Source organism: Verrucomicrobiia bacterium (genome assembly GCA_035629175.1).
Classification (GTDB): Bacteria; Verrucomicrobiota; Verrucomicrobiia; order Limisphaerales; family DASXHY01; genus DASXHY01.
In genome coordinates, this window is sequence record DASPIL010000066.1 from 57,672 (window position 1) to 112,337 (window position 54,666).

The window sequence follows — 54,666 nt, forward strand, 5'->3', positions numbered from 1 at the left end:
TTCCCGACCAGTTTGTTACCGCCATTGAAAATGCGTTGGGACACCACCTTCAGATCGTGCTGACCGAGCAGCCGGAATCCGCCCAGCAGATTCTGGCGGATCTCACGACCAGCAAAGCAGGACGCGCGAGCGTGGCTGCCCTTTCGGTGCAGGTGCCCGAAGCGCAACTTGCGTTTGCAGGGGACATGGCGCCGGGGAGCGACGCGGATGCGCTCGAAACCCGGCTGACCAAGGGCGAAGTCGTGCACGCGTTGCAGGTCGTGAAGGCGGAGCCTCAGGTGGAAAAGCTGATCAACAGCCTGCTTGAGCGCACGTTTATCGCGCCCGACCTTTCGTCCGCGACGAAGCAGTTGCAGAACGGGCACGCGGGCTGCGATTTCGTCACGCTTTCGGGCGATCTATTGAACCGCCACGGCATCTACACGGGCGGCTACCTGAACGGCGCGGGCAACGGCAAGGCGCCTTCGAGCATCCTTGGACGCAAAAACCAGATCGCAGAACTGCAGATTGCCCTCGCGGAATTGCAGGAGCAGGTTGCAGACGTGAGCCGCAGGAAGGGCGCGCTGCAAGGGGAGCAAACTGAACTGCAGGCGAGCCTTCAACAGGCGCAAACGGAATTGCGCCAGCAGGAGGTCGCCATAGCGACAAGGCAGGGGGAATTCACGGCGCTTGAAAATTCCCGCCGGCTGCTGCACCAGAAAATTGATACGGTTGTTTATGAAGTGCAAAGCCTGGCGGACGGTGAACGCGAGGGCATGGAGAAGCGTTCAGCACTCGCGACGCGGGCCGGCGAGTGTGAAGCGCGCGAGCGTTCCAGCCAGGAACAAGTAAGTTCACTGACAACCCTGCTCGAGGAGTTGCGCCAGGGACGCGATTCCGCCACGGCGGAGTTGAACGAAAGCAAAGTGGGCCTGGCAGGCGAGGAGCAGTTGTTCGCGTCGTTTCGCCAGCAGAAGAACACGCTCGAGAACCGCATTCGCGAACTCGGCCAGATTGTTGAATTGCGGCGCTCCGAATGCGCATCGTTCCTCGGCCGCCGCGAACAGGCGGAACAGGAAATCGAGACTTCGCGCTCGCATATCAACCGCCTTCAGCACGACCGCGAGCAGGTCAACGCGCAGGTTGCGGAATTGCTGACGCAGAAACAGGCGCAGGATGCTGATGTCTCAACCCGTGAGGAGGACCTCCGCGACCAGCGGCGAAGGCTCAGCGACATTCAGCAGCAGCGCGGCACGATCGAAGTCGAGCTTGCGCAGAAAAACATGGGTGTGCAGAACCTGCGGGAACGGATTCAGCAGAAGTATCACGTCAACCTGGACAACGTCCGCAGCGAATGCATCACCATCACCATTGCCGATGAAGGCCAGCCGCGCGTCGAGACGCTATCGCCCGAGGAGATGGCCGCCGCCGGTGCAGCGACAGATTGGACTGCGGTTGCGCAGGAAGTGGAAGGGCTGCAGAAGCGGCTCGACGAGATGGGGCCTGTCAACCTTGTGGCCATTGAGGAATACGAGGAAACAGAGCAGCGTTATGAGTTCCTGACGAAGCAGCATGAAGACCTGGTCCAAGCCAAGGCGCAGTTGCTTGAAGTCATCAACCGCATCAACACCCAGACGCGTGAGATGTTCAAGCAGACGTTCGAACAGATTCGCGACAACTTCCGCGCCATGTTCACGGAGGTCTTTGGCGGCGGCAAAGCTGATTTGATCCTGGTCGATGAGAACGACGTGCTGGAAAGCGGCATTGATATTGTGGCGAAGCCGCCGGGCAAACAGCTGCAAACGATCTCGCTGCTTTCCGGCGGCGAGCAGACGATGACAGCAGTGTCGCTGCTGTTCTCAATCTACCAGGTCAAGCCAAGTCCATTCTGTGTGCTGGATGAGTTGGACGCACCGCTCGACGAGTCCAACATCAACCGCTTCATCCGCGTGTTGCAGCGCTTCATCACGGAGTCGCAGTTCATCATCATCACGCATAACAAGCGGACGATCGGCATGTGCGATGTGTTGTACGGGGTGACGATGGAGGAACATGGCGTGAGCAAGATCGTGAGCGTGAAGTTTCACAAATCGCAGGTGAAGGATCTGACCCCGGAACCCGCAGGCGAAGGAAAGCCGCTGGTGCCTCCGCCGGCGTCCGCGCCCATGGCGCCGCCAGTTGAGCAAACAGTGCCCGCCTGAGCAACCGCCTGCGCAAACGGCCTGCTCTATTCGCGTCGATCCGGCCCATCAGCCAAACGTTTCGCCGTCGCGCGCAGGTGGCGCGTGACATCGCGATGAAGGTCCAGCAAGTCTGTCCGCATCCGAAGCAATTGCGCGGCGCGCTCCGGATTCGGTGCATGATTGGAAGCCACCAACGCGAGGTGTGTTCCGTAGTTCAGGGCTTCAACCTGCGTCAACAGGACTTCAAATTCGAACTCGACTCCGGATGCAGCCAGCAGCGCGTCCTGCTTGGTTTTTGCAATCGCCTTCCGCGTCGCGGTTTCCCCGGGCGGCAGCACCAGCGCGCCGGATTGTTTTCCCATTTGTACCACCATGTTTTCCAGCGTCGGAACGTGCTCTGCCGCTGTTTTCGAAATGCTTTTTACAAGCTCCTCCAAGGCGTCCGATTCTTTCTTGATCAGCAGCAGTTTGCTCAAATGCTGTTCCTCGCTGAGCAATTGGTGGAGCAGGAGAATGCAATCGAGATGCGAGGACTCTCCCCCCGCGCGAATGGATGTTTCATCCGGGGACCGCGTGCAGCCGGCGATCAGGAACAGTGCAGCAAGAAGGCAGAACAGCGAGAGTCGAAGGGTCATGCAGGATGTTCGGTCGCCGGTGCCAGGGGCTCAATGGGCTGTTTAGCGGACCGGGAAAAAGAAATGTTCGATGCACGAACAGCGAGGCCGCGTCGCTTTATCGAGGGAAGCACCGGTTTTTACAGTCCACCCTCAGAAATTTTTGAGTGCCACACCAGATTTCTCCTAGCATTTCAGCTATGGGGTCTTATCCTACGCTACCGTGACTGTAGACATGTTTAAGGAAGAGATGGCGCAAGCCATGAAGGCGTATGAGATGTATGTCATTTGCATCGAGAAGACGCCGGAAGAGTTCCAGGCCTCTTTGGTTTCTCTGCTTGTAAAAGCACTGAAGGCTTTTGAAACCCGGGGACCGCAATTGCGCCACGGGATTGCCTTGGACAAACACATGACGGTCATCCTCAGCCAGAGCGACGGCCCCCGGCCGTTGTGCGGCATTTATTTCAACCTGCATTCACCCTACCAGAAGCCGGCACCGGCTCGCCCGGGCAAGCCTGTCGTGCAGGCGATTGGCGACGGCCGTCAGAGCGCGGAAAGCTGATTTAGCCTGGGATTTGAAAGTCCCAGGACTCCCGTGGTCAGTGGCAGGGCGCGCCGCATTGCGCCACATGACGCAATGCGTGGTCCACGAGCACCAGGGCAGCCATGGCTTCGACCATCGGCACAGCGCGTGGCAGAACGCAGGGATCGTGGCGCCCGCGGCCCTTCAAGGTCGTATTCTGCAGATCGGTATTCACAGTATCCTGCTCGGTCATGACGGTCGCCACGGGCTTGAACGGCACTCGAAGATAAATCACTTCGCCGTTCGAGATTCCACCCTGGATCCCGCCCGAACGATTCGAAGTCGTGAAGACCCTGCCGCCTTCCGCGCGGATCGGATCGTTGTGCTGCGTGCCTGTTAGCAGGATGCTGTCAAAGCCCGACCCGAACTCAAAGCCACGCGACGCAGGAAGGCTCAACATGGCTTTTGCCAGATCAGCTTCCAGACGATCAAAGACGGGTTCGCCCCAGCCAGCCGGAACACCCCGCGCGATGCACTCGACAATGCCCCCCACGGTGTCCCCGGCCGAACGCATCGCTTCAATCAGTGTGATCATGTGATCCGCTGCGGTGGCGTCGGGACAGCGAACGATGTTTGATTCCACCGCGGCAAACGTGACCGTTTCGGGATCGATCTTCGCCTTGATGTGCTGCACCTGCGTGACATAGGCGAGCACCTCGACATTGAAACGCTCGCGCAGAATCTTCTTTGCGACTGCGCCTGCAGCCACGCGTCCAATCGTTTCACGCGCGCTCGTGCGGCCGCCGCCCTGCCAGTTTCGGATTCCGTATTTCGCGGTATAGGTGTAGTCCGCGTGTGAAGGCCGAAACTTTGTTGCCATTTCAGAGTAAGCTTCCGGCCGCGCGTCCTCGTTCTTAACCCACATGGAAATCGGGGTTCCCAAAGTCTTTCCCTCAAAGGTGCCTGACAGGATTTGAACGGTATCCGACTCCTTCCGCGGCGTGACGATCCTAGATTGCCCGGGACGGCGGCGGTCAAGATCGGGCTGAATGTCCGATTCGGTCAACAGGAGCCGCGGGGGACAGCCATCCACCACGACGCCAACACCGCCGCCGTGCGATTCGCCCCAGGTGGTGATGCGGAACAGTTGACCGAAAGAATTAGCCATGGCCGGGAGTATGAGAAAAACCGCGATGAGGTCAAACTTCCGTATGTGGCTTCGACGTCTGCGCCCCGCCCCAGTGGCAGGAAGGCTTTGACCTGTTCTGGACCAATCCCTATGCTCCCGCCTCATTTATGAAAGTTCTCGTCTGTGACCCGATCTCGCCAAGGGGAATCGCTCTTCTGCAACAACGTCCCGAATTCCAGGTAACGGTTCTTCCCAAGCGCCTGTCCGAAGCCGAACTGCTTCCGCTGCTTTCCGATGTCTCTGCAATGCTCGTGCGGTCCGAGACGAAGGTGACGCGCAAAATCATGGAGGCCGCGCCGCAGTTGCGTGTGGTCGGCCGTGCCGGTGTTGGCGTCGACAACATTGACGTCGAAGCCGCGACGCAACGAGGCGTCGTGGTCATGAACACGCCCGGCGGAAATACCATCACGACGGCGGAACTCACGTTCACGATGATTCTGAGCCTCGCCCGCAAGGTGCCGCAGGCGCATGGATCGATGGTGGCGGGCAAGTGGGATCGGAAACTCTTTCAGGGCGTTGAACTGCATGGGAAGACGCTGGGTGTTTTGGGAATGGGGCGCATTGGCGGCGAGACCGCAAAACGGGCTCTCGCATTCGGCATGCGGGTTCTTGCCTACGATCCTTTCCTGACCGAGGCGCGTGCGAAGTCCATCGGCGTCGAATTGGTTGCTGAACTCGATGCTGTTTATCGCGACGCGGATTTCATCACGGTGCACATGCCTGTCACCGAGCAGACGCGCGGCATGTTGAACGCCGCTGCGTTTGCCAAGATGAAACCCAAGGTGAACATCGTGAATTGCGCGCGCGGCGAAATCATCGTCGATGAAGACCTGATCGCCGCGCTCGATTCAGGCAAGGTCGCCGGCGCTGCTCTCGATGTGTTTCATGCCGAGCCGCTTCCTGCGGATCATCCGTTTCGCAAGCACCCCGGCTTGATACTCACGCCGCACCTTGGCGCCAGCACGAACGAGGCGCAGGAGAAATGCGGTATTGAGGTGGCGGAGGTTGTTGCGGGATACCTGCTGACAGGGGAAGTCCGCAACTCGATCAACCTGCCCTATCTCGACGCCAAGACTTACGAGGAGGTGAAGCCTTACCTCACGCTGGGTGAAAAGCTCGGGAAACTGCTGGCGCAACTGGCCCCGCCGCAGGTGGACACGCTGCACATCACGTATGGCGGCAAGGCGCGGGAACTGCCGAACATCGATCCCATCACGCGCTCGATTTTGCAGGGATTTCTTTCTAGGGCGGCAGTGAAGGATTTGAACAACATCAACGTGCGGAGTGTGGCATCTACGCTGGGTGTCTCGGTTGAAGAGAAACGTTCCAGCGAGCCCGTGACGTTCAATGAATGGCTGCATGTGCAGGCGTTCAGCGCCGGAAAGAAAGTGATCTCCGCGGGCGGCACGTTCTTTGGTTCGCCCGAAAACCCGCGCATTGTCCGCGTGTTCAGCCAGCCGACTGAAATTGTGCCTTCGGGCGTCGTGCTGTTATTGAATAACAAGGACCGGCCTGGGATCGTGGGTTACCTGGGATCCCTGCTGGCAAAGTACAACGTAAACATTGCCAGCATGAGCCTCACCCGGGATACTGCGGGCGGATTTGCCCTGACCGCTTTAAATTTGGATAGCGTCCCGCCGAATGACTTCATGGACGAGATTCGAAAAGATCCGGACATCAGCAACGTGATGGTGGTTAAACTGTAGAATTGTGGTAGACTGACAAACTTTTATGAAAACATTAGCAGTATCTCTCGCGGTGCTCTGTGCGGCTGCGCCGTTGGCCTCAGCGGCCCCGGCAGAGGGAACAAACTCCCGTCCCGCATTGCGCGCGAGCGATCTATTCACGAACTCGATCGTCGCGAAGGCTGAGGGCGTGACCATTTCCCGCGCGCAGCTCGATGACGCCCTCACAGGCATTCGCACCGCCGCCGCGTCGCGCGGCCAGACGATCCCCGCCGAGCAAATCACCGCGCTGGAGCGGCAGATCCTGCAGCGCCTCATCCAGGTCCAGCTGCTCAATTCCAAAGCCACGGAAGCGGACAAAACCGCTGGCGCAGAAGCCGCCGAAAAACGCGTTGCTGACCTGAAGAAGCAGGCGGGTTCCGATGAATTGTTCTCCGCGCGCCTCAAGACCATTGGCCTTACCGAACCTGAATTGAAGGCAAAGATGAGCGAGGAGCTCACGGCTGAAGCAGTGGTGAAACGGGAGTTGAAGGTCGAGGTTTCCGATGAAGAGGTTAAGAAATATTTCGACGAGAATCCCGGACGCTTCGAAAAACCCGAGATGGTCCGTGCTGCCCATGTGCTGATCGGCACCACCGATCCCGCGACCCGCGCGCCCCTCTCTGATGAGCAGAAGGCGGCGAAGAAGCGCGTTGCGGAAGATGTCTTGAAGCGCGCCAGGGCGGGCGAGGACTTCGCGAAGCTGGCAAAGGAGTTTTCGGAAGATCCCGGATCGAAGGAAACGGGCGGTGAATACACGTTCCCCAAGGGCCAGATGGTGCCTGAGTTCGAAGGCGCCGCGTTCTCGATGAATACCAACCAAATCAGCGATCTCGTCACGACGCAGTTCGGGTATCACATCATCAAGACGCTTGAAAAGATTCCGGCGAAGAAGATCGAACTCGCTGAAGTTTCCACCGAGGTGAAGGAGTTCCTCACTGGACAGGCGATTCAGAAGCAGCTTCCTGAGTACCTCGAGAAGCTTGAAAAGGCGAGCAAGGTCGAGATCCTCGATGAACGCTTGAAGCCCGTGAGCGAGGGTGCCGCGTCGGCAACCGGCGCCCATGACCACACCGATCACACCGGCCACAATCACTGACCTGCGATTTGAACAAAGGCCCGGCTTGTCCGGGCCTTTTTCGTGTACGGGCCAGGCGGGGGGCAACCTTCGCGCGGCATACTCGTTGGCGCTTCGCGGCAATTCGACTTTGCGCGTGAAGCGTTGATCGGTACTTTCAGGCGTGAGCAAGAAGAGCGCAGCCATAGCAGAACTAATTCGGTCGTGTGAGGGAAGAAGCCGCGACGCGCACTATCTTGGCTATTTCGAATGCTTCAATCGACAGCTGTTCTTTGAGGCTCATGACGTCCTGGAAGAACTTTGGCTGAAGGACCGCACCAGCCCGAATTTTGCGTTTTACAAGGGACTGATCCAGCTGGCGGGAGCATTCGTTCACCTGCAGAAGACACGCCTGCGTCCGTCTGCAGCTCTGTTCCGGCTCGCCGAAGCAAACCTTCGCCAATATCCAGCAATGCACGAAGGATTGGATGTGGGCACGGTGCTGAAGCTGATTGAGCATTGGCTTGTCCTGCTCGAAGCCGGCAAGTTTGAGGTAAACCCGCTGGATCCGCGCAACCCGCCCCAGCTCGCGCCGCCTTTTGAAGCGGCTGGGACCTGAAATTCCATCTTGCGCCTTGACAACATTGCCGTTGCGTCTGTATTTTCTGTCCATACAGAAATGAATAAACTGTCGCCCGTTGAACAGAAATTTGTCCTGCATTGGGGGGAGATGGGAACACGGTGGGGAATCAATCGGACAGTCGCGCAAATTCACGCGCTGCTTTACATCGCTCCCGAGCCTCTAAACGCCGAAGCCATCGCCGAAACGCTCAACGTGGCGCGCTCCAACGTGAGCAACAGCTTAAAGGAACTTCAGGGATGGCGAATCGTGAAAATGGTGCATGTGCTCGGGGACAAACGGGATCACTTTGAATCGATGAAGGATCCGTGGGAAATGTTCCGCGTCGTTCTCGACGAACGCAAGCGCCGCGAGATTGATCCCGCCCTCGAGATGCTCCGCGAATGCATAGCGGAGGCCGAGAAGGACAAGGAAACCAGTGAGTTCACTGAGGAACGGTTAAAGACATTGCGCGATTTTTTCGAGGTTACAACAGCGTGGTACGCCCAGCTGCGCCAGTGGCCGACACAGGCTGTCGTTCGTTTTGTGAAGCTCGGAGACAAGGTGCTGAAGCTGCTGGGCATGAGCTGATTTTTTTTATTTCGGAATTCTGTGAATACAGAAAATACAGACAATACAGGGAGCGACAGGGGCAGCTGGCTTTTCTACGATGGTGACTGCGGGTTGTGTGTTCGTTGGGCTCGTCGGATTGAACCCGCGCTGACCCGCCGCGGTTATGTCGTCCTGCCCTTGCAAAGCGCAGAGGTGCGCCAGCGGTTGAACCTTGCCGAGCCGGAATTGCTGCGGGAAATGCGCGTGATCACGCGCGATGGCCGGATTCACGGCGGAGCGGACGCCATTATTCATCTTGCGCGCGCGTTTCCGTTCGGACGCTGCTTTGCGGCGATCGGCCGCATTCCCCTGATCAATGATCTGCTGCGCGCCGGCTACTGCCGGGTCGCTCAGAATCGACGTTGCAGTGGGGGTCGATGCCGCGTTCCAAATCGGAGATGCGACTGGATCGGATGGTTGCCGCTTTTGATTGCGGTCGCCGTTTTGATGCTATTTGGCTGGAAACTTCCCGCGTGGGTTTTCATGTGGACGTTGTGTGCCGCTCTCTTCGCGGGTTGCAAGTGGCTGGTTTTCTGGCGCGCCTGGTTAGGGAGTGAAAGGCCCGGAATTCTCCAAGGCGCTGGATTCCTGCTGGGGTGGATCGGAATGGATGCGCATGCGTTTTTCGACACCAACGCGATTGTTACTGCGCCGCGATTTCGTGAATGGCTGATCCCGCTGATTCGAACCATGGCTGGAGCGGTTCTCGTTTGGGGTGTGGCCGGTCTGTTGTCTGACACTCTTCCCTTGCTCGCGGGATGGATTGGAATGTTTGGCCTGATCCTGTTGCTGCACTTCGGGCTCTTTGCCCTGCTGGCCCAGCTTTGGCGGCGGGCAGGGGTGGATGCGCTGCCGCTCATGAGGGCTCCGCTCCTTGCAAAAACGCCTGGCGAATTCTCGGGCAGCCGATGGAACTCCGGGTTTCGCCAGCTTGCCCATGATTTTGTTTTCACGCCGCTGCGCGGCCGCGCGCAGCCGGCCTGCTCGTGTTTGCTGTCTCAGGCCTGGTTCACGATCTTGTCATTTCGCTGCCGGCCCGCGGCGGCTTCGGTTTGCCAACCGCGTATTTCCTGCTGCAAGGCGTCGGCGTCCTTATCGAGCACACACGGCGCGGAAGAAAACTGCTGCGCGGCTGGCATGGGCGCGTGTTTACAATTTTGGCCGCAAGCCTGCCGGTGTTCTGGTTGTTCCATCCACCGTTTATATACAACGTCATGCTCCCGTTCCTGAAAGCACTCCACGCGTTTTGAGAAAAATTATGAGACTGACAACATTGCTGCAAATTGCCGCTGTTCTCCACATCGGCCTTGTCTGGGCGGGTGCCACCATGCCGCGGACCGTCGGCCTTGCGGCTCACCTCAAAAACCTGCCGCCGTTCATTCGCAACCTCGTCTGGGTTTACTATGCGTTCGTCGGGTTGACGCTCGTCAGCTTCGCCGTTTTGACATTTCTCTTCGCGCCCCAGATCGCGGCAGGTGAGCCTGTGGCTCGCGCACTCTCCATAGTGATGGCGCTCCTCTGGACTGTTCGTATCGTTGTCGCGTTCCTTGTGTTCGATGCGCGGCCTTACCTCACCCATTGGTTTTACAAAGCAGGGTATCAAATCACGAATCTGACCTTCATCTATCTCGCAATTGTTTACGCGGTGGCTGCGTGGAAAGGGGGTGCGCTGTGATGCTCAACATGCCGCGCGTGCAGGGGATCATTGATCGAAGGATGCTGATCAATTTTCGTGTGACGCCGCAGGTGGCGCAGGCGCTTCTCCCACGGCCATTCCGTCCAAAACTCGTCCGCGGCTGGGCGATCGTCGGCATTTGCCTCATTCGTTTGAAACATCTGCGGCCGCAGGGTCTGCCCCGTGCATTCGGCGTGACTTCGGAAAACGCCGCTCATCGAATAGCGGTGGAATGGGAGGATCGCGGTGAACTGCGTGAAGGCGTGTTTATTCCTCGTCGCGACACCGCACAGCGGCTGAACGTGTTGCTCGGCGGCCGCGTCTTTCCCGGCGTGCATCATCTGGCGACGCTTGACGTCCGCGAGTCCGCGGGAGACTTCCAACTGCGGATGCGCAGTCACGATGGCGACGCATCTCTCAGCGTGGACGCGACCATCGCAGATCGTCTGGCTGAAGGATCGATCTTCACGACCCTCAAGGAAGCCTCTGATTTTTTTGAAGGTGGCGCAGCGGGATATTCACCAGCCCGCAAGACAGGCATTCTGGAAGGGCTCGAACTTAAAAGTCACGCATGGGCGATGACGCCCCTCCACGTGCGAAGCATCGAATCGAGTTTTTTTTCTAACCGAACACGTTTCCCCGCCGGATCGATGGCATTCGACAACGCACTCTTAATGCGGGGCATTGAACACGAATGGCTTCGGCCGCCGATTCTCCGTACCGGAGTTGCAAACGCTTTATGAACACCCCACGCAAGATCGTGCTGGCGGGAGGAACGGGATTTCTCGGCCAAGTGCTCGGCGAATGGTTCGCCGCAAAAGGCTGGCCGGTTGTGGTTTTCACCCGCCATCCGGGAAACCAGGAAAGGGCACGAGAGGTGCGATGGGACGGGTTGACTTTGGGACCGTGGGTCCAGGAACTCGAGAACGCGGAGGCGGTGATCAATCTCAGCGGACGTTCGGTTAATTGCCGGTACGGGCGGCGGAATCGCCAGGAGATCATGAACTCAAGGGTCATTCCGACGCGCCTGCTTGGCCACGCGATCGCGGGCTGTTCGAACCCGCCAAAGGTTTGGCTCAACGCAAGCACCGCAACCATCTACAAGAACACGCGAAACGCAGGGTGGGATGAGCAGGGTGAGATCGATGCTACACCCGAAGCGAAGGATGCGTTTTCGATCGATGTGGCCGTTGCGTGGGAGCAGGCGTTCCACAACGCGGTTACCCCCGGCACAAGGAAGGTGGTACTGCGGACCGCCATGGTGTTGGGGCAGGCGAAGAACAGTGTGTTCCCAACCTTGCGCAAGCTTGCCCGCGCCCGCCTGGGAGGAACCATGGCAAGTGGAACACAGTTCGTCTCGTGGATTCACCACGCGGACTTTTGCCGTGCCGTGGACTGGGTCATTGAGCACGAGGAGTTCTCGGGCCCGGTCAACCTCGTGGCGCCGCGCGCCCTCACGAATCGCGAAATGATGCAGCACGTCAGGGAGGCTGGCGGGATGTCGTGGGGATTGCCTGCTCCGCTGTGGCTGCTGGAGATAGGTGCCTTCTTTATGCGCACCGAGACCGAATTGATCATCAAGAGCCGGCGTGCCGTTCCCAGGCGGCTGCTTGATTCCGGATTTGAATTTCGTTTCGCGGATTTCGCCGGAGCCATCCGTGACCTCGAGCAAGGCCGGCCGCGTTGAACTCTCAGGAATCTTGTGCATGCGACGAATCCCATTGTTGACTCGAATGCTGCCGCGCGAATGCGGATGCAGGTGACGGCGGGGGAACCGTTGTTTCTTGCGGATTGGGACCGCGCGCTGTTTATGCACTACGAAGTGAGCGCGGCCGATTTGCAAAGATTCATCCCGTTGGAACTCGACGTGTGGAACGGGCGCGCGTTTATCTCGCTGGTTGCGTTCACGATGAGTCATTTCAGACTGAAAGTTGGCGGGTGTTTCACGCGCTGGCTGACGTTGCCGGTCTCCACGCATGAATTCCTGAACGTGCGAACTTATGTGCGGCATCGCGGCGAGATGGGCATTTTCTTTCTGGCGGAGTGGGTCCCCAACCGCGTGAGCCGTGCGCTGGGACCCGTGACCTTCGGATTGCCGTATCGCCTGGGCCGGTTGCGATATGATCACGGAAGCGAAGTTGACGGAATGTCGGGCGAAGTCACCGACGCAACCACGCGCTCGCGGTTCGCTTACCACGGGGTGGCGTGCGGATTCGATTTTGACAGTTGCACGGACGGATCATTGGACGCATTTCTCCTCGAGCGATACACAGCATTCACCGCGGCCAGCCGAGCACAGCGATTCTTTCGCATCTGGCATCGGCCGTGGCCGCAGGTTCGCGCCCAAGTGAACGTAACCGAGGCTTCGCTGATCGATGAAGCTTGGGCGGGCCTGAGTCGGGCGACATTACACAGCGCGCATTTTTCTCAAGGCGTGCGCGATGTCTGGATGGGCCGTCCACATCGAATGACACCAAGCAGGCTTGGCGCGCGCCGCCTGTCGGCGTTCTTCGAAATGCCATGATATAAATTCGCTGGCGCTGCCAGCCCTCCCGGAATCACCGATTCAGCACGTATCTTGCAAGCTCTGAAACTGCGGAAAGCGCGTCGTCCCAGGTCTCGTATTTGGCTGCACCCCACGTATCAACGTTCATCCAGGGCAAATCCGCGGGGCGGTGCCGCTCTGTGGATTCCAATCTCTGGCGGCGGCGTTCGAGTTCGCGCAATTCTGTCTCTCTCGCCTTCATCAAGCCACCGGCCTGGATGAATTCAATGATGCGCCGCAGTTCATCGCGGTCAAACCATGTTCCGTGCGGCTTGCACACATCCACGACCACGTGTGAGCAGCGGGCGAAATTAACCCGATGCATGAGGTCGCTGCAGACGGGACAGCGGAGATAGCGCACCACCTCGACGTTTCCGGTGAGCGGCGTTGGAACGGCTGCGGCCGCTCCGAGGATGGCCGCGTGTTGCTCGCGGTCCGCGTAAAGCCGCTCCAGGGCATCGGCATCGGCCCAGATGCCTTCGCACTTCGGGCATTCGAGGAGGTGGTTTGTGCCGATGAGCACGGGCTGGGTCTCCGAAGAGCATCGGGGACAGGGCCGGGGCTGCAAGCCGGACAATTCCGCGCGGCGGGCGGCTGCTCCGCAATGCGAACAAAACTTTGCGCCCAGGAACACCATGCCGAAACAGGCAGGGCAGGCAATAGTCGCCAAACGCGAGTTGCAGTGGCCGCAGCGCGTGGCATCCGGGGACGCGGACGCGCCACACATCGGACATTTAAGGGTATAAGCAGTCATGACACGGTTTTCCTATCGGCTCTACACTGAAGACCTTAACCTTTGCGACGACTTACAACGGGTCCGCAAATTTATACTTCCAACGCAGCGGTTCCGTGGAATGATGTCGCGCATTGAAAGGAAAACTATGGGCCTGATCGATTATCTTAAAACACAGTTTCTGGAAATCATCCAGTGGGAGGACGACTCGCGCGACACCATTTCGTGGCGTTATCCCGACCTCGACAAGGAAATCAAGCGTGGCGCCCAATTGATCGTGCGCGAATCACAGGTGGCCCAGTTTGTTTATCTCGGCCAGTTCGGCGACACGTTTACGCCGGGCAAATGGTCGCTCACAACAGACAATATTCCGATCCTTTCAACACTGAAGGGCTGGAAATACGGCCTGGAATCGCCGTTCAAGGCCGATGTTTATTTCATCAACACGCGCCTGTTCACGGGAAACAAATGGGGCACGGCAAATCCCGTGATGATGCGGGATCCCGACCTCGGGGTGGTGCGGGTGCGCGCGTACGGGACTTACGATTTCAAAGTGGTTGATCCGAAACTGTTCCTGAAGGAAGTGGCCGGGACCGATGACAATTTCCGCATCGACGAGTTTGCTGACACAATGCGTTCACGTGTGGTCAGCCTGTTCAGCGATGCAATTGCCTCCGCGCGGCTGCCCGTGCTGGAAGTCGCAGCGCGTTACCAGGAACTCGGAGATGCGCTACTGCCGATGATCAATCCGATCGTCACAGCGAAATACGGATTGGAAATACCGAGTTTTGTAGTGGAGAACGTTTCGGTTCCGCCTGAGGTGGAGCAGGCGATCGATAAACGTTCGAGCATGTCTGCGGTGGGGAACTTGAACGACTACGTGAAGTTTCAGATGGCAGAAAGCATGACGAAGGGAGAGGGGAGCGGGATGGCTAATTCGGCGGCGCAGCTTGGGGCCGGGCTGGCCATGGGCCAACAGATGATGGCTGCAATGAACGCGTCACCCACGACCCCATCGGGGGGTCCGGCAGGATTGCCGGCGTCGATTCCCACGCCTGGATTTCCTGAATTGCTGGGTGCCGGTGACGTTGCGCTGATTCTGGGAGTGAGTGAGGCGGACGTGCTGGCGGCGCTTGAGAGCGGCGAATTGAAGGGCCGGAAGATTGGATCCACCTGGCGCATCACGCGCAACGCGCTGGACCAGTTTCTCAATTCCTGACTCATCCTGCGCCCGAGGAGCGATCGTCATCACACATGCAGAACGCGGTTGCACATAAAAAGTTCACATGTCCGGCGTGCGGGGCTGAGGCGCAATGGAACCCGGACAAAAAGGCGCTTGTATGTCCGTTCTGCGGCACCACGTCGCCGGCTCACGTTGAGCTGACATCGTCGGGCGAGGAGACGATCGTCGAACACGACCTTGTTGCCACGTTGCGGGGCGTTCCTGATGAACAGCGAGGCTGGCAGGCCGCCAAGACATGCGTTCGATGCCAGAGTTGCCAGGCGATCTCGGTGTTCGATGCAGAACGGGTAGGGCAGCGCTGTGATTTTTGCGGCTCCTCTGCGCTCGTGCCGTACGAGGAAATCAAGGAATCGTTCCGGCCCGAAAGCCTGCTGCCCATGAAGGTCAGTGAAAACCAGGTGCGCGACGCGATACGGAAATGGTATGGAACCCGTTGGTTCGCCCCCAATCGGCTGAAGCGCTCTGCACTCACAGATACCGTGATGGGTGCTTACATTCCGTATTGGACGTTCGATGCTCACGTGGATGCGGACTGGACCGCCGATTCGGGGTATTATTATTACGAGACGGAGCATTACACCGATGCACAGGGCAAACGACAGTCGCGCCGTGTGCGCAAGGTGCGGTGGATTCCGAGCGCCGGCTCAGTGAAGCACGCTTTCGATGATCAGCTTGTTTGCGCCTCGCGCGGTGTGCCGCCGGATCTGTTGCATCGAATCGAACCCTTTCCAACTCGCGATCTTGTTCCCTACAAGCCCGGTTTCCTTTCTGGCTGGGTGGTCGAGCGTTACCAGATTGATCTCGTCGCAGGCGCCAAAGCGGCACGCGACGCGATGGATGCTGCGATGCGCCAGCTCTGTTCTGCGCAGGTGCCCGGGGACACACAACGCAATCTACGCGTGAACAGTGATTATTCGCAACAGACGTTCAAGCACATCCTGGTGCCGATCTGGCTGCTGACCTACAACTACGGCCGGCGGAATTACAAGGTGCTGATTAATGGCGTCACTTGCTCGATTGCAGGCAATTATCCGAAGAGCTGGGTCAAGATCCTGTTGCTGATCCTCGCAATAGCGGTTGCCGCGGGAGTCTTCTTCCTCGTTGCGCAACACTGAACGGCATTCCCCCGGGTTCACCTGCATAGCCGGCCTCGTTCGTGAACGAGCCTGCTTTTCAAGGTCCTTTGCAGAAATCGAAGATGATCAATTGAGAACGATCCGATACGATTCGCAGGTCACTGTCACGACGGCCGTGAATGTTGAGGAAGAAAATGCGAGGGCACACAGGGTGAATGGCACTGCAGTATTCTCAGTGATGGAACCTTTGCGACGAACGTAGATCCCGATCCTGTTGTCATGCGCAAGAAATCTCCACGCGTCCTGCTCATGATGGGCTGGTACGACCATCGCCTGCATCGCGGCATCGAAAAGTACGCGCAGGAACATAGCTGGCATTTGTCAGAGGATTTCTCTCGCGAGAAGGCCATCCCATGGGGCTGGGATGGGGATGGCATCCTTGCCTGGCTCGGACCGGGCGACGATCTTGCGGACTTCGTGATGCAGAGCGGCAAGCCTGCCGTGGATTTCAGCTTTCGCAGGCCACAACTCAACCTGCCGCGCGTTTTGGAGGACACCGCCGAAACAGCGCGGCTCGTGGCCGATCACTTTCTGGCGCGCGGCTTTCGGAATTTTGCGTTCTACAGCGATTACGAAAACTGGATCTACAACGAACGCGGCGAGGCATTCATCCGCTCTCTCCAGCAGGCTGAACACAAGGCTCCATGGCTGCGCTGGCATCAATCGCCGGCATTCCGGAAGGATCGAAAGGCCTGGAAATGGAAGCGGGATTGGCTCGCCAGCGAAATGAAACGGCTGCCCAAGCCAACCGGGGTTTTTGCCGCGAGCGATGGCCTTGCGCTCGAGGTCCTCGAAGTGTGCGAAGCCATTGGCATCGCAGTGCCGGAAGACGTCGCAATTGTCGGAGCGGGAAATCACCTGCTGGCCGTCGATGCCATGCACACCCCGATTTCAAGCGTCGACGTCAACATGGAGCTGATTGGCTATGAAGGGGCGAGGTTACTGGATGCCGCGATGCGCACGCGCTCCTTCGAACCTGAACTGGTGCGAGTGCCGCCCTCGCGGCTTGTGACGCGCAAGAGCAGCGACCTTGTTGCAGTGAACCATCCCGGCGTCGCACGGAGCTTGCGCTTCATGTGGGATCACTGCCATGAACCGATCGGGGTGAAGGATCTGGCCAATGCCGCGGGAATGTCCGTCCGCAGTTTTCATCAGGCATTCGTCGAGAATCTGGGCCGCCCGCCCGGCACGGAGTTGCAGCGGATCAGGATCGAGCATTCCAAGAAACTGCTCCTCGAATCCGGCGAGAAAATCGATACGATTGCTCAAATGTGCGGTTACGAGAGCGGCAACAGTTTCTGGGTCGCATTCAAGCGCGCGACTGGGCTTTCTCCCAAGCAATACCAGAAGCAGTTCAGTTAGGCCACGACGCCCCATTCCATCCAGATCTTCGTCGCACGCCTTCGTGTGCAGAAAATTCAGACTTTTTCGCCTAAGGTCGGTAGGCATCTGTCCTGGCGACCTTGGTAAGGTAACGACACTCAGCTATGCGCATTTCATCTTCCAACGCTGCATTCAATCCCCGAAGAGTTCCCCGCGCGACTGCATCGGCCGCCGCTGTGGCAGCCTTAGTTATTCGGAATCGCGCGCGTCAACGATGCGGCTTCACGCTGATCGAATTGCTCGTGGTGATCGCCATCATTGCAATCCTTGCCGCGATGCTGCTGCCCGCACTGGCGAAGGCAAAGGTCAAGGCGCAGGGGATTCATTGCTTGAACAATCTCAAGCAACAGCAACTCGCCTGGCACATGTATGCAGGCGACGCGGCGGAGAAGCTGCCGCCGAATCCCTCCAGCGACAGCAACAACGGGAATGACATCGGCGAGCCGGCTGGGCGATGGCCCGCATGGGTGGCCGGGCGCCTGTCGATGGGAGCTGCAAATCCCGACAACGTAAACACCGAGAAGCTCGTTGGCGCGGCGTACCAGCCTTACGGATCGCTTGGACCGTACACAAAGAGTCCAGCGCTATATCATTGTGCAGGCGACAAATCGACGGACATTGCGACTGCGAAGCCGCGGGTGCGATCGATCACGATGAACTCGCACGTCGGACCGACTGGCGATCCCGGAAGCATCAGCGGGAAGATCGTTTCGCAAACGACTTACGAGCGGTATGTCAAAATGTCCGACTTCAAAAAACTGCCGCCGTCCGATGCGTTTGTCTTCGCGGACGAAAGGGCGGACAGCATCAATGACGGGTGGTTTTGGATCGACTCCAGCGCGTGGGCAACTTCCGCAGCGGGTTCGAATGGCAGATATCGAGACCTGCCTGCGTTTTACCACAACAACGCCAGTGCCTTCTCGTTCGCGGATGGCCATGCCGAAATTCGCAAATGGCGCGATGGACGGTTTCTCGCGGTAAAGAGCGGAACCGCGGGCGCGATCGCCGCCAGCCAGGATGTGTGGTGGCTGGTAACTCACGCTACAACGAGGAAATAAACAGCCGGCTCCGCCCGCGTTGGACCATGCAATACACACTTTGTTTTCTGCTCAGCGCATTCGCCGTCGCATCGGCGGCGGCGGAGCCCGTCACGCGCGAGCGCATCAACAGCCTGCCCGCGGAACAGCAACCCTCCTGGAGAGAATACCTCGACCGTTCCCAAAAGAACTCGATGGCCGACCAGGCAGCGATTGCGGCAGAAGTAGCGGCCAGCGGGATGAGCAATGCGTTGAAGGCTCCGAGCGGCGGGGATTTCAAGGTGACCGCCAGGCCGGGTGACGCGTGGTTTGGTTCAGATGAAGCCCGGCGAATTGCCGATGCCGTCCTTTCCTATCAAACCCCGGCAGGCGGATGGTCCAAGCATACCGGATACAGCCACGGTCCGCGGCGGCCCGGAATGCAATGGACGTCCCAGAACGAGCCCGGCCGTTCGGCGCATTATGTTGCGACATTCGACAATCATGCGACCACCGCGGAGATGAAGTTTCTCGCATGCGTCTGGCACATGACGCAGCGCGAAGATTGCAAAGCGGGATTTCTCAAGGGACTCGACTTCATACTCGCATCCCAGTTTCCGAACGGCGGCTGGCCGCAGGGTTACCCGCTGGAGGGCAATTATCATGATCACATCACGTTCAATGATGACGCCATGACGCATATTCTGGAACTGCTCCATTCGATTCAACGCCGCGAACCGTGGTTTGCGTTTGTGGATGAATTGAAGCGGCAGGAGGTGGAACGTGCGTTGGCTGCGGCACTTCGCTGCGTGCGGCAGTTGCAGGTTGTGCAGAACGGGAAAGCAACCGCGTGGTGCGCGCAATACGACGCGCTCACCATGCAACCAGCCCAGGCGCGCCTCATGGAACCGGCTTCGTTGAGCGGCTTGGAGAGCGCCCACGTCCTGAAGTTTCTGATGACGATCACCAATCCTTCGCCCGAGATCGTAACTTCCATTGAACAGGGCCTGGCCTGGCTCGACCAGGCAAAGATCACGAGTCTTTCGCGGACGAATCGGTCGGCGAAAACGACTTATGAGAGGAATTCGACATCCACCGAAGTTTATTGGGCGCGGTTCTATTCCTTGACGAACAGCACACCCATATTTCCCGGCCGGGATGGTGTGCTCTACAAGTCGTTCGATGAAATGGCCGCACACAACAGGCTCGGCTATGACTATCTCACCACTTTGCCCGGCAGCATCCTGAACAACGGCCAGAAGAAATGGCGCCGCATGCTGAATGCGGATCGCAAGTAATACCGGATCACACTGTCAGTCGAACAACTAAATCCCTCCTATGCGTGTCCCATCCCATCCCAGCCGGTCCCCAAATCCGCCGCCCGCGCACCCGCATCCCGCATTGCGTCTTCGCTGGCTCGCTGGTTCGTGGCTGCTCGCCGCGTTCTTTCTGCTCATTCCCCACGCTCAATCCGCGGTTTCGCTGCCCTTCTATGACGGCTTTGATTATGCCGAGTCAACCACGCTTGGCGCGTCAGGGAGCGGCAGCGAGGCTGTGTGGGATCGGGGCAACAGCCCAGGGATCACTTCGCCCTTTGTGACTGCACCCGCTGCGCTGGATTATCCCGGCCTGCCGTCTGGAACCGGCCTCGGTGTTCTCCTTGATTCTCCTGAATCCAGCTCGAAGGAGCGCGGCGTTGACACGGAGACATTCGCGATGACAGGAGCCGGCGAAACTGTGTATGCCTCATTGCTGATTAACATCGTTGCGTACCCGGTTGAAAGCAGTGGGCTTGTCTACTTCGATGACAACGCGAGTCCGTCTGGTTCGATGCAAGGCGTCGGGTTGCTCTCGGACGGCCGTTTAACGCTCCATCGAAACGCGGCCATAACGTCGCCGGGTGGAACGACGACAACCGCCCTTGGACTCAACACAACCTATCTCCTTGTATTTCGCTACAAATCCGTCGCGGGCGGTGGCAATGATGAACTCGCGCTGTGGATCAATCCGGCGCTCGGCGAACCTTCTGAAACGACGCCGGATTTGACAATCACGACTGGCGGCAGTGATCGAAGCAATCTGGACGGCTTCTTTTTCAAGCAGGATACAAGTTTCACGGCGGCGGTCTATGCGGATGAATTGCGGCTGGGCACGAGCTGGACGGATGTCACCCCCAGCTCAGGCACATGCGTGACGGCGGGAATTACGAGCGAGCCGGTGAGCGCAGCCGTGGAATCTGGCACGGCGACGAATTTCACCATCATCGCAACGGGGACAAGTCCAACATTCCAGTGGGAGGTCAGCACGGATGGTGGCGGAACGTGGGCGCCCGTTTCCTCGGGCACAGGTGCCGATTCGGCCAATTACTCCACTGACGTTGTCACAACGGCGGAGAACGGCCATCAATACCGCGCCATAGTGAACGTTGCCTGCGATTCATCGTCCATCACGTCCGCTGTGGCAACGCTCACGGTTAGTTGCGATTCCGCAAACATCAGCTCCGGACCGCTTCAGCAGGACGTTGAGGCAGGGCAGACTGCAAACTTTTCGATATCGGCGGCGGGGAGCGGCGCGGTGTACCAATGGGAGGTCAGCACCGATGGCGGCGCGAATTGGAACCCGGTTTCTTCCGGGACAGGCGGGAACAGCACCAGTTACACGACCGCGAGCACCACGACGGCTGAAAACGGTTATCAGTATCGCGCCATCGTGAACGTCGCGTGCGACTCCTCGTCCGTCACTTCTGCAGTGGCGACCCTGACCGTCAGTTGCAGCACGGTCGGAATCCTTCAGCATCCAGCGAACACCTCGGTGTTTGCCGGCAACGCAGCGGCTTTTTCAGTGAGCGCGAGCGGCAGCAGCCCAACCTACCAATGGGAGGTCAGCACCGATGCCGGTCAGACCTGGAATCCAGTTACGACGGGCAGTGGCGCAAACGCATCCACCTACACGACCGCGCCGATCTCGGTTTCAGAGAACGGTTACCAGTATCGCGCCACTGTGAGCGTGGCGTGCGACTTCTCCGTGATCTCTTCATCGTCCGCGCAGGTGACGATTGCGGATCCGGCGTCCGCATCGTTCAGGAGCGTTGTTTCTGGTAACTGGGAAGATGTTTCAACGTGGGAGCTTTCGACGGATGGAGGAACAACCTGGAACCCGGCGTTTGCCGCGCCGACAGCCGCGAACTCCACCAACATCCTGATCAAGGATGGCACAACAGTGACCCTCACCGCGAATCGCACAGTGGATGAATTGGTCGTCGAGGCGGGTGCCACGTTGACTGCGGGCGCAAATCTGACAATCGCCAACGCGGCAGGCGTTGATCTCGACGTTTCAGGCACGGTCATTGCCACGGCAGGGTCTTCGGCGATAACCCTGCAGGTTGATACTGAATTCAATGTCCGTTCCGGCGGCGTGTTTGTGCATGCCGGTTCGAGCAGCAGTTGCGTGAACAACGGCGGTGGCATTCTGACTGTTGAAAGCGGCGGCAAGTTCATCCTCCAACGCGCGGGAGGCACGATTCCAACGGCGGCGTGGAACAGCGGTTCGACCTGCGAAGTGAACTACAGCACGGCGAGCACGTCCCGGCCGAACGGCAACAGCCATGGCCAGCCGTTTCATCATTTCCACTGGAATAACATCAACCAGAACAGCGGGAATGATCTCGCCAACGTACTGACCAATATCGCCGGAAACCTCACCGTCGATGCGGGCTCTCCTGGCAGTTTGCTGGAGTTCAAGTTGAACAACAGTTCGGGCAATGCCAACGGATTTTACGGCGGCGATATCATTGTAAACGCCGGCCGTTTCAATTGGGCAAGCGGCGGCGGACCGTACGTGTGGACGCTGCGCGGCGATCTCGTGATCAAGGAATCCACAGCCATGGACGTCTCAGGATCGGCAGGCGGTTCATACACCCTGTTGCTCGACAGTGGGACGGTGCAGAACTACACCTGCGAAGGCGACAATCTTGCAGTGAAGTTGAATTGGACGGTCACCAGCGGCACCACACTGAACCTGAATGACAGCCTCCCCGCGACAGCTCCCGGCCGCACGGTGACGGCAGACGGGATTGTCAATTTGAATGGAAACACGCTCGCGACAGATCTCCTCGCCGGCAGTGGAACGGTACGCAATCAGGGCGGTGGCAACGGCCTGCTCGTTGTCGGCGCTGGCAACTCCGACGTCAGCCTTGATGGAACCGTCGCTCTGCTCGATGGCGCGAGCGGCAATCTCGGCCTGGGTAAAGCAGGCTCCGGCACCTTGAGCATCGCCGCCGCCCAGACATTCAGCGGCGGCCTGGTCGTTTCGAACGGAACGGTGCTTGTGAATAACGCGGCGGGCAGCGGCACGGGCGCGGGCGCGGTTGTTGTCCATGGCGGCACGCTCGGCGGCGATGGAACCATCGCGGGGTTGGTGACGGTGGAGGCGGAAGGCGCGTTGTCGCCAGGAACTGCGATTGGTGACATGACCATCAACAACACAGTGACCCTCACGGGGAACACCGTGATCGAACTGGACAAGGGAAGCGCCATGCACGACCGCGTCATTGCAAATGCCGCGAATTACGGTGGCACGCTGACAGTCACGGATATTGGGGGCGGATTGAGCGTTGGCGACGCGTTCGTGATTTTCAACGTGACCGGTGCCAAAACCGGAAACTTCGCAAGCATCACACCGGAGCCCGGACCCGGCATGACCTGGCAGTTCAATCCTGCCACTGGAACGCTTTCGGTCGCGGGACCTTCCGTAGAACAACCCACACTGCATGTGTCGCAGGCCAATGGGATCCTCACGTTCTCGTGGTTGGAATCCGGTTTTAAACTGCAGTCTCAAACCAATGCTGTTGGAGCCGGACTCGGCACGAACTGGTTCGACGTTCTCGACGGTGCAAACAGCCCAATCGACATTGGAATCGATGCTGCAGGCGGATCGGTATTCTTCCGCCTGGTTCCGCAATAACCCGGACAAAGCCGGTCAGACTTGGAAGTCAGCGCTACGTAGCGCAGGTGTCCCAACCTGCTGTATCGCCGGCTTCCAAGCCGGCACGGCGCGGGACGCGACTGTGCGGGTTGAAAAGCTGCACGCCCTGGAGTCAATTGATCAGATCGGCAGTCGGTTTTCGCACAAGGAGCTCGACACGTTCAGCTGCATGCTTGAATAATCACGATGCCAACTATGCCCGAGACGGACGCGTTTCATTTCCCCAGCACGTATCCCACGAAGTTGAACCCATGAAAGACATTGCCAAGAAAGTCCGCCGAGTCGCCTCGATTCGTTGCCTCCCGTTCCTGCTCGCCATTCTCGTCAATATGCTGTTGCTGCAAAATGTTCGGGCGGCACTGCTTTTCCACGACAGCTTCGATTACGTGGTTGGCGAGGACCTGGGCGAAGGATCATCCACCGGAAAATGGGCCAACCCCAAGTCCAACATCACGATCGCCGAGGGAAGTCTGAGTTTCAGTGGATTACAAGCCGCCACGGGAAACTGCGTCAGCGTGAATGGCGGGAGTTCCAACCTTGACGGTGCGCGAACCGCCAGTGGTTCATGGAGCAACCAAACAAGCGGAGCCGTTTACTTTTCCTTCCTGCTGAGGTTGAACACAGCGACCGGCCTCGCAACAAGCGGTAATGGAACTCCGATCCTGAACATCAGCCACGCGAGTTCCGCGTCCCAGCAGTTGATCTCGCTGAACCTCTTGAATAGTTCGGGCGTGAAGATCGGCGTTCTCAAGTATCCATCCAGCAGCACTTCGGTTGCGTCAGCATTTTTTTCATCCGGCCCCGGATCCAATTTATCGGCCGACGGATCCACCACTTACCTGGTTGTTGCAAAGTATGAATGGATTGACGGTGCCGCGAACGACACCGTCACGGTTTGGGTCAATCCGACAACGCTCGGCGGCGAGGAGGAACCAGCGAACCGCATCTCAGCCAGCCTCGGCGGCGATGGCGGCGGAAATGCAGGCCGCTTGTACATCAATCGCGGTCCCAATCTCAGCATCGACGAGTTGCGAATCGGCCAGACATGGGCAGACGTGACGCCCACCGGCGCGGCCGTTCCCCAGAAGCAGCCGTTTATCACGGAGGCTTTGGTTGTTCCTGAAGGTCTTTTGCTGCGCGGCACAAACGGCACGCCGCTGGGAGTGTATCAGGTTTTGCGCTCAAGCGATTTGGTGGCGTCTTCGACCCTTTGGGCAAGCATGGCAACGAACGTATTTGACGCGAGCGGCAATTTCGCGAGCACCAACCCGGCGCCAGCGAATGGCGGGCCCCATTTCTTTCGCATTTTGGCAGGGGGAGAATTCCCCGTGGCACCCTCGATCAGCGAGGAGCCTTTCGATCGAACCGTGCTGGCCGGCCAGACTGCTGCATTTGACGTCAAGGCATCGGGTTCCGCCCCGCTGGCTTATCAATGGTACTTCAAAAACGAACTGATTTCAGGCGCTACCAGCGCGTCTCACTCGATCGTCGATGCGCAGGTCGATGACATCGGCGGTTACCATGTTGTGATCACCAACTTTGTTGGATCCGTCACCAGCATCGTTGCAAACCTGAACGTCGTGTCGGTTCCTGAAACGGGAGTTCCCGATGGTTATGCCACGCTAGGAACAGGAACAACAGGCGGCGCGGGAGGACCCACGGTGACGGTCAGCACCTTCGAAGAGTTTCAGTCCTACGTGAACAACAACACCGGTCCGTATACTGTGCTCGTCCAGGGCACCATCAATCTCGGCGGCTCAAACGTGCGGGTGCGGGACAACAAGACGATTATCGGACTAGGCACAGACGCGAAGCTGGTCGGTGATCTGAAGGTGGACGGCAACAATAACGTCATCATTCGAAACATTACCTTCACCAACCCAAGCGGGGCAGGGGACAGCGATGGATTGACCCTCCAGGATTGCCGCAACGTCTGGGTGGATCACTGCACGTTCGTGGATTGTGATGATGGAAGCCTGGATATCAGCCATGGTGCCGACTGGATCACGGTGTCTTGGTGCCATTTCTATTACACGAATCCTTCCGCGGATCATCGCTTTTCAAACCTTGTCGGACACAGCGACAACAACGCGGGGGAGGATGCCGGCAAGCTGCACGTGACGTTTCATCACAATTGGTGGGGACAGTTGGTACATGAGCGCATGCCCCGCGTTCGCTTTGGCCGCGTTCACGTGTTCAACAATTATTACAACAGCCCCGGCAACAACAACTGCATCCGCGCTGCCATTGGTTCGGAGATTCTGGTCGAGAATAACTATTTCAGCGGCGTGAAGAATGTCTGGGAACTGTACCGCACTTCCGGCACTGACGGTAAGGTCTTCGCTTCGGGAAATGTCCAGGTGAACACCTCCTGGGCGGCGGGTGATGATTCAAGTTCGGTCCAGATTCCGGGCACCGACATCCTGTCCGCCGAACCCAATGGGCTCAATCCAGCGCCGTATGCCTACGCCCTGGATGGGGCGGATGGAATTCCCGCGGCAGTGACCGCTGGCGCTGGAGCTGGAAAAGGTCCTTTCGCGCCCTGATGTACGTTGATGGATACGGAATGCGAAAGGGCAAACGCGTCTACACAGCCCTGGAGAGCCGCAACCAAAACGGGAAGAGAGGAACTTTAACCGCGAATCACACGAAAAGAGAGCAGCGGAAATGAAATCCAACCACGGTTGGACACGGATTCGGACGCAGCGTCCTCGGCCCTTTCTCTGGTTGCTCCCGTTGAACGTCCAGGCGAGTCGAGTCGCGTTGCTTCATCGGCGGGAAACTGGGCGGATCAACTCGTCGCGGTCCTTGTGCAGCGCCAATCCCTGCTGGCGTCCAGCGCAGCGAATGATGGCTTCGAAAAGGCCCGGAGGTGGCCGGATCAGCAGGTCTTTAAGGACATAGAAATCTGCGCCGAGTTCGAGAGCTCGCATGCGGTCTTCCGGCTGGTTGGAGCCCGTGACGACAATGACCGGAAGGCGCTGCCACGCGGGCTGAGAACGAACCCATGCAAGGAGTTCCAGTCCTCCGACGCGTGGCATCTGCAGGTCGGTGAGAAGAACGGACGGTACAGGAAATTTCATTCTATCGGCGTAGCGCCCTTTGCCTGTCAGGTATTCTATTGCGAGGGCGCCATCGGAAACGAACTGGAGGAAGAAAGGGAAATGTGCTTTTTCAAAACCCAGCTGGATGAGCATCATGTCGCTCTCGGAATCTTCTGCAAAAAGGATCGTGGGTTGTGCGTTCATTCCACTCTGCGTTCTATTCGCGTGCACCTAGTATCGCGCACATCATGCGCATTTCGCATGGGCAATTGCCCTCAAAGTTGACTTGGTTCCGGATCGGCGGGGGTGAATTCAATCCAGAAACGGCTTCCGCCGCCCGCAGCCGGATCAATGCCGAGCCCGCCGCCAAGCCGCCGCGCCGCGCGCTGCACCAGGGCGAGCCCCACTCCCGAGCCTTCGTACGCCTCCGCTGCATCCGCGCGGGAGAAGAGCTGGAAGATTTTTCGCTGATCCTCCGCACTGACGCCGATGCCGTTGTCTTCAATCCAAAGGCGCACTTTGCCATTCCGCCGTTCAGTCCATAGGCGCACTTTGGGCCGGGTTCCCGGTGACACGAACTTGACCGCATTGCTGATGAGGTTGACCACCATTTGCGTGATCAAACCGCGGCTGCCCATCACGTTCAACAGCGGACGCTCGATCTGCAGCTCGGGTCTGGCTTCCTGCAGATGAGGGTATTGTGTGACAATGTCGTGCAGGATCGCATCCAGCGAGATGCTTTCAAGCCGGACATGCTCGTTGCGAATGCGCATGTAGGAAAGCACGGTGTCCACCAACTGGCTCAAGCCTTCGCAAGATTCCAGGATCCGCCCGAGCAGGTCATTGGCTTCCGCGTTGAGTTGCGTCCCGTGGTCCTCCTTCAGGCTCGCGGCCAGACCGTAAACCGTGCGCAACGGCGCGCGCAGGTCATGCGAGAGGCTCGAGGCAAATGTTTCCAGATCGAGCACGCTTTCGGTCAAGTCTGTCGTCCGGGCCGCTACCAGCTGGTCGAGATGCAGCACATGCTCCTTCAACTGTTGATGAGTTCTGGCCAGCTCGCGTTCCGATTCCTTTTTTCCGGTGATGTCCCGCGCAATCTTCGAAGCACCGACAACGCTTCCTTCCGAATCACGGATCGGCGAAATCGTCAGTGATACGTCAACCTTTCGGCGATCTTTCCCAATGCGGACGGTCTCAAAGTGGTCCACCCGTTCACCCGCGCGAATTCGACGGAGAATTTCAGTTTCCTCTCCAAGCCGCTCCGGAGGAATCAGCATCGTGATGGGCCTGCCCAGCGCCTCCTGTTGCGAATAACCAAAAATGCGTTCCGCGCCCCGGTTCCAGCTGGTGATGCGGCCCGTAAGGTCTTTTCCGATGATCGCGTCATCCGAACTTTCAATGATCGCAGAAAGGCGTTCTCGAAATGAATCAATGGCACGCATGGCCGTGACATCGCGGAAAACCAGGACGACACCCAGCACTTTGCCGGAGTCATCCCGGATCGGCGCGGCGCTGTCGTCGATGGCCACTTCAGCGCCGTCGCGTGAAACGAGCAGCGTGTGATTGGCGAGGCCGACAATGACGCCTTCGCTCATGGCCCGCGCGGCGGGACTTTCCACGCGTTGCCTCGTTGTCTCATTGATGATGCAAAACACCGATTCAAGCGGCTTGCCTTTTGCCTCCTCCGTGCTCCACCCGGTAAGGCGCGCTGCTACGGGATTGACGAAGTCAATGAACCCGCGCGCGTCCGTGACAATGACCGCATCGCCAATGCTCGCCAGTGTGATGCGCAATCTGTCACGCTCCATCCGGAGGTCGTTCAGGCTCATCCGTTGCGAGGTGATGTCGCGCATGATGGCCGTGGCGCCAATGACGCTTCCCGATGCATCACGGATTGGCGCGGCTGTCAGCGAAACCACCAACTCGTGGCCATCTCGAGCAACGCGGGTGGTTTCAACCTGATGCGAACTTTCGCCGCGACGCAGGCGTGCCAGCAACTCGAGCTCATCGTCACAACGCTGTGGAGGAACAATGATGGAGATCGGGCTGCCAACAGCCTCCGCCGCGCTGTAGCCGAACATCTTCTCCGCTGCCGGATTCCAGCTCGTAATGATGCCATCAATCGTCTTGCTGACGATCGCGTGATCAGAAGACTGCAGGATCGCGGCGAGGTGCAGCTCTGCTGGCGGACTATGGCTGGCGGGTTCGGGCACGGTACCTTTTATTGGGACGAGGGCAGAGGAGTCATCCCATAGGGTCCGCCCGGCGCTGCGTTGGGCTCGACCAGGCCGACCCGTTGCAGGATGCCGCGGATCACCTCGCCGTTGGGAGGCTTCGGAAGATATGCTTTGACGCCCATCTGGAGCGCATGGCGCTTGTCGCGTTCGTCCGAAGAGGCTGTCATGACAACGACGGGGATGCGGGCGCTCGGATGATCGTTGAGCCAGGTCAGAACTTCAAACCCGGTGATGAGGGGAAGTGTGAGATCCAAAAACAGAAGCCGTGGCATTGGATACTGGGTGCGATCAGCAAAGGCTCCGCGGCCGCTCAGGTAATCAAGGGCTTCGCGACCTGTGCGTACAACCTGCACGGCGCACGCGGCTCCTGCCACTTTCAGCGCGCGCTGCAGGAGAAAAGCATCGTTGCGGCTATCTTCGACCACCAGGACCGTCGGTACAACTTCACTCATAAGGGATCCAACCGTTCGCTGAGTCGTCTGAAGAATTTCGCGGATGCGGCACCGTCAGATGCATTTTCAACTTGAGCAAACCTCACACCATTTAATCGAAAGAGGGTCGCGCGGCAACCGCAGTGCGGTGGGGTGTACGCCTACCCGCGCACGCAATCTGATCGTGAAACGGTAACCAGCGCTTGAAGCAACCCTATGAAATCCCTGACGGAACATCTTTGGTTTGAAGTGAAGGGACGCCGCGGGTTCGTGAATATCACGGACACGGTGGAAAATCTCGTTCGGGAGAGCGGCGTGATGGAGGGACTCTGTCTCGTCAATGCGATGCATATTACGGCATCGGTCTTCATCAACGATAACGAGTCCGGCTTGCATCATGATTACGACGCGTGGCTGGAGAAGCTTGCGCCGCATGCGCCCACGTCGCAATACCGGCACAACGAAACGGGGGAGGACAATGCCGACGCTCATCTGAAGCGTCAGATCATGGGACGCGAAGTCGTGGTGGCGATCACGAAGGGCCGGCTCGACTGCGGGCCGTGGGAGCAAATTTTCTACGGTGAGTTCGACGGCAACCGCAGGAAGCGGGTGCTCGTGAAAATCATCGGAGAATGATGTGCAAAAAAAAAGCGGCGGAGGAAAATCCTCCGCCGGGAAATTCAAGAAGCCGGATTACTTTGCGCCGAGGATCGCGTCTTTTGCGGCTTTGGCGATGCGGAATTTTACAACGCGCTTCGCTGCGATCTTGATGGTTTCGCCGGTCGCAGGATTGCGGCCCATGCGTGCCTTGCGGTTGACCAGCACGAGCTTGCCGAGACCGGGAATCGTGAAGGTGTTCTTTGCATTCTTGTAGGCCAGCGCAACCAACGCTTCGATGGTTTCGTTCGCCTGCTTTTTGGTGAGACCGACTGTTTCCGCCACGGAGGCGGCGATTTGTGATTTAGTTAGAGCTTTTGCCATGCGCAGAGGAATATCGGCATTTGCTGGGGGTTTCAAGTGAAACCACGAGGAAAATCTTGAAATCTTTTCCCGATTTTCATTGCCCGAATTTTTTGAATGTTGCATTGGAGCACGCGCTCAGCTTGTGTCAGCGAGAAGCGCGCGGGCGCTGCGCAACTGGCCCCCGCGTCTTCCTGCTTTCGGTCCCAACCGCGTGAACGCCGCGCCACGCGATGATGAGACTGCTTCCGATTGCATTGCCATGCAACGCGCTCTACCGTTGAGGCGTGATTGCCTTGCTCGATTATGGTTCGGGAAATTTGCGCAGCGTGCATAATGCGTTGCTCAAAGTCGGGGCCGACGTTCGCGTCGTTCGCGACGCCGCCGAATTGCATGGTGCAGACGCAGCCGTGCTGCCAGGGGTGGGCGCCTTTGACGATTGCATTCACGCGCTCGAGAAGCAGGAGTTGCTGGCAGCGACACGCACGTTCATCGACAGCGGCCGGCCATTTCTAGGAATCTGTGTGGGTTACCAGGCGCTGTTTGACCGCAGTGACGAATTTAACAGCTGCGCGGCCGGATTGGGCATTTTCAAGGGCAACGTGGTGAAGTTCAGCGCTGGCGAAGGTCTCAAGGTTCCGCAGATCGGATGGAACCAGCTGGAATCCATCGCGCCCGGCTGCCCTCTGTTTCGCGACATCAACGAAGGCAGCTACGTCTATTTCGTCCACAGCTTTTTTCCGCGGCCTGAAGATCCGGGAATTGTGGCAACGAAGACTACCTACGGCGAAACGTTTGCGTCATCGGTGTGGCGCGACAACGTCTTTGCCACGCAGTTTCATCCGGAGAAAAGCCAGAAGGTGGGCCTGCAGCTCCTCAAGAACTTCAAGGATCACGCGGAGACAGCGTGACCCCCGGGTCTCACGGCTAAACGCTCATGCCGAATTCTTCGCCGGATTCGGGCTGATCCGCCGCACAGACGGAATCAAACGCGTGGCGCTCGGTTCTTCCTGTCGATTGCATCACTGCGCGGAGTGCCAGGCGCAGATCGTTTGGAAAGAACGGCTTGCTCAGGATGTAATCGACACCAGCAGGCTTTTCGAGTGTTCCGGCGAGGCCGCTGATCATCACGATAGGCTGATCCGGGCGCAGTGCCTTGATCCCCGCCGCAAATTCATCGCCGCGCATGCCGGGCATGGAATAATCGGTGCACACCACGTCGAAGCGGCGGGATCGAAAAAGTTCGATGCCGTCGCGGCCGCTGTTTGCGGTCGCCACGTCATGACCGTCGAGTGCCAGAATTAATTTCAGGCATTCGCAAACGTTCGGCTCGTCGTCAACCACCAGGAGCTGTAACTTCCTTGTCGATCGCGTCAAATCTTCGTGCCCATTCATATTTCCCGGAGAAACCTTGTGGCGCCCAGCTTCGTGGTTCCAACAGTCTCTGTCAATCCAATGCTCCGACAATTGAAACGCACGAAGTGTTCATTGCGATTCGCATAGACCCTGCCGTTGCTCGCTGCACCATCGATTCTAACGGATTTCGAACGCCTCGGCGTCGTGGATCACATGCGGATTCCTTGCCCAACGCGAGATGTCGTGAATTTTGATGTCATCAGGCTTTCGATATTCATTCCCCACGCTCGCTGCGACTGCCAGATCCACGCCAGACATAATTCCATCGAACCGCGCAACCTTTCCGCGGATGGGTGCGTCTTTCCGCCCATCACAGGAATTCACGTCGTCATCGCTGCTGTACATCAGCCTGCGGCTTTTCAGGCCGATCCAAGCCGGATGTCGAGATTCCCGTTGCGCAAGAACAACCAATGTACATAGTAAGCGCATGCCTCGCACGACTTGCGAACTTGGAACAGTTCCGGGACTGAACGACACGGTTCAGTGGCACGCCCCCTTGCTTCCTCAAATATGAAAACTTCAATCAGCCGCCGGGATTTTCTGCGTGCATCGACGGTCGTCGCCGGAGCCGTCCTGGTTTCACCATGGTCTCTACCACAGGCGTTTGCCGCCGCGCCGCGCCGCACTGCGGTCGACCAGGTTGCGCTCGGAAAAACGGGCCTGAAGATCAGCCGCCTCGGGATTGGCACCGGGAGCAATAACGGCCATCTGCAAACAGCCGAAGGCAAGGAAGCGTTCATCAAACTGATCCGTTACGCCTACGATCAGGGGGTTACCTACATCGACACCGCCGAGCGCTATGCGACCTTCCCCTGGATCGCTGAGGCCATCAAGGATTTGCCGCGTGAAAAGCTGTTCATTCAGTCGAAGGTTCCGGACCGGCCGGAGGACGTTCTCGCCACGATCGACAAGCACCGCAAGACGTTCAAGACGGATTACATCGACAGCCTGCTGATTCATTGCATGACCCGCGGCAACTGGACCGATGCGGATCAATGGAAGCGCGTGATGGATTCGTTCGATGAAGCAAAGGAAAAGAAGTGGATTCTTTCCAAGGGCGTTTCATGCCACTCGCTGCCCGCCCTGCAGGCGGCAACCCGCACGCCGTGGACTGAAGTGCATCTCGTCCGCATCAATCCGCAGGGTAAACACATGGATACCCCTTCGGGCGCGTGGAATGGTGATGCCACCGCAGAAGTGAACCCCGTCGTCGAAGAGATTGAGGCGATGCATGACAAGGGCAGGGGAGTCATAGGGATGAAGATTTTCGGCAATGGCGATTTCCGGGATCCAGCGGAGCGCGAAAAATCGATTCGCTACGCGATGAGCCGCAAGGACGTTCACGCCATTGTGATCGGGTTCACAACGCCGGGCGAGATCGACGAAGCAATCGAGCGCATGAACCGCGCCCTGGCGGAAGTTTGATTGCCGGGCGCTAACGCAAAGCTTTGATCAGGTAAAAGCGCTGCTCCCCCGGGGTGCGGCGCGTGTCGGTCCACTCGGTCGCCTGAATGCCATCCTCGAGCAGGCGCCAGTCCGACAAGTCGCTCGATCCATACACCGCGTAGCGTGATGCCTCGCGCTCCGCTTTCCAGCGAATCACGACTGCGTTGCCTTGGTCGTTGAACGAAACCGATTCCGCATTGAGGCTGCTGATTCCGAAAATCCGATCCAGCCCGATCCTTATATGCGGGTTTCGATCCATGAGTTTCCATATCATCCGGGTGCGATAATTTTCCACCGCCAGCAGCATCGGTCCGACGTTTACGCCCATGACCATTGGATTGATCCATGGTCCATTCAGGTGAGTTGCTGCCACAACGGTCGGGTTTCCTTCCGCGTCGTAAGGGGCGACCACGTAATGCGGATCAAGGCTGAAAGCGTCGCCGAAGCCGAAAAGCGGATTCCAAAGTTTCGGGATGCTCAAGAAATGCCGGATTGCGGCGAGCGACTCCTGTGGCGTGTAGTTGATGGCGCTCACTGCGCCGTAGACGGCAATCGTTCCCGCATGGGGAGCGCGCGTGTTGAAGCGGAGGTTCTCCTCAGTCGGCAATGCGCCAAAGCCAAAATACTCGCTGGGGGCGTGCGAAGTCGGTGCGACGAGATTATCGCACGCCGTTAATCCCCAGGCATTCTCGCCATAGGTCGTGAAAAAGCCATTGGTCTGCCCCGAATAATCCGCCGCGTGCAACATGCAGAACCGCCGATTTGCTTCAATCGCCAGGCGGTTGTTGCGCCATAGGTCGACCGGGCTCAACGCGTGCAAATCCATTCCGCGCCTCTCGAAATTCAACCAGCAGCTCGCGAAGAAATAATTGAACATTGATCCCCGCCATGACGCCAGGATCGGCGGGCTGTCGGGACCGGGAAACCTGCCGAAGGAACGCCGCCGCGCAAAATACGTGTCCATTCCGATGGAATACGTCCGCGACCCTAGCGCGAGAATATCGAGCATGAGCGCTTCATCCGTCTGGCCGTCCACGTGACCTTGAAAACGCCCGCCTGCGCCGCCCTCTGGTTTCCATTCGAGACGGAATTGGTTCTGATTCGCGCCAGGCCGGCGGTCCACAAACCAGCTCCATTCCACACGATCATAGAGTTGCTGGCACAACTCGCGGATCTCGGCGTCTCCGGAAAAGTATTCCAGGCACGTCAGCACCCCATACATCAGCAATGCGGTGTCGTATACCGATAGTTCAACGTTCGCATCCTTTCTCAACCCGGTGTCCGCCGTCAGGAAATGATAAAAGAACCCGCGATACCCCGCCCGCCCAGTGCCGGGCTCCGGCCCCGTGGGCAGATGGCGAAGGTTTCGCAGAATCATCCGAACCCGCTGCTCCAGCTCCGCCCGTTCCGCCCATTGCCGTTCATGCCCAATGCAATATGCCGTGAGTTGGAATCCCACCGTTCCCACGCTCACCATGTCTGAGAAGGTTGAACGATCCAGCGCAAACCCCAGCGAGTCGGTAAAGCGCAGGAAATAGGAGAACGTGCGATGCGCAATCGCATCCAGCATCGCGTCATCCACCCAGCGCGATGGGTCCAGGACAGGTTCGTCAGTCACGACGGTGACGTCGTCCAGGTACAGAACGGCGTCGGGGCGATGCTCGTTGCGGATGTCTTCGAACACCCAGACGAGTTCCTTTACTTGCGCGATGTTTGAGTGCTGCAGCAGATGGCTCAGGCCGAAGTCATACCGCCGCCACAAATCATCGTTCGGGATTTCCACGACGGTGTCCCCGATCGATCCTCGCGGGCTCTTCAACTCCAACTTAACGCGATGATCGAAGCCGCCGCTGCCATCGCCGCGCGCCCAAAAACTGACTGCCATCGCGCGGATGTTTTCAACACGCGAGGGATGACCGGCGCTGCTGCGCAAAGCTCCGTGAAGATTGGTGAAGTTCAGTGTGTGCGGTGCAAAGGAAACCTTGCCCATCAACGATTCCCAAACGCCGCAAAAACCTGAACCGACGGAATACTGAACACGCAAGGAAGCGCCGGTCGGGCCGCGGAAGACATTCGTATCGAAGTTTCGGCGTATTGTTGCGGCTCCCGAAGTGAAGGTGCCGCTGTCGCCGGAGAAGTGATTGAAAACGCTGTGGTTATCGAAATCTGCCAGCAGCAGTTCATTTCCCATGCAGTGTCCCAGCCCAAGGATCATCATGCCCATCAGCACCATCCCGTGTTTCACGGTGCGCAGCCACATCACGCGAGAAACCCCGGCTCAACTTGGCAGTCCGCGCTAGGTAGCGCAGTTTTCCCAACCTGCTGTGAGAACCGTCGTACAGCTTCAAAACACGGAATTCCCAAGCCCTTCGCCGTAGCACGCGCGCGGCGAAACAAAGCGCGGGTTCTCGGAAAGGGAGGGCGGAAGGGACTCGGCGAAGCGGACGGCATCAGTGTTTCTCCTGCGCGGGAGGCTGCGCAGCCTTGAGAGCCGAGAAATTCCCTTCCTCACAGCAAGCGACAAATCCCTCGGTGACGGTCTTCAATTCCTCCCAGCGCGCCCGAATCGATGTCGCTTCCTTGAGCGTGATTTGATTGTCGGATGCGGCCGTAGCAATCACTGCGAGCAGGTCGGCGAATTCCTGGACGATCTCGTTGGTGGCAGGAATCAGGAACGAGGGATGCGGCTTGTTGGTCTTTGGATTGAGGATGAAAAATCCTCCCGCGCGCTGGCAGATCCACTGGATCAACCGATGATCGTTCGTGCAGCGAAAGAGCGATTCCACCCGATCGAGCGGATTCACAGCGCCGCTCCCCGTGCCATCGTCGGGTTCGGCCCATTTGTAAATCATCGACATCGAAAGTCCGAGGTCGGCAGCCACCTGCTTTGCGCTGGTACGCTGAAGGACCTCCCGGAGCAGTTCGTGAGATTGCATGCAACCCACTGTGGAAAACGACATTTTGCTTGGCAAGGGAATAGTCCCAGTGCGCCGTGCCGCCTCGAATTGCCAGGACGATGTGGAAGGGCAGTGTGCCCACGGTGGATTCCTGCCAGAGGCCGGCACACATGAATTCGCCGTTGATTCCCAGCCTTGCTTGTCCGACGCAGCCAGGTTTTTGAATCGGCAACGCGCATCTGAGGTAAACGACTACCGCGACGACCCCCGAATCAGGGCTAGAGTTGGAGATGAACGCAACCCCGAGAACAGGTCCCCTGACGGCACACGATCGCGTCCGCCGTCACACGCGTGACGACGTCCAACGCCGGATCGATCGTCACCTTGAAAGCAGCATCCGATATCACGCCACCCAGTCGCGCGAGGTGATCAGTGCCCGGATCGAGGCGCTGAGCCGGGAGTGGGATATCGAGCGGGTCCTTGAAACGAACGCCTCGACCCTCGCATTGACGGGAGCCCTCCTGGGCCTGGCAGGATATCGCAAGGCGCTCCTGTTGACCTGTGGCGTCCTTGGCTTCCTGCTGCAGCACGCGATCTCGGGTTGGTGCCCGCCGCTGCCGATTCTGCGGCAGCTGGGATTGCGCACGCAGTCTGAAATTGACCGGGAGATATTCGCCCTCAGATTTTTGCGCGGGGATTTCGACAACGTTCCCGCGCAGCGCGACCAGGGTGAACCGCATCGATCCCAGGAGCTGATTCAATCCCTGTCCGCGTAATCCTAGTTCTTCGACCCAGGTTGGCCGCTTTGGGCCTTCGTCCCGGAAGCCTTCTCGGCCTGTTCGAGCGAGCCGACGTTGAATACGTTCGTGTAACCCATGGCTCTGAGTTCCGTTTCAGCAATCCCGCTTCTGCGGCCAGTCCGGCAGTGCAGCAACAACGCCTGGCTTCTGTCCGGCACTTGCGCAGGCAGTTTGAACTTCAACGTATCCAACGGAATATGAATGGCGTTCGTGAGGTGCTTTGCGTTGTACTCGTCAATGGTCCGGACATCGATCAGCACCGCACCGTTGGTTAGATGGTGTCGCGCCTCTTCTGTTGGAATGATCGGGGCACTGTTCCCGCAGGCGGTTGTTGCGACTAAAAGTGCAAGCGCAATAAGAAAGGGATTCGTCATAGCTGGTTAACGTTACCACACACATCGTTCATCCGTGCAGCCCGCGGTTTCGGGAAAAAGGGAGGTATTCTAAATTTGCATTGCTTATTCAGCACGATTGCGGATTCAATACATCTGTTGCAACTCCGAGGGTTGCACTGAGCGATGCAACTGCTGCCGTCCATTTTCCGTTCCAGAAATCCGCAACCCATTCGCCGTCCGGATTTTGTTGAGACACAGGGCGGCTTGGCGTTGCAGATATGGGGCGAAGAAGGTTACTGGCACGTCGTCGACCACGAGTTTGCTGATGTTTTGGAGCAATTGGCGGAAGTACGCGACATCGAATTGTTGCTGGCGGGCCGGCCTGACTGGAGGCCGCACACACAGGCGATTCGAAGGCAGCTTGGTGTAATGCGCAAAGCAGGAATCGGGGGGCAGGCACCCAGACTCAATGCATCCGCCATTGAGAACGTGACGATCAATCTGACGATGGGATGCAATCTCCACTGCCGGTCCTGTTACGTGCCTGAGGACTTTCGAAGCGTCGCAACACGCATCAATCCGTCGCGCTCACTCGCGTTTCTCGACGATTTGCAGCCGTGTTTCAGCCCCAACGCCACGATCACGTTACTCGGCGGTGAGCCGTTCCTGCATCCCAGCGCGCTGCGCGAGATTGGCAGCTGGGCGCTTCAGCGGAATCTTCCCTGCAACGTCTCGACGAACGGAACGGTTCTCAACGATGCCATTTTGAAAATTCTCCAGGACATGCGACTGGATGTGCAGGTGTCACTCGATGGTGCCACGGCGCAGACGAACGATGCGATCCGCGGAGCCGGGACGTTTTCGAAAGCCACGGCAAGCGTGCGCCGCCTTGTTGAGGCTGGAATTCCGGTGACTTTGTGCATGGTCTGCTGTGAGCAGAATCTTTTGGAGATCGGCAGCTATTTTCATCTTGCCACCCGCCTCGGAGCGCGGGATGTCCGGTTCATCCCCTTGAAGAAACTTGGGACTTCATCCAAGGGATCGCTGAAACCTGCTTCGCAACTGGAAATCGTAAAGGCAATCTGTCGTGAACTGGATGAGGAACCCGCGTTTCGGCCGATGTGCCGCACGGATGTTTATTCCATCGTGAAAGCCATGCTGCGCGACAGTTCGCGTCGGACCACGTGCGGCACAGGCACGCAGACATTGCTGATCCACGCCGACGGCACCGTGTTTCCCTGCATCAATACAACGATTCCCACGCTGGCGTTGGGCAGCGTTCATGAAGGATCGCGGGAGGTTCTCGCCCGCGGCGCGGCATTCGGAGCTCGACTATCGCTCGATTCGGCGGCGCATCCGTGTCATGGCTGCAGCGTGAAGCGCTGGTGCCTTGCGGTTTGCCCAGGCGAAACGCTGCAGCGCGAAGGGAGTCTTGATCAGCCGCATTGGAATTGCACGACGCACGCAACACCATCCGGTTCGTGATGTGGCGATTAGCGCACGAAACGCAGTCCGTTGAGCAACACATAGCAAGGAGCCTGATATGAAAATCGTGACCTACAGCGAAGTGCCGGAAAAAAGTGGTCCCTACATCCATCTCGCCTATACATCCGCGAGCGCGCAATACCAGGTGCACGGCATGTTCGGATCCGGTGTGATGATGGGGATTCTTTACCTGTTTATCCTCGTAACTGCGACGGCTGCGAAAGTCCCAGCGAGTTTTCCCCGGGCGTGGCGATGGTTTTCAATCGTGTTTGTCACAATCACGATCAGCCTGCTCGTGTTTTCATTTTTCATCCCGACGTTCACTCGCGGCCGGTAGGTGCGCTGGGAGCCGCTGTCCCACGCGGACCAGAGGCGAGACTCGGGCGCGTTCTGCCGCAGGAGGAGCGTGGCGTTTACGCCGCTTCAGTGCGCGAACCCCGAAGGGCAATCAATTCACACGATTCGGAGCGCCCGTTGAGGCGACCTGAAGAGCCCGTGCTCCGCGGCAGCGTAGTATGAACCCTCCGTGCGCCAAAAGTAACTGTTACCCGGGAACCCTCCCTTTGAAGGGCTTCAGTGTTGTCAATCGTGAATACCACCGATACGTTGCAGCTGGACGATGAGTTCGGCCCAATTAATTTCCACGCTGGCCTCCAGTGGTTGCGAAGTGGCCTTCGACAATATCACCCGGCAACTTTATGCCACCGACGCATCGATTTATCAGGTTGAACCCGTTGCAGTTGCATTTCCCCGCGGCGTAAAACAGATCTGTTCTTTGTTCAAGGCGGCGGACGAAGCCGGCATTGGGATCATTCCCCGCGGAGCAGGCACAGGTCTGTCCGGAGGAGCAATCGGTGAGGGACTGATTGTAGATTTCGCGCGGCACAATCGCCAGATTCTCGCGCTGGATCTGGAACGGCGCACCGTTCGCGTCGAGGCTGGCGTCGTCCTGGATCAGCTCAACCACTTTCTCCGCGGATATAACCTGCGCTTTGGACCCGATGTAGCCACCGCTTCCCGCGCCACGATCGGCGGCATGATTGCCAACAACTCCAGCGGTTCCCATGCGCCTTTTTATGGCGTGACCGCTGATCACGTCGACGGCATGGATGTCGTGCTGTCGAGCGGCAAATACGCGAAGATCAGTGAATCTCACGACACGATGCCGCAACAGAGGGATCTTCTCGAAGACATTGTCCAATTGAATTCGCTGCTGATTGAGGAACGTTTTCCGCGAGGCCTCACAAAGCGGTGGCCGGGTTATCCACTGGATCGTTGCGTCCGAAACCCCAACAAGGTCCTGCAAGTGCTGTGCGGCAGCGAAGGCACGCTGGCGCACATCGTCTCTGCGGAACTCAAGCTTGTGCCGGTGCCGGATGAAAAAGGCCTGGTGTTGCTGTTCTTCAATTCGATCACGGAAGCGATGCAGGCTTCCGTTGAGTTGCTTCGCCTCGCGCCAGTGGCCATCGAGCATCTCGACCGGGTCCTGCTCGATGAGACTCGCGGGCAGCTTGAGTTTCAGGCCGCACGCGATCTTCTGGAACTTGACCGCGTCCCATGCGAATCGATCCTCGCCGTTGAATTCTTCGATCACGTCAGCGACAAGATCGCCTCGGTCCGCGCCCGTCACCCGAATGTTCGAATCAAAGCCATCCAAACGCAAGTGGGCGCCGATCTGTTCTGGGGCTTGCGTCGCGCGGGTTTGTCGTTGCTCACGGGCCGCAAAGGTGCCGCAAAGCCGGTGGCGGGAATCGAAGACGCCGCCGTGCTCCCTCAACACCTGCCCGGCTACGTGAGTTCGCTGCAAAAGATCCTGTCTGACATCGGCGTGACGGCTTCGTTCTACGGCCACGCAGCTTCGGGCCTGTTGCATGTTCGACCCGTCCTGAATCTGCGGGATCGCGACGACCTTCGGAAATTCCGTCACATCGCAAATGAAGTCGCCGCGCTCGTAAAACACTTCAAGGGTTCGCTGGCCGCCGAGCATGGTGTCGGCATCGCGCGAACGGAGTTCATGGCGGGCCAGGTGGGCGATGACATCCTGAACCTCATGCGTGAGATCAAGCAGTCGTTTGATCCGCACAACCTGATGAATCCGGGAAAGATCATCCCGGACGATCGCTACGAATTCGACGGCGACCTGCGCGCGAGACCTGGCCATGAAGTTCAACTGCCATTCACCCCTTTGCTGGCGTTTGCGGCCCGGGACGAATCAATCATCGCGAACCTCGAGCAATGCAACGGCTGTGGCGGGTGTCTCAAGGAAAAGCCGACGATGTGTCCCACGTACATCGCCTCAGGCGATGAAAGCCTGTCGACGCGGGGCCGCGCCAACTTGATTCGCGCGGCGCTCGAATTGCGCGGCCTTGCAAACGGCGATCCCCTGGTTTCGGCGGAATTGGAGACTGCGTTGTCGAGTTGTCTGGCGTGCAAGGCGTGCACTCACGAATGTCCATCAAACGTGAACATGGGGTTGATCAAAGCGGAATTGCAGTACGCGCGGATCCGCCGGCGCGGACTGTCCCTGCAGGAGCGCTTGTTCAGTTCCATCGATCTTCTCGGCAAGGCTGGCTGCCGCATTCCGCTTGTCGCGAACCAGTTCCTGGATTCTTCGATCATGCGCTTTCTCGGCGATCGCATTTTGGGAATCACGTCCGAGCGCAAACTGCCGCACTACACCCGCCAGCGATTCGATCATTGGTTTTGGAAACGAGCCAGGCCGGTCCCGACTCGCGGCCGCGTAATCCTTTGGGACGACACCTTTGTGCGTTATCACGAGCCGGGGATTGGAATGGCGGCGGTGAAGGTTCTGGAAACGGCCGGCTTCAGTGTTGATCTCGTTTCGGGCCGCAAGTGTTGCGGTCGTCCGGCGTTCAGCGTGGGCAATCTCGACGAGGCCATGCGCCTTGGCGCGCATAACCTGGCGCTTCTTGCGGGGGATGCGGATGCGGCGCCCATATTGTTCCTCGAACCGTCGTGTTACTCCATGTTCGTTGAGGAATATCGCGAATTGAAACTTCCCGGCGCCGAAGCAATCGGGCAGCGATGCTACATTTTTCAGGAGTTCATCGAAGCCCTGCTCACGCAGGAACCCTCTGCCTTGCCCTTCAACCACAACGCCGAGCGCGTGGTCATTCATGTCCATTGCCACTTAAAGTCGCGCCTGCATTCCGGCTACTTGCAACGGCTGATTGAACACTTGCCCCACCGTACGATCAACGTGCTGGATACCGGGTGTTGCGGAATGGCGGGAAGTTTCGGCGCGCTCAAGTCGAAGTACGAATTGTCGCTTAAAATCGCCGAGCCTTTGATCAAGGAGATCAAGGGACAACCTTTCGGAACGATCTTCGTCACGTCTGGCGCCAGCTGCCGCCATCAGGTTCTGCACCTCACGCCAATCAAGTCAAAGCACATGGCAGAGTTGCTGGCGGACGCGCTGGAGTGATCGTGCGAACGAAACGTTCGCGGGCTACTTGAGACGGGGGAAGAACGCGTGTGCCGTGCTGCAGGTCATTTCGCTGAGTTCCTCGAGAGAGCATCCTTTGGCCTGCGCAACCGCTTCCGAAAGTTCCTTCACGTATGCGGGTTCACAGCGCTTTCCACGATACGGAACTGGAGCCAGGAACGGCGAATCAGTTTCCAGCATGAATTTTCCGGGAGGCGTCGCCGCAATGGCGTCCCGCACGTTTTGGCCGTTCTTGAATGTCGCGATTCCCGTGAAACTGACGATCGAATTCAATGCCAGAATCCGGTTCAGGGTGGAGATTTCGCCAGCAAAGCAATGGAAAACGCCGCGCACGCGATCGCCAAATGGTTGCAGCAGCGACAAGGTGTCTTCCACGCAATCGCCGCGCTGGTGAATGACGCAGTTCAATCCTGTCTCCACGGCAACCTCCAGATGCTGCCGGAAAAGCTCAGCCTGCCGCTGCTTGTAACGCGCGTCGTCCTCAACGCTGCCCCCCGCCTGTGTGCTCGGGAGGCGATAATAATCGAGGCCGGTTTCTCCCAGCGCCACGACCTTCGGATTCGCTGACAGCGTTCGCAGTTCGCCGCGAATATCCTGCGGGGCTTCAAGGGCATCTGAGGGATGCCACCCAATCACGGCGTAGACGCACTCGAATTGTTCTGCAAGCGACACCGCGCGGCGGCTGCTTTCCAGGTTCGTTCCAATCGACAGGATCCGATGAATGCCCGCTGCCTGTGCGCGCTCCACCACCTGCGGGAGTTCAGCGGCGAAATCGGGATAATCGAGGTGTGCGTGAGTGTCGTAGAAAATCGGCATGCCGAAACGCGAGGTCTATTTCGCCGCGGGCGTGAGATCCTTCACGAGCTGCTCGTAACTTGCGGCAGCCTCTTTCTTGCCCAGCCGATTCGCAAGCTGGGCAAGTTTGCGGTAGACGTCGATCATGCCGGGATAATCCCGGTTTTCCTCACGGATGGGCGAAAGCGCATCGACCGCATCCTGGAATCGTTCGAGTTCCGTCAGCTTGTCCGCAAGCGCGAGGCGGATGCGCAGGCGCTGCTCGGGTGAGGGATTGAGCTTGAGCGCGCGGTCCCACATTTCAGCTGCCGATGAAGGCTTGCCACCGACGGAATACATGTCCGCGAGTTTTTCCGTAAGCACCGGGCTTTCCTTCGTGAGCGGAACCTGCTCCAGGAAATACATCATTTGCGGCAGCGGCTGGTTGCGGGCGAGGTTGAGATTCACGAGCCGCAGGAACGACCACTCAAGCCACTTGCTTTTCGACGCGGCAAGTTCCTCATGGAGCTTTTGGGGCGGGTGCGCCATGGGGCGGTAAAGGGGATCGCCAACAACCGTGGTCATCCACGAGAGCATGGTTTGAGAGGCATACGCTGACTGCGCGAAGTTGAATCCGTGAAATAGAAAGCGCCCTGCGAACACCGCGATATCCGGCGTGCCGCCAAGATACGGTTCCGTGACCGAACCCATCGATACCGTTGCACCCTTTGCGAGCAACGGTCCCACCCAGTGCCTGGTGGTGGAGCGAATGTTTGCAGCGCTGTAGGAATGCAGGTGATACGCAAACGCACCGGGCATGAACTCCACGTTTTCGCGCGTGAACGGGCCGGAAACATCGTTGTTATACCAGCCCGCATAGAACGCAATCTGGCTCATTGGAAACGTCGCGGGGAAAGCCCACGAATTGCTTTCCACAATTGTTTCAAATCCAGTGTGGCGGCAGATTTCTGCCGCTCCGCGCATCCACGCATCGCCCACCGCATAATTGGAATCGGAAATGTTGCGAATGTCGATGTAGGCGCGGCCCCACAGCCCATTTGCTTCAGCCTGGAGCGCCTTGTCCACCAGGCCCTTCGCAATTTCCGCAGTCGGCCCGTCAAGCCGCGTTACCATCAACAGCCCGTTGGTCGCGGCAAAACGCGCCTCGTTCGTGGCGCCGTACAATGGATTGGGCAGCGGGCCGGTCAGGCCGATGCGCGACTCGAGCACCGGCAGCAGCGACAATTCGCTGTCGACAGCGGCTTCATTGCGGCGCAACTCCGCCTGCACCGACAGGGTGTGTTTTTCCTTGAGGCCTTCCTCGGGTTTGATCCGAAACGGCACGCCGTAACAGAGCACGGCGTAATTAATCTTTGATTCCGACGGCTTCCAGATCACGCGTGAGGCTTCGTTGCTGTTTCCGCGAATAATTTCTGAACGAATCCGCCAAAGTTTCAGATCCGCGATTTTCTTCGCGAGCGGCTTCTCCAGTTTGTCGCGATATTCGTTGCGACTGATGTCGTTCTCGGTCGTGAGACTGAAACCGAACACCTGGCTGGCCGGAACCTTCCGCGCCTTCGCGTAATGCTCGGCAACCTCCTTGGACTCGGGAACCTGGGTGTTGTAGACGACGATGACCTGGTCGCCTGGATTTTCAGCGGCGCTCGCGAATGCGGCGAGTCCAATGGCCGCCGCTGCGAGAAGATTTCCTGGCAGCGATTTCGAAATAAACAACTTCGATCTGTTTGCCCAAATATGTTTGCTCATGATACAGGTCCGCTTCGATGGTGCGTCGCGCAGTGTCCACGTGGAATTGACGCGAACATACACACGCAAACGATTTATTCCAAATCGATCTTCAAGCCATCCCAGGCAAAATGAACTCCCGCCGGCAGCTCTGCCTGGGCGACGTCGTGATCGTAATCGTGCGTCAGATGCGTGAACCACGTCTGTGCCGCGCCAATCCTGCGAGCCGCCGTGAGGGCCTCGTCGAGGCACATGTGCGTGGGATGCGGCTTGTAGCGCAAGGCGTCCAGGACTGCCACGTCCGCGCCACGCGCCGCCTCGAGAGCCGCGGGCGGGATCTCCTTGCAATCGCTGTAGTAGGCCAGCCGCTTGCGCCCGTTTTGCAGAAAAACGTAGCCATTCGTCATCAGGCTTCCATGCGGCAGGGAAAACGGGTGGATTTCCAAATCGCCCAGCTTGAACGGCCCGTCAACGATGTGCGGTTCAGGCATGAAATATCCCTTGGGCCATGGACCGTCGTGGAACGCATACAGGAAAACTCGTTTCAACACGTCCATCGTCTGCTGGTTTGCATAGATCGGCAGCGGCACACCGCCGCGCAGATCACAAAATCTCCGGCAATCGTCCAGTCCCATCATGTGGTCGGCATGCGGATGCGTGAACACAACGGCGTCGAGCCACCCAATCTTCTCCCGCAGGCATTGAATGCGAAATTCCGGGGGAGTGTCCACGACCAGCTTTACGTGCTCGGTGGCCACGTAAATGGCGGGGCGTGTTCGATGATTCTTCGGGTTTGCGAGAAACTCCGGCGGGTAATCAAGCCCGATGATGGGCACGCCCTGCGACGTTCCCGAGCCGAGGAAAGTGAACGAGAAAGCCATGGTCAACGGAGCTCGTCGAACACACAGCAACGTTCATGTCGTCCCCGAGCGGAATGGGTTGAGTAAATGCGTGCCGAATCCAGGAGTTCGCCGCCCCGCGGCTTTTTCAAATTCTCTTTGCTCAACAAGTTCATATTGGCTCAAACTCAATTCAGCGACTCTAGCCATGTTAACTGTGCTGCGCATTAAAAACCTCGCCCTGGTGGCGGATCTCACGCTGGAACTGCAGCCCGGCTACAACGTGATCACGGGCGAGACTGGCGCAGGCAAATCAATCATCATCGGCGCCCTCAATCTCGTCCTCGGCCAGCGCGCCGATCGAACGCTCATCCGCAGCGGCAGCGACAGTTGTTCGGTCGAAGCCGTGTTCGATGTCCGCGGCTTGAAATCCCCGCTTGCCCAGTTTCTCTCCGACAACGGCCTGGAGCCTTGCGACGACGAGCAACTCGTGCTGAAACGAACCTTCAGCGCCGCGGGATCGAACCGCCAGTTTGTCAACGGTTCACCCGCCACGTTGAGCGCCCTCGCTGGAATTGGAGAATGGCTCGTCGACATGCACGGCCCGCATGATCACCAATCGCTGCTGCATCCTTCGAACCAGTTGCGGATACTCGACGCCTTTGGCGGGCTTGCTGCAGATCGCGCTGCGTTCGCCGAGCTCGTCACACGTCGTGCAACGATCGAGAATGCCAAGGCATCCTTGATTGTTGACGAACGCACATACGCGCAACAACTCGATCTCCTGCGATTCCAGGCGAACGAGATTTCAGCGGCGCGGCTGCAGCCGGGTGACGACGTCTCGATCGAGGAAGAATACCAGCGCGCCAGCAACGCCGCGCGATTGCTGCAACTCACCCAGGCCGCGCTGGATGTGCTGGCCGAGAACGAGGATTCATTGCTGACGCAGGCCGGCGCCGTCGGACGTACGCTGAACGAGCTCCAACGGGTCGATTCCGCCGCATCCTCGCTTGTGGCACAGCACGAAGCGGCTGTCGGTTCGTTGCACGAGCTGCAGGCGGAATTATCGCACTACCTGGATAAACTCGACCTTGACCCTGAACGGCTGCAGCAGCTCGAGGAACGCATCAACCTGCTGCACTCGCTCAAGCGGAAATATGGCGGGAGCGTGGCTGATGTGATTGCGTTCGGCCACGAGGCTGCCCAGAAGCTTCGAACGTTGGAACAACGCGATGAGGAACTCGCGCGATTGAATGCCCAGTTGGAGAAACTGGATGCGGAACTTGCAAAAGCCGGCAACGCCTTGTCTGCGAAGCGCCGCAGCGTCATTCCAAAATTGAGCAAAGCCGTAAGCCAGCAGTTGAGCGATCTCGGATTCAAGCAAAGCCGCTTGAACGTGGCTCTCACGGGCGATGCCGCCGCGGGCAGGATCGCGGCGGGAACGATGCGCTGGAAATCCGACGGATTGGACGAGATCGAATTTCAATTCGCGCCGAATCCCGGCGAGCCCGCCAAGCCGCTGCGCGCGATCGCGTCGTCGGGCGAACTCGCGCGCGTCATGCTCGCGCTGAAAACCGTGCTGGCGGCGGAAGACGAAATTCCCGTGCTCGTGTTTGACGAGGTGGATGCGAACGTGGGCGGGGAGACGGCGCACGTTGTCGGCGACAAGATGCGGCAGATCGCGAAAAAACGTCAGGTTCTTTGCATCACGCATCTCCCGCAGGTGGCCGCGACTGCGGCGGCGCATTACGTGGTGAGCAAGCAGACAAGGGACGGCCGCACGATTTCTGAGATCCGGTCGCTGGAGAAAAAGGAACGTGTGGCGGAGTTGTCGCGAATGCTGGGCGGCCAAACCGACGCGGCCCGCAAACATGCTGAAGCGTTGTTGCGGGAAAGTCATTAATCCACCGTCCACCATGGACAACGGACAGTGATCCGCCACAAAGAATTCAAGGACGATCGCTGTATCTGTTTGACACAGTGCGGTTTAGCAACATCCTACACGCAACCACTCCACTGAAGCCGTTGTATTTTGAACATGGGCGTTGTATGGATGCGAATGTCAGCGATGCTGACGCTGCTGAGTCTCAATCACTTCTCCACGGCGCTGTCCGCTGAACCCGCAGGATCACCGGAACAGGGCAGTATCACCGCTTACAAGCGGATGAGCCTTGAAGAGTTGATGAACATGGACGTCACCTCCGTCTCGAGGAGGGCTGAACCTTACACACACGCACCGGCCGCGATCCAGGTCGTGACAAGCGAGGATATCCGCCGTTCCGGCGCGACGAGCATTCCCGAGGCATTGCGTCTCGCGGATAATCTTCATGTCGCCCAGAAAAACGCCCACGACTGGGCAATCAGCGCCCGCGGATTCAACACCGAGCTCGCCAACAAGATGTTGGTGTTGATCGACGGCCGCGCCGTCTACACCCCGCTCTTCTCCGGCGTCTTCTGGGATCGACAGGATTACCTGCTCGAGGATCTGGATCGAATCGAAGTGATCAGCGGCCCCGGCGGCACGCTCTGGGGCGCTAACGCGGTGAACGGCGTGATTAATATTATCACCAAAGGTTCGAAGGAAACGCAGGGCCTCTACATTGAGGGAGGCGGCGGAACCCAGCCCCGCGGATTTGGCGGTGTCCGCTACGGAACGATGATCTCTTCCAATACAGCGTTGCGCGTGTATGGAAAGTATTTCGATCGCGACAACGAAGAATTCATCGGCGGATCCAAAGCAAATGATTCCTGGTGGATGGGGCAGGGCGGCTTTCGCGCTGATTCCGAATTTTCAGATGGAAACACATTCACGTTGCAGGGCGATTACTACGGCGGCGAGGAACGGATCACCACCGGCGGGGACGCTGAGGTAAGCGGCGGGAACATTCTCGGTCGATGGACGCGGCAGTTTTCGGACGAATCCGACATGCGGCTCCAGTTGTACTACGACAAAACCTATCTGTCGCTTCCCGTGCCTGCATCAGTTGCGAACGGCGTCGAGCTTGCCCCGGCGGGAACGCTTGTGGACACACTCGATACATACGACATCGATTTCCAGCATCGCTTTTCCGTATTGGAACGAAACCGCCTGGTGTGGGGGATTGGGTATCGCTTCACCCACAACGAGGCCGACAACGCGCCTGCACTGGCTTTTCTCCCTGCAGAGTTGGAGCGCAGTTTGTTCAGTGGATTTATTCAGGACGAAATTCGGGTGCTGGAAAACGTTTTCATCACTTTGGGGACGAAGATCGAGCACAACGATTACACGGGATTCGAGTTCGAACCCAACGTTCGCGCGCAGTGGAACGTCGCATCCAACCACATGATCTGGGCGGCGGTTTCGCGCGCGGTTCGCACCCCTTCGCGTGTGGAACGGCACGAACGGCTTCCCACGCCAAACCTGTCGCCGGTCATCGAGAACCTCCTGGTCGGCAACGGCGGCTTCGATTCTGAGTCGGTTCTCGCGTATGAAATTGGCTACAGGTCGCAGCTGCATCCGCGGTTGTTCACGTCTGTGTCGGCGTTCTACAACGACTACGACGATCTGCGCAGCACGAGTCCGAGTCCGCCGCCTGCACCGCTTGGCTTCCCCTTCATGTTCCGCAACGATCTGGAGGGCGAGACGTATGGGGTTGAGTTCAGCCTGACGTATCAAGTTCTGGATTGGTGGCGCGTTCGCGGCGGCTACACATTTCTGGGTGAGGACATTCGGCTCAAGGATGGGCGGGTGGACATCAACAACGCGCTCAACGAAACGGCTGATTCGCGGCATCGGTGGTCGCTGCGATCGTCGATGGATTTTGGGCACGACGTTGAACTGGATGCTGGCCTGCGGTGGGTGGACACCTTGCGTTTCAACAACAACGGAACGGCGGGTGAGGTCTCAGATTACCTGGAACTGGAAGTGCGTCTTGCTTGGCGGCCGACCGAGCATCTGGAGCTTTCGATTGCTGGCCAGAATCTTTTACATGAGCGGCACGCCGAGTATGCGACATCAAATCCAGCTGCCCGCGAAGAAATCACCCGGAGCATCTACGCGAAGGTAGCATTGGACTTCTGACCAGCGATACGACCCGCCACATCGGGGAGGGCATTGGGCATTAACGCCAGCGCGAATGGCAAGAGAGGCAGAGAAGGCACGAAGCGCAAAACGGGAGAACCACGAAAAACACGAACCACACGAAAAAGGCGACGTCAGGAACCTCACGCTAACGGGGCAAGGGTCGCGAAGGTGGCAGAGAAGACAAGAAGACCTCTTGTGTCACCGTTTTGCCGTTTCAGTGTTTTCCCGCCGAGTCAACCGTCAGACCCAGCAGTCGGCGCGTATGGACGCTTGGAGTCCAGCCTTCAGGCTGTTTTCCGGACACCCTGAAGGGTGCACACCCAGCGCATGGTGTCCACGCTTTAGCGTGTCCCAATCTCACACCTCCGCAGCGTTCCCTAAACGAGTGGCTTCTCTGGTGTCGCCACGGCAAGTAGCTGGGGAGAAAGCCTTGCTACAATTTGAATACCGAAACTTGGCCCATGGCGCGATTTTTGATGCCGCTTATTGATGCATACGGTTTCATCTGAGTTCGGAAATGCCCGGTGTCTGCAAGAGATTCGCCCTCGTATGGACTCGAAAACACCGCTGAAAAATCGCTCCATGGACCAAATTCTGAACAGAATCCATCGTAAGAATCTGATTCGCAGAATCTTGCTGTGGCGACACCAGAAGAAGAAATGTCCTACGCGAAGGTAGCATTGGACTTCTGACCAGCGATACGACCCGCCACATGGAGGAAGGCATTGGGCATTAACGCCAGCGAATGGCAAGAGAGCCGGAGAGAAGGCACGAAGCATAAAACGGAGAACCACGAAAAACACGAACCACACGAAAAAGGCGACGTCAGGAACCTCACGCTAACGGGGCAAGGGTCGCGAAGGTGGCAGAGAACACAAGAAGACCTCTTGTGTCACCGTTTTGCCGTTCAGTGTTTTCCCGCCGAGTCAACCGTCAGACCCAGCAGTCGGCGCATATGGATGCTTGGAGTCCAGCCTTCAGGCTGTTTTTCGGACACCCTGAAGGGTGCACACCCAGCGTACGGTGTCCACGCTTTAGCCCGACTTCCGCTATTCGGGTATGTGTGAACTCGCTGAAATGCGCCATTGAAGAACGGCATCGAACGGCGTGAGATCGGTAAAAACCCGATAAACACTCCAACAATCAGGACTGCCTCGTTTTCCGCACGGTAACTCAAGCGGCTGTATAAACACTCGCCTCGCGCTCGGGATAGCTCTCGTAAATGTGCTCGAAGAGGGCGGAGCACTTTTGCTGGTAGAGCGGCTTGTCGTAGGCGCGTGGCAGTCCGGTATCGAGCACGTCCTCGATGGCGAGCTTCAGCTGAGATCGCGCGGATGACTTCTGACGCCAGTTGAGCACCAGCAAAGACTTCAACCGGTTCAGCAGTTCGCGGGAAACCTTCTTCACCTCGGCACGTTCCTCGGCGCTCAGGTCCGGGGCTGGACGCGTGAGGATGTCGAAGATGACCAGTTCCTCTTCGCTCATGTTCTCGCGCACATGGCGTTGCTGTTCATCCGTCAGACTGCGGCTCAATTTGAGCAATTCCTCGAACAACTGTTCGATGTTGCGGCTGCCGGCATTGTAGGACTCGATTAATTCTTCAAACTTTTCGGCGAAATTGGCGCGCGTCTGATTCAGGCGAATCAATTTTTCCAACATTGCCCTTATCGCCGCCTTCAAAACTTCAAGGTCCGTGTTCTTGTGTTTGGATTCCTTGAAGCGCCGCGCGAGCGCCTCGAAATCAATCTTCGACAGGTCCATCACCGGAGCGGGCTTCTCGGGCATGTCCACGCCCCTGATTGAGGCATCAAGCAACTTGGCAATGTCGCCCAGAACCGCGGTAATGTCCGCCGGGTTCGGGTTCTGCTTCGCGCGGATGGCATCGGCAATGGCATTGAGGCAGGTGACGCGCGCCGCAAACTCCAGCGCCGCCGGATCGGGCTTCACTGCGCTGTAAAGCGTGTTCACGATGCGCTCGTGACCGAAGAACTTCCGCCGCAATGGGTCGGGTGAAATCAACGCGTTGACCGCGTCGTCAATCCGCTGCAAACGCTCCATGCAACCTGAAGCGAGTTGTTCGATGGCCGGAAGAATCACCTGGTGCGTTGCGCAGAATGCGGTCGCGTCATCCACCGCTTTGCGCAGGTCTGCGACCAGCTTCGCTTTGTTGCGCACCGGATTCCTGCCACCCTTGCCAGCGCCGTAAATGGCGAGCGCCTTTTCCAGCGACGCGAAGACGTTCGCGTAATCCACGATCATGCCGCTGTGCTTGCCGGGAAAGACCCGGTTCGCCCGGGCGATGGTCTGCATCAATGTGTGATTCCGCATCGGCTTGTCGAGATACACGGCCGAACAACTTGGCGCGTCGAAACCGGTCAGCCACATCGCACAAACAAAAACGAGCCGCAGCGGGTCTTCAGGGTCCTTAAACTTCTCGTCCAGCGGCGGCTGGGAGTCATTCATTCTCTGGCGATGCGGAACGATGTTCAAACCGTGTTTTCGCATCTGCTCAATTTCGTTCTGACCAGGGGAAACAATCAGCGCCATGTCCGTTGAATCCAGCACTTCGAGCTGACGCTGAAATTCTTGAATCTTCTGAGGATCGTAGGTGCCGAAGCGTGTTAGCCCCGTTTTCGAGGCCTTCGGATATACCGTCAGCTTCTGAATCTCCTTCCGCACCCGCTCGCGTTCTGCTGCCCAATGCTTCTGCACCTTGTCGTGCATTTTGAGCGCGGTGGCCTTGTCAATGGACACCACGATCGCCTTGCCGATGAAGCCGCGCCCGAGGAAATGCCGCACGATGTCCTGGGCCACCGTCTCCAGCCGGTCATCGCGCGTGAGGATGTGGTATTGCTTGCTCAATTCTCGTTCGAGCTTCGCCTCCTGCTCTGGGTCGAGTTCCGCCGCCTCAATAAGGTTGTAGATGTCCTCGTTCAGGTCCGGGTTCACGAGCTGCAACTCCGGCGTGCGGTTCTCGTAGAAGAGCGGCACGGTCGCGCCGTCCTCGACCGATTGCTGGAAGTCGTAGATGGAAACGTAATCACCGAACACCTCTTTGGTGCGTTCCTCACCGGCGATGAGCGGCGTGCCCGTGAAGGCGAGAAACATTGCCTTGGGCAAGGCCGCGCGCATGTTCAACGCCAGCGTGTCGTATTGACTGCGATGCGCTTCGTCCGTCAAAACTATGACATCCGAACGCTCATTCAGCATCTCTGCTGAACCGAACTTTTGAATCAGCGTGAACACATACCGTTCGTTACCCCGCAACAGAGCCTTCAAATGCTCCCGGCTTTCCGCATGGCAAAGTGCCGCGTCCGAGACCGCACCCGTAGCGGCGAACGTCTTGGCGATCTGGTCGTCCAGTTCCACGCGGTCGGTCACGACCACGAACGTCCAGTTGCCCGCCACCTTGCGCAGCACCTTCTGCGCGAAGAACACCATCGAGAAGGATTTCCCCGAACCTTGGGTATGCCAGAAGACACCCACGCCGTTCGGATGTAGCGGCGGCCTTCCCAGCCTGCCGTAGAGCCGGGCATCCTGCCCGGCGGCGTCCGCGTTCGATAGTGCCAGCGCGTTGGATTGTTCGACGACCTTTCCGGGTGGCAAGATGCCACCCTCTACGGCAGGCAGGATGCCTGCCGCCAGTGCGCTTGGGATACAACGCACATCGCAGGGTGAGAGTCCCTGTCTGGCGGCGCTTCCCGCCAGAGACTGAAGGTAACTGCGGTTCAGAAATGAACCGTGGAGAGCAACTGGAAGTAAACGGATAGTCCGTAGAGCAGAGGGACAATAGAGTTCCTCGACACAAACTCGATTCGGCTTCATGCGATTGACGAGACTGCTAGCAACGAACGAAGTCCAAAGAACCGCCGATAGCCGACAAGGCGAATCGGGGGCCAAGCCCGCCCGGATCAGGAAGCATTGCCGGAAGACGGGGGCGCATGGGGTGGTTGGAGACGGAATGTCCAGAAGCGTGCGTTGGGTAACCAAGGAGAACTGCGCCGGCGGGAGTGGCGCAGAAGTCAGAGTCCCCGTAGTAGCGACGAAGCGGCTAATCACCGTGGAGCAAAGGGGGGCAGGAAGGTGGAAGCGTGAGTGACACACCCAAGCAACTAAACCTGCCGGGAGTGCCAGAGGCTAAACAAGGCAGAGAGGTCCCGGAGAAATGGGGATGGACCGAAGCAAGCGTGTGGAACGAACGCATGTTGGCAACCCTCGAAAGAGGAATCAAAGGAGGCAAATGGTTCAGCCTGATAGATAAGGTCTGGAAAACGGAAAACCTGCAGAGCGCGGCGGTGAAAGTCGCCAAGGGCAAAAGCCGAAAGAAACCTGATGGCCGCAAGTGCCACGAGTATCTTGAGCGATGCCCCAAGCGACTGCCCGAGCTGCAGGAACTGCTCAAAACCAACCAGTACCAGCCACAGCCTGTGCAGAGGGTATGGATTGAGAAACCCGGCAGCACCGAGTTGAGACCGCTGGGCGTGCCCCAGGTCGAAGACCGGGTGGTGCAGATGGCTCTGCGCAACGTGCTTGAACCGATATTCGAACACACGTTCGCCGAGCGCAGTTACGGGTTTCGACCGCGGCGAGGAGCAAAGGACGCGTTGAGACAGATTCAAAAACTGCTCAACGCGGGCAAACACTGGGTGGTGGACGCCGACATCAAAGGCTACTTCGACAACATTCCGCAGGACAAACTGCTGCAAGCCGTTGAACAGCATGTCAGCGATGGCAAGGTGCTGGAATTGCTCCAGCGCTTTCTCAAGCAAGGCGTGATGGAAAGCGGCAAAGGGTGGAGTCCAACGGACAGCGGCACACCGCAAGGGGCAATCATTAGTCCAATGCTGGCCAACATTTATCTGAACCCGCTCGACCATCTGATGGCGGGCAGCGGCTACGAAATGGTGCGCTACGCAGACGACTTTGTGATCCTATGCGCAAACCGCGAAGAGGCCGAGGCGGCAATGGGACAAATCAGAGCATGGATGGATGGGGCGGGACTGACGCTGCATCCGACCAAGACCCGCATAGTGGATGCGACGCAGCGAGGCGGATTCGACTTTCTGGGATACCACTTTGAGCGAGGCTATCGGTGGCCGCGCAAGAAGAGCCTGGACAAGTTCAAGGACGCCATACGGGCCAAAACCCTGCGGCTGCGAAGCGGATCGATGCGGGAAATCACCGAGGACATCAACCGGACACTGCGAGGCTGGTTTGCGTATTTCAAGCACGGCCTGCGCAATATCTACCCGCCGCTGGACAGTTGGATACGGCAACGACTGCGCACGATCCTGCGACGGCGGCACAAAGGGACGGGACGCGCTCGAGGGCGCGACCATCAACGCTGGCCAAATGTTTACTTCGCGGAACTTGGGCTGATCTCCCTGGCCACAGCCCGAGCCGAAGCGAGCCAACTCCGGACAGGAACCACTAAACGGAAAGCCGGATGCGGGAAATCCGCCCGTCCGGTTTGGAGGGAGGGGCGAGGTTAATCCCTCGCTCCTACCCCTATC

At 58.3% G+C, this 54,666-nt stretch carries 44 protein-coding genes (1 of these 44 cut by a window edge); 28 read left to right on the plus strand and 16 right to left on the minus strand.

What is annotated here, in order from left to right; genetic code table 11:
* Positions 1 to 2,180: the 3' portion of a chromosome segregation protein SMC gene (smc, locus tag VEH04_10830; GenBank protein HYG23266.1), read on the plus strand. Its footprint begins 1,606 nt before the window's first position; 2,180 of the gene's 3,786 nt are visible here — the last part of the coding sequence; its start codon lies off the left edge, out of view; the stop codon is at positions 2,178 to 2,180.
* 26 nt (positions 2,181 to 2,206) lie between these two features.
* On the opposite strand, the gene VEH04_10835 is transcribed toward smc, so the two are convergent.
* A complete protein-coding gene (locus VEH04_10835) occupies positions 2,207 to 2,797 on the minus strand; it encodes a hypothetical protein (protein HYG23267.1) in 591 nt (196 codons plus the stop codon).
* A 202-nt stretch (positions 2,798 to 2,999) separates the two neighbouring features.
* Here VEH04_10835 and VEH04_10840 point away from each other — a divergent pair, with 202 nt between their 5' ends.
* The gene (locus tag VEH04_10840; GenBank protein ID HYG23268.1) at positions 3,000 to 3,338 is read left to right on the plus strand and encodes a hypothetical protein; all 339 of its coding nucleotides are present in this window, start codon (positions 3,000 to 3,002) and stop codon (positions 3,336 to 3,338) included.
* A 37-nt stretch (positions 3,339 to 3,375) separates the two neighbouring features.
* On the opposite strand, the gene aroC is transcribed toward VEH04_10840, so the two are convergent.
* Positions 3,376 to 4,467, minus strand: coding sequence for a chorismate synthase (aroC, locus tag VEH04_10845; GenBank protein HYG23269.1), 1,092 nt, complete (start codon positions 4,465 to 4,467; stop codon positions 3,376 to 3,378).
* A 128-nt stretch (positions 4,468 to 4,595) separates the two neighbouring features.
* Between aroC and serA the strand changes: the two genes are divergently transcribed.
* The 9 genes from serA (at position 4,596) to VEH04_10890 (ending at position 12,699) form a co-directional block, all read left to right on the plus strand.
* On the plus strand, positions 4,596 to 6,194 hold the full coding sequence (gene serA, locus VEH04_10850; GenBank protein HYG23270.1) for a phosphoglycerate dehydrogenase: 1,599 nt from the start codon (positions 4,596 to 4,598) through the stop codon (positions 6,192 to 6,194).
* A gap of 25 nt (positions 6,195 to 6,219) precedes the next feature.
* A complete protein-coding gene (locus VEH04_10855; GenBank protein HYG23271.1) occupies positions 6,220 to 7,311 on the plus strand; it encodes a peptidylprolyl isomerase in 1,092 nt (363 codons plus the stop codon).
* A 142-nt stretch (positions 7,312 to 7,453) separates the two neighbouring features.
* A complete protein-coding gene (locus VEH04_10860) occupies positions 7,454 to 7,888 on the plus strand; it encodes a DUF309 domain-containing protein (GenBank protein ID HYG23272.1) in 435 nt (144 codons plus the stop codon).
* Positions 7,889 to 7,948: 60 nt separating this feature from the next.
* Entirely contained in the window at positions 7,949 to 8,479 is a 531-nt protein-coding gene (locus VEH04_10865; protein HYG23273.1) for a MarR family transcriptional regulator, read from the plus strand.
* A gap of 21 nt (positions 8,480 to 8,500) precedes the next feature.
* On the plus strand, positions 8,501 to 9,730 hold the full coding sequence (locus tag VEH04_10870) for a DUF393 domain-containing protein (protein ID HYG23274.1): 1,230 nt from the start codon (positions 8,501 to 8,503) through the stop codon (positions 9,728 to 9,730).
* Between the two features lie 28 nt (positions 9,731 to 9,758).
* Complete coding sequence (locus VEH04_10875; protein HYG23275.1) at positions 9,759 to 10,175, plus strand: hypothetical protein; 417 nt, start codon at positions 9,759 to 9,761, stop codon at positions 10,173 to 10,175.
* Positions 10,175 to 10,918, plus strand: coding sequence for a DUF2071 domain-containing protein (locus tag VEH04_10880; protein ID HYG23276.1), 744 nt, complete (start codon positions 10,175 to 10,177; stop codon positions 10,916 to 10,918). The genes VEH04_10875 and VEH04_10880 overlap by 1 nt, the downstream gene beginning before the upstream one ends.
* Positions 10,915 to 11,862 (plus strand): TIGR01777 family oxidoreductase, encoded by a 948-nt coding sequence (locus tag VEH04_10885; protein HYG23277.1) that lies wholly within the window; start codon positions 10,915 to 10,917, stop codon positions 11,860 to 11,862. Before VEH04_10880 ends, VEH04_10885 begins: the two co-directional genes overlap by 4 nt.
* Positions 11,863 to 11,877: 15 nt before the next feature.
* On the plus strand, positions 11,878 to 12,699 hold the full coding sequence (locus VEH04_10890; protein HYG23278.1) for a DUF2071 domain-containing protein: 822 nt from the start codon (positions 11,878 to 11,880) through the stop codon (positions 12,697 to 12,699).
* Positions 12,700 to 12,733: 34 nt separating this feature from the next.
* Here VEH04_10890 and VEH04_10895 read toward each other — a convergent pair whose 3' ends face one another.
* A complete protein-coding gene (locus VEH04_10895; GenBank protein ID HYG23279.1) occupies positions 12,734 to 13,474 on the minus strand; it encodes a zf-TFIIB domain-containing protein in 741 nt (246 codons plus the stop codon).
* Between the two features lie 127 nt (positions 13,475 to 13,601).
* Between VEH04_10895 and VEH04_10900 the strand changes: the two genes are divergently transcribed.
* The 7 genes from VEH04_10900 (at position 13,602) to VEH04_10930 (ending at position 25,760) form a co-directional block, all read left to right on the plus strand.
* Positions 13,602 to 14,672: an SPFH and helix-turn-helix domain-containing protein gene (locus VEH04_10900; protein HYG23280.1), complete on the plus strand. Its 1,071-nt coding sequence runs from the start codon at positions 13,602 to 13,604 to the stop codon at positions 14,670 to 14,672.
* 35 nt (positions 14,673 to 14,707) lie between these two features.
* A complete protein-coding gene (locus tag VEH04_10905) occupies positions 14,708 to 15,811 on the plus strand; it encodes a zinc ribbon domain-containing protein (GenBank protein HYG23281.1) in 1,104 nt (367 codons plus the stop codon).
* A gap of 240 nt (positions 15,812 to 16,051) precedes the next feature.
* Positions 16,052 to 17,194, plus strand: a complete 1,143-nt coding sequence (locus VEH04_10910) for a DNA-binding transcriptional regulator (GenBank protein ID HYG23282.1) — start codon at positions 16,052 to 16,054, stop codon at positions 17,192 to 17,194.
* 197 nt (positions 17,195 to 17,391) lie between these two features.
* Positions 17,392 to 18,273, plus strand: coding sequence for a prepilin-type N-terminal cleavage/methylation domain-containing protein (locus VEH04_10915; protein ID HYG23283.1), 882 nt, complete (start codon positions 17,392 to 17,394; stop codon positions 18,271 to 18,273).
* Between the two features lie 26 nt (positions 18,274 to 18,299).
* Positions 18,300 to 19,529, plus strand: a complete 1,230-nt coding sequence (pelA, locus tag VEH04_10920) for a pectate lyase (GenBank protein ID HYG23284.1) — start codon at positions 18,300 to 18,302, stop codon at positions 19,527 to 19,529.
* Between the two features lie 40 nt (positions 19,530 to 19,569).
* Positions 19,570 to 23,193, plus strand: a complete 3,624-nt coding sequence (locus tag VEH04_10925; protein HYG23285.1) for a hypothetical protein — start codon at positions 19,570 to 19,572, stop codon at positions 23,191 to 23,193.
* A 272-nt stretch (positions 23,194 to 23,465) separates the two neighbouring features.
* Positions 23,466 to 25,760: a hypothetical protein gene (locus tag VEH04_10930; protein ID HYG23286.1), complete on the plus strand. Its 2,295-nt coding sequence runs from the start codon at positions 23,466 to 23,468 to the stop codon at positions 25,758 to 25,760.
* Between the two features lie 222 nt (positions 25,761 to 25,982).
* Here VEH04_10930 and VEH04_10935 read toward each other — a convergent pair whose 3' ends face one another.
* From VEH04_10935 to VEH04_10945, 3 genes are all read right to left on the minus strand, one after another.
* Entirely contained in the window at positions 25,983 to 26,462 is a 480-nt protein-coding gene (locus VEH04_10935) for a response regulator (protein HYG23287.1), read from the minus strand.
* 71 nt (positions 26,463 to 26,533) lie between these two features.
* Positions 26,534 to 28,471 carry a PAS domain S-box protein gene (locus VEH04_10940; protein ID HYG23288.1) on the minus strand — a complete coding sequence of 646 codons (1,938 nt, stop codon included), beginning with the start codon at positions 28,469 to 28,471 and terminating at the stop codon, positions 26,534 to 26,536.
* Between the two features lie 8 nt (positions 28,472 to 28,479).
* The gene (locus VEH04_10945) at positions 28,480 to 28,947 is read right to left on the minus strand and encodes a response regulator (protein ID HYG23289.1); all 468 of its coding nucleotides are present in this window, start codon (positions 28,945 to 28,947) and stop codon (positions 28,480 to 28,482) included.
* A gap of 195 nt (positions 28,948 to 29,142) precedes the next feature.
* On the opposite strand from VEH04_10945, the gene VEH04_10950 reads away from it, so the two are divergent.
* Positions 29,143 to 29,562 carry a secondary thiamine-phosphate synthase enzyme YjbQ gene (locus VEH04_10950; protein ID HYG23290.1) on the plus strand — a complete coding sequence of 140 codons (420 nt, stop codon included), beginning with the start codon at positions 29,143 to 29,145 and terminating at the stop codon, positions 29,560 to 29,562.
* A 57-nt stretch (positions 29,563 to 29,619) separates the two neighbouring features.
* Here VEH04_10950 and VEH04_10955 read toward each other — a convergent pair whose 3' ends face one another.
* On the minus strand, positions 29,620 to 29,907 hold the full coding sequence (locus tag VEH04_10955) for an HU family DNA-binding protein (GenBank protein HYG23291.1): 288 nt from the start codon (positions 29,905 to 29,907) through the stop codon (positions 29,620 to 29,622).
* 266 nt (positions 29,908 to 30,173) lie between these two features.
* Between VEH04_10955 and hisH the strand changes: the two genes are divergently transcribed.
* A complete protein-coding gene (gene hisH / locus VEH04_10960) occupies positions 30,174 to 30,797 on the plus strand; it encodes an imidazole glycerol phosphate synthase subunit HisH (GenBank protein ID HYG23292.1) in 624 nt (207 codons plus the stop codon).
* 16 nt (positions 30,798 to 30,813) lie between these two features.
* On the opposite strand, the gene VEH04_10965 is transcribed toward hisH, so the two are convergent.
* Both VEH04_10965 and VEH04_10970 read right to left on the minus strand, forming a co-directional pair.
* Positions 30,814 to 31,281, minus strand: a complete 468-nt coding sequence (locus tag VEH04_10965; protein HYG23293.1) for a response regulator — start codon at positions 31,279 to 31,281, stop codon at positions 30,814 to 30,816.
* Positions 31,282 to 31,419: 138 nt separating this feature from the next.
* Positions 31,420 to 31,647: a hypothetical protein gene (locus tag VEH04_10970; protein ID HYG23294.1), complete on the minus strand. Its 228-nt coding sequence runs from the start codon at positions 31,645 to 31,647 to the stop codon at positions 31,420 to 31,422.
* Positions 31,648 to 31,812: 165 nt separating this feature from the next.
* On the opposite strand from VEH04_10970, the gene VEH04_10975 reads away from it, so the two are divergent.
* Entirely contained in the window at positions 31,813 to 32,727 is a 915-nt protein-coding gene (locus VEH04_10975; GenBank protein ID HYG23295.1) for an aldo/keto reductase, read from the plus strand.
* 10 nt (positions 32,728 to 32,737) lie between these two features.
* Here the strand turns inward: VEH04_10975 and VEH04_10980 are convergent, their stop codons facing one another.
* Both VEH04_10980 and VEH04_10985 read right to left on the minus strand, forming a co-directional pair.
* A complete protein-coding gene (locus VEH04_10980; protein HYG23296.1) occupies positions 32,738 to 35,008 on the minus strand; it encodes a glucoamylase family protein in 2,271 nt (756 codons plus the stop codon).
* Positions 35,009 to 35,198: 190 nt separating this feature from the next.
* Positions 35,199 to 35,684 carry a phage regulatory CII family protein gene (locus tag VEH04_10985; protein HYG23297.1) on the minus strand — a complete coding sequence of 162 codons (486 nt, stop codon included), beginning with the start codon at positions 35,682 to 35,684 and terminating at the stop codon, positions 35,199 to 35,201.
* 251 nt (positions 35,685 to 35,935) lie between these two features.
* On the opposite strand from VEH04_10985, the gene VEH04_10990 reads away from it, so the two are divergent.
* A complete protein-coding gene (locus tag VEH04_10990; GenBank protein ID HYG23298.1) occupies positions 35,936 to 36,421 on the plus strand; it encodes a hypothetical protein in 486 nt (161 codons plus the stop codon).
* 2 nt (positions 36,422 to 36,423) lie between these two features.
* On the opposite strand, the gene VEH04_10995 is transcribed toward VEH04_10990, so the two are convergent.
* Positions 36,424 to 36,819 (minus strand): rhodanese-like domain-containing protein, encoded by a 396-nt coding sequence (locus VEH04_10995; GenBank protein ID HYG23299.1) that lies wholly within the window; start codon positions 36,817 to 36,819, stop codon positions 36,424 to 36,426.
* Positions 36,820 to 36,963: 144 nt separating this feature from the next.
* Between VEH04_10995 and VEH04_11000 the strand changes: the two genes are divergently transcribed.
* From VEH04_11000 to VEH04_11010, 3 genes are all read left to right on the plus strand, one after another.
* On the plus strand, positions 36,964 to 38,265 hold the full coding sequence (locus VEH04_11000) for a radical SAM protein (protein ID HYG23300.1): 1,302 nt from the start codon (positions 36,964 to 36,966) through the stop codon (positions 38,263 to 38,265).
* 58 nt (positions 38,266 to 38,323) lie between these two features.
* Positions 38,324 to 38,602 (plus strand): hypothetical protein, encoded by a 279-nt coding sequence (locus VEH04_11005; protein ID HYG23301.1) that lies wholly within the window; start codon positions 38,324 to 38,326, stop codon positions 38,600 to 38,602.
* A 282-nt stretch (positions 38,603 to 38,884) separates the two neighbouring features.
* Positions 38,885 to 41,710 carry an FAD-linked oxidase C-terminal domain-containing protein gene (locus VEH04_11010; protein HYG23302.1) on the plus strand — a complete coding sequence of 942 codons (2,826 nt, stop codon included), beginning with the start codon at positions 38,885 to 38,887 and terminating at the stop codon, positions 41,708 to 41,710.
* A 24-nt stretch (positions 41,711 to 41,734) separates the two neighbouring features.
* Here VEH04_11010 and VEH04_11015 read toward each other — a convergent pair whose 3' ends face one another.
* The 3 genes from VEH04_11015 to VEH04_11025 all read right to left on the minus strand — a co-directional run bounded on the left by VEH04_11015 (position 41,735) and on the right by VEH04_11025 (position 45,132).
* Complete coding sequence (locus VEH04_11015) at positions 41,735 to 42,547, minus strand: TatD family hydrolase (protein ID HYG23303.1); 813 nt, start codon at positions 42,545 to 42,547, stop codon at positions 41,735 to 41,737.
* 15 nt (positions 42,548 to 42,562) lie between these two features.
* Positions 42,563 to 44,272 (minus strand): TIGR03790 family protein, encoded by a 1,710-nt coding sequence (locus VEH04_11020; GenBank protein HYG23304.1) that lies wholly within the window; start codon positions 44,270 to 44,272, stop codon positions 42,563 to 42,565.
* Between the two features lie 74 nt (positions 44,273 to 44,346).
* A complete protein-coding gene (locus tag VEH04_11025) occupies positions 44,347 to 45,132 on the minus strand; it encodes an MBL fold metallo-hydrolase (GenBank protein ID HYG23305.1) in 786 nt (261 codons plus the stop codon).
* A gap of 166 nt (positions 45,133 to 45,298) precedes the next feature.
* Here VEH04_11025 and recN point away from each other — a divergent pair, with 166 nt between their 5' ends.
* Both recN and VEH04_11035 read left to right on the plus strand, forming a co-directional pair.
* Positions 45,299 to 46,993, plus strand: a complete 1,695-nt coding sequence (gene recN / locus VEH04_11030; protein HYG23306.1) for a DNA repair protein RecN — start codon at positions 45,299 to 45,301, stop codon at positions 46,991 to 46,993.
* A gap of 135 nt (positions 46,994 to 47,128) precedes the next feature.
* Positions 47,129 to 49,150 (plus strand): TonB-dependent receptor, encoded by a 2,022-nt coding sequence (locus VEH04_11035; protein ID HYG23307.1) that lies wholly within the window; start codon positions 47,129 to 47,131, stop codon positions 49,148 to 49,150.
* 1,176 nt (positions 49,151 to 50,326) lie between these two features.
* Here VEH04_11035 and VEH04_11040 read toward each other — a convergent pair.
* The gene (locus tag VEH04_11040; GenBank protein ID HYG23308.1) at positions 50,327 to 52,819 is read right to left on the minus strand and encodes an HsdR family type I site-specific deoxyribonuclease; all 2,493 of its coding nucleotides are present in this window, start codon (positions 52,817 to 52,819) and stop codon (positions 50,327 to 50,329) included.
* A gap of 425 nt (positions 52,820 to 53,244) precedes the next feature.
* On the opposite strand from VEH04_11040, the gene ltrA reads away from it, so the two are divergent.
* Positions 53,245 to 54,645, plus strand: a complete 1,401-nt coding sequence (gene ltrA / locus VEH04_11045) for a group II intron reverse transcriptase/maturase (GenBank protein HYG23309.1) — start codon at positions 53,245 to 53,247, stop codon at positions 54,643 to 54,645.
* The last annotated feature ends 21 nt before the right edge of the window (positions 54,646 to 54,666 follow it).

What these genes read in the sequence shown, in the direction of transcription:
- VEH04_10835 (HYG23267.1), bottom strand. Translation starts at nt 2,797, where the DNA reads ATGACCCTTCGACTCTCGCTGTTCTGCCTTCTTGCTGCACTGTTCCTG.
- aroC (HYG23269.1), bottom strand. Translation starts at nt 4,467, where the DNA reads ATGGCTAATTCTTTCGGTCAACTGTTCCGCATCACCACCTGGGGCGAA.
- serA (HYG23270.1), top strand. Translation starts at nt 4,596, where the DNA reads ATGAAAGTTCTCGTCTGTGACCCGATCTCGCCAAGGGGAATCGCTCTT.
- VEH04_10855 (HYG23271.1), top strand. Translation starts at nt 6,220, where the DNA reads ATGAAAACATTAGCAGTATCTCTCGCGGTGCTCTGTGCGGCTGCGCCG.
- VEH04_10865 (HYG23273.1), top strand. Translation starts at nt 7,949, where the DNA reads ATGAATAAACTGTCGCCCGTTGAACAGAAATTTGTCCTGCATTGGGGG.
- VEH04_10875 (HYG23275.1), top strand. Translation starts at nt 9,759, where the DNA reads ATGAGACTGACAACATTGCTGCAAATTGCCGCTGTTCTCCACATCGGC.
- VEH04_10880 (HYG23276.1), top strand. Translation starts at nt 10,175, where the DNA reads ATGCTCAACATGCCGCGCGTGCAGGGGATCATTGATCGAAGGATGCTG.
- VEH04_10885 (HYG23277.1), top strand. Translation starts at nt 10,915, where the DNA reads ATGAACACCCCACGCAAGATCGTGCTGGCGGGAGGAACGGGATTTCTC.
- VEH04_10895 (HYG23279.1), bottom strand. Translation starts at nt 13,474, where the DNA reads ATGACTGCTTATACCCTTAAATGTCCGATGTGTGGCGCGTCCGCGTCC.
- VEH04_10900 (HYG23280.1), top strand. Translation starts at nt 13,602, where the DNA reads ATGGGCCTGATCGATTATCTTAAAACACAGTTTCTGGAAATCATCCAG.
- VEH04_10905 (HYG23281.1), top strand. Translation starts at nt 14,708, where the DNA reads ATGCAGAACGCGGTTGCACATAAAAAGTTCACATGTCCGGCGTGCGGG.
- VEH04_10910 (HYG23282.1), top strand. Translation starts at nt 16,052, where the DNA reads ATGCGCAAGAAATCTCCACGCGTCCTGCTCATGATGGGCTGGTACGAC.
- pelA (HYG23284.1), top strand. Translation starts at nt 18,300, where the DNA reads ATGCAATACACACTTTGTTTTCTGCTCAGCGCATTCGCCGTCGCATCG.
- VEH04_10925 (HYG23285.1), top strand. Translation starts at nt 19,570, where the DNA reads ATGCGTGTCCCATCCCATCCCAGCCGGTCCCCAAATCCGCCGCCCGCG.
- VEH04_10930 (HYG23286.1), top strand. Translation starts at nt 23,466, where the DNA reads ATGAAAGACATTGCCAAGAAAGTCCGCCGAGTCGCCTCGATTCGTTGC.
- VEH04_10935 (HYG23287.1), bottom strand. Translation starts at nt 26,462, where the DNA reads ATGAACGCACAACCCACGATCCTTTTTGCAGAAGATTCCGAGAGCGAC.
- VEH04_10945 (HYG23289.1), bottom strand. Translation starts at nt 28,947, where the DNA reads ATGAGTGAAGTTGTACCGACGGTCCTGGTGGTCGAAGATAGCCGCAAC.
- VEH04_10950 (HYG23290.1), top strand. Translation starts at nt 29,143, where the DNA reads ATGAAATCCCTGACGGAACATCTTTGGTTTGAAGTGAAGGGACGCCGC.
- VEH04_10955 (HYG23291.1), bottom strand. Translation starts at nt 29,907, where the DNA reads ATGGCAAAAGCTCTAACTAAATCACAAATCGCCGCCTCCGTGGCGGAA.
- VEH04_10965 (HYG23293.1), bottom strand. Translation starts at nt 31,281, where the DNA reads ATGAATGGGCACGAAGATTTGACGCGATCGACAAGGAAGTTACAGCTC.
- VEH04_10970 (HYG23294.1), bottom strand. Translation starts at nt 31,647, where the DNA reads ATGTACAGCAGCGATGACGACGTGAATTCCTGTGATGGGCGGAAAGAC.
- VEH04_10975 (HYG23295.1), top strand. Translation starts at nt 31,813, where the DNA reads ATGAAAACTTCAATCAGCCGCCGGGATTTTCTGCGTGCATCGACGGTC.
- VEH04_10980 (HYG23296.1), bottom strand. Translation starts at nt 35,008, where the DNA reads ATGTGGCTGCGCACCGTGAAACACGGGATGGTGCTGATGGGCATGATG.
- VEH04_10985 (HYG23297.1), bottom strand. Translation starts at nt 35,684, where the DNA reads ATGCAATCTCACGAACTGCTCCGGGAGGTCCTTCAGCGTACCAGCGCA.
- VEH04_10990 (HYG23298.1), top strand. Translation starts at nt 35,936, where the DNA reads ATGAACGCAACCCCGAGAACAGGTCCCCTGACGGCACACGATCGCGTC.
- VEH04_10995 (HYG23299.1), bottom strand. Translation starts at nt 36,819, where the DNA reads ATGACGAATCCCTTTCTTATTGCGCTTGCACTTTTAGTCGCAACAACC.
- VEH04_11000 (HYG23300.1), top strand. Translation starts at nt 36,964, where the DNA reads ATGCAACTGCTGCCGTCCATTTTCCGTTCCAGAAATCCGCAACCCATT.
- VEH04_11005 (HYG23301.1), top strand. Translation starts at nt 38,324, where the DNA reads ATGAAAATCGTGACCTACAGCGAAGTGCCGGAAAAAAGTGGTCCCTAC.
- VEH04_11010 (HYG23302.1), top strand. Translation starts at nt 38,885, where the DNA reads ATGAGTTCGGCCCAATTAATTTCCACGCTGGCCTCCAGTGGTTGCGAA.
- VEH04_11015 (HYG23303.1), bottom strand. Translation starts at nt 42,547, where the DNA reads ATGCCGATTTTCTACGACACTCACGCACACCTCGATTATCCCGATTTC.
- VEH04_11020 (HYG23304.1), bottom strand. Translation starts at nt 44,272, where the DNA reads ATGAGCAAACATATTTGGGCAAACAGATCGAAGTTGTTTATTTCGAAA.
- VEH04_11025 (HYG23305.1), bottom strand. Translation starts at nt 45,132, where the DNA reads ATGGCTTTCTCGTTCACTTTCCTCGGCTCGGGAACGTCGCAGGGCGTG.
- recN (HYG23306.1), top strand. Translation starts at nt 45,299, where the DNA reads ATGTTAACTGTGCTGCGCATTAAAAACCTCGCCCTGGTGGCGGATCTC.
- VEH04_11035 (HYG23307.1), top strand. Translation starts at nt 47,129, where the DNA reads ATGGGCGTTGTATGGATGCGAATGTCAGCGATGCTGACGCTGCTGAGT.